Origin of the sequence: Amycolatopsis sp. SB7-3 (assembly GCF_041021335.1) — a bacterium.
In the GTDB taxonomy this organism is placed as follows: Bacteria; Actinomycetota; Actinomycetes; order Mycobacteriales; family Pseudonocardiaceae; genus Amycolatopsis; species Amycolatopsis japonica.
Genome location: NZ_JBFPJQ010000004.1, coordinates 510363 through 566698 on the forward strand (window position 1 = coordinate 510363; position 56336 = coordinate 566698).

General features: G+C 69.8%; 51 protein-coding genes (1 of these 51 only partly in view). 21 read left to right on the forward strand and 30 right to left on the reverse strand.

Going from position 1 to position 56336, the window contains the following annotated elements:
- Window positions 1-1040: the 5' portion of an FAD-binding protein gene (locus AB8M46_RS29990; protein WP_394362384.1), read on the reverse strand. The gene continues 559 nt to the left of window position 1, outside the view; only the first 1040 of its 1599 coding nucleotides appear in the window; its start codon is at window positions 1038-1040; its stop codon lies off the left edge, out of view.
- 99 nt (window positions 1041-1139) lie between these two features.
- Between AB8M46_RS29990 and kstD the strand changes: the two genes are divergently transcribed.
- From kstD to AB8M46_RS30025, 7 genes are all read left to right on the forward strand, one after another.
- Window positions 1140-2810 (forward strand): 3-oxosteroid 1-dehydrogenase, encoded by a 1671-nt coding sequence (kstD, locus tag AB8M46_RS29995; protein WP_394362385.1) that lies wholly within the window; start codon window positions 1140-1142, stop codon window positions 2808-2810.
- A complete protein-coding gene (locus AB8M46_RS30000; protein WP_394362386.1) occupies window positions 2807-3946 on the forward strand; it encodes a Rieske 2Fe-2S domain-containing protein in 1140 nt (379 codons plus the stop codon). The genes kstD and AB8M46_RS30000 overlap by 4 nt, the downstream gene beginning before the upstream one ends.
- Complete coding sequence (locus AB8M46_RS30005) at window positions 3943-4203, forward strand: hypothetical protein (protein WP_350594423.1); 261 nt, start codon at window positions 3943-3945, stop codon at window positions 4201-4203. Before AB8M46_RS30000 ends, AB8M46_RS30005 begins: the two co-directional genes overlap by 4 nt.
- On the forward strand, window positions 4200-5225 hold the full coding sequence (locus AB8M46_RS30010; protein ID WP_394362387.1) for a 2Fe-2S iron-sulfur cluster-binding protein: 1026 nt from the start codon (window positions 4200-4202) through the stop codon (window positions 5223-5225). The genes AB8M46_RS30005 and AB8M46_RS30010 overlap by 4 nt, the downstream gene beginning before the upstream one ends.
- A gap of 8 nt (window positions 5226-5233) precedes the next feature.
- Window positions 5234-6097, forward strand: coding sequence for a MaoC/PaaZ C-terminal domain-containing protein (locus tag AB8M46_RS30015; RefSeq protein ID WP_037343561.1), 864 nt, complete (start codon window positions 5234-5236; stop codon window positions 6095-6097).
- 52 nt (window positions 6098-6149) lie between these two features.
- The gene (locus tag AB8M46_RS30020) at window positions 6150-6899 is read left to right on the forward strand and encodes a class I SAM-dependent methyltransferase (RefSeq protein ID WP_037343557.1); all 750 of its coding nucleotides are present in this window, start codon (window positions 6150-6152) and stop codon (window positions 6897-6899) included.
- A gap of 100 nt (window positions 6900-6999) precedes the next feature.
- A complete protein-coding gene (locus AB8M46_RS30025; RefSeq protein ID WP_037343555.1) occupies window positions 7000-7461 on the forward strand; it encodes a riboflavin kinase in 462 nt (153 codons plus the stop codon).
- Here AB8M46_RS30025 and AB8M46_RS30030 read toward each other — a convergent pair.
- From AB8M46_RS30030 to AB8M46_RS30060, 7 genes are all read right to left on the reverse strand, one after another.
- Complete coding sequence (locus AB8M46_RS30030) at window positions 7458-8027, reverse strand: DUF5134 domain-containing protein (protein ID WP_037343551.1); 570 nt, start codon at window positions 8025-8027, stop codon at window positions 7458-7460. The two genes, AB8M46_RS30025 and AB8M46_RS30030, sit on opposite strands and share 4 nt — an antisense overlap.
- A gap of 167 nt (window positions 8028-8194) precedes the next feature.
- Window positions 8195-9364: a lipid-transfer protein gene (locus tag AB8M46_RS30035; RefSeq protein ID WP_037343549.1), complete on the reverse strand. Its 1170-nt coding sequence runs from the start codon at window positions 9362-9364 to the stop codon at window positions 8195-8197.
- The gene (locus AB8M46_RS30040) at window positions 9364-9759 is read right to left on the reverse strand and encodes a MaoC family dehydratase (protein WP_037343547.1); all 396 of its coding nucleotides are present in this window, start codon (window positions 9757-9759) and stop codon (window positions 9364-9366) included. Before AB8M46_RS30040 ends, AB8M46_RS30035 begins: the two co-directional genes overlap by 1 nt.
- A complete protein-coding gene (locus AB8M46_RS30045; protein ID WP_394362388.1) occupies window positions 9756-10670 on the reverse strand; it encodes a bifunctional MaoC family dehydratase N-terminal/OB-fold nucleic acid binding domain-containing protein in 915 nt (304 codons plus the stop codon). The genes AB8M46_RS30040 and AB8M46_RS30045 overlap by 4 nt, the downstream gene beginning before the upstream one ends.
- On the reverse strand, window positions 10667-11839 hold the full coding sequence (locus tag AB8M46_RS30050; RefSeq protein WP_394362389.1) for an acyl-CoA dehydrogenase family protein: 1173 nt from the start codon (window positions 11837-11839) through the stop codon (window positions 10667-10669). The genes AB8M46_RS30045 and AB8M46_RS30050 overlap by 4 nt, the downstream gene beginning before the upstream one ends.
- Window positions 11840-11843: 4 nt before the next feature.
- Window positions 11844-12908 carry an acyl-CoA dehydrogenase family protein gene (locus AB8M46_RS30055; RefSeq protein ID WP_394362390.1) on the reverse strand — a complete coding sequence of 355 codons (1065 nt, stop codon included), beginning with the start codon at window positions 12906-12908 and terminating at the stop codon, window positions 11844-11846.
- An 87-nt stretch (window positions 12909-12995) separates the two neighbouring features.
- Entirely contained in the window at window positions 12996-14387 is a 1392-nt protein-coding gene (locus AB8M46_RS30060; RefSeq protein ID WP_125736553.1) for a wax ester/triacylglycerol synthase family O-acyltransferase, read from the reverse strand.
- 66 nt (window positions 14388-14453) lie between these two features.
- Here AB8M46_RS30060 and AB8M46_RS30065 point away from each other — a divergent pair, with 66 nt between their 5' ends.
- Window positions 14454-15701, forward strand: a complete 1248-nt coding sequence (locus AB8M46_RS30065; RefSeq protein ID WP_394362391.1) for an alpha/beta hydrolase fold domain-containing protein — start codon at window positions 14454-14456, stop codon at window positions 15699-15701.
- Window positions 15702-15820: 119 nt separating this feature from the next.
- On the opposite strand, the gene AB8M46_RS30070 is transcribed toward AB8M46_RS30065, so the two are convergent.
- From AB8M46_RS30070 to AB8M46_RS30080, 3 genes are all read right to left on the reverse strand, one after another.
- Entirely contained in the window at window positions 15821-17011 is a 1191-nt protein-coding gene (locus tag AB8M46_RS30070) for an SWIM zinc finger family protein (protein WP_394362392.1), read from the reverse strand.
- Window positions 17011-19797 (reverse strand): DEAD/DEAH box helicase, encoded by a 2787-nt coding sequence (locus AB8M46_RS30075; protein ID WP_394362393.1) that lies wholly within the window; start codon window positions 19795-19797, stop codon window positions 17011-17013. Before AB8M46_RS30075 ends, AB8M46_RS30070 begins: the two co-directional genes overlap by 1 nt.
- A 94-nt stretch (window positions 19798-19891) precedes the next feature.
- Entirely contained in the window at window positions 19892-21967 is a 2076-nt protein-coding gene (locus tag AB8M46_RS30080) for an acyl-CoA dehydrogenase family protein (RefSeq protein ID WP_394362394.1), read from the reverse strand.
- Window positions 21968-22112: 145 nt separating this feature from the next.
- Between AB8M46_RS30080 and kstR the strand changes: the two genes are divergently transcribed.
- The gene (gene kstR / locus AB8M46_RS30085; RefSeq protein WP_038523880.1) at window positions 22113-22760 is read left to right on the forward strand and encodes a cholesterol catabolism transcriptional regulator KstR; all 648 of its coding nucleotides are present in this window, start codon (window positions 22113-22115) and stop codon (window positions 22758-22760) included.
- A gap of 60 nt (window positions 22761-22820) precedes the next feature.
- Here kstR and AB8M46_RS30090 read toward each other — a convergent pair whose 3' ends face one another.
- The 3 genes from AB8M46_RS30090 to icmF are packed head-to-tail and all read right to left on the reverse strand — an operon-like array spanning window position 22821 to window position 27932.
- On the reverse strand, window positions 22821-23810 hold the full coding sequence (locus AB8M46_RS30090) for a TIGR03557 family F420-dependent LLM class oxidoreductase (RefSeq protein ID WP_394362395.1): 990 nt from the start codon (window positions 23808-23810) through the stop codon (window positions 22821-22823).
- Entirely contained in the window at window positions 23807-24652 is an 846-nt protein-coding gene (locus tag AB8M46_RS30095; protein ID WP_394362396.1) for an LLM class F420-dependent oxidoreductase, read from the reverse strand. The genes AB8M46_RS30090 and AB8M46_RS30095 overlap by 4 nt, the downstream gene beginning before the upstream one ends.
- Window positions 24653-24695: 43 nt before the next feature.
- Entirely contained in the window at window positions 24696-27932 is a 3237-nt protein-coding gene (gene icmF / locus AB8M46_RS30100; RefSeq protein ID WP_394362397.1) for a fused isobutyryl-CoA mutase/GTPase IcmF, read from the reverse strand.
- A gap of 135 nt (window positions 27933-28067) precedes the next feature.
- Here icmF and AB8M46_RS30105 point away from each other — a divergent pair, with 135 nt between their 5' ends.
- The 3 genes from AB8M46_RS30105 to AB8M46_RS30115 all read left to right on the forward strand — a co-directional run bounded on the left by AB8M46_RS30105 (window position 28068) and on the right by AB8M46_RS30115 (window position 29754).
- Entirely contained in the window at window positions 28068-28406 is a 339-nt protein-coding gene (locus tag AB8M46_RS30105; protein ID WP_394362398.1) for an ArsR/SmtB family transcription factor, read from the forward strand.
- On the forward strand, window positions 28399-29052 hold the full coding sequence (locus AB8M46_RS30110) for a DUF899 domain-containing protein (RefSeq protein ID WP_037343426.1): 654 nt from the start codon (window positions 28399-28401) through the stop codon (window positions 29050-29052). The genes AB8M46_RS30105 and AB8M46_RS30110 overlap by 8 nt, the downstream gene beginning before the upstream one ends.
- A 144-nt stretch (window positions 29053-29196) precedes the next feature.
- Window positions 29197-29754: a dihydrofolate reductase family protein gene (locus AB8M46_RS30115; protein ID WP_394362399.1), complete on the forward strand. Its 558-nt coding sequence runs from the start codon at window positions 29197-29199 to the stop codon at window positions 29752-29754.
- 37 nt (window positions 29755-29791) lie between these two features.
- On the opposite strand, the gene AB8M46_RS30120 is transcribed toward AB8M46_RS30115, so the two are convergent.
- The 4 genes from AB8M46_RS30120 to AB8M46_RS30135 are packed head-to-tail and all read right to left on the reverse strand — an operon-like array spanning window position 29792 to window position 35009.
- The gene (locus tag AB8M46_RS30120) at window positions 29792-30355 is read right to left on the reverse strand and encodes an ATP/GTP-binding protein (RefSeq protein ID WP_007033694.1); all 564 of its coding nucleotides are present in this window, start codon (window positions 30353-30355) and stop codon (window positions 29792-29794) included.
- A gap of 28 nt (window positions 30356-30383) precedes the next feature.
- The gene (locus AB8M46_RS30125; protein WP_172843509.1) at window positions 30384-31130 is read right to left on the reverse strand and encodes a DUF742 domain-containing protein; all 747 of its coding nucleotides are present in this window, start codon (window positions 31128-31130) and stop codon (window positions 30384-30386) included.
- Between the two features lie 7 nt (window positions 31131-31137).
- Window positions 31138-31590: a roadblock/LC7 domain-containing protein gene (locus AB8M46_RS30130; protein WP_005166055.1), complete on the reverse strand. Its 453-nt coding sequence runs from the start codon at window positions 31588-31590 to the stop codon at window positions 31138-31140.
- Window positions 31587-35009 carry a nitrate- and nitrite sensing domain-containing protein gene (locus tag AB8M46_RS30135; protein WP_394362435.1) on the reverse strand — a complete coding sequence of 1141 codons (3423 nt, stop codon included), beginning with the start codon at window positions 35007-35009 and terminating at the stop codon, window positions 31587-31589. The genes AB8M46_RS30130 and AB8M46_RS30135 overlap by 4 nt, the downstream gene beginning before the upstream one ends.
- 978 nt (window positions 35010-35987) lie before the next feature.
- Here AB8M46_RS30135 and AB8M46_RS30140 point away from each other — a divergent pair.
- Together AB8M46_RS30140 and AB8M46_RS30145 are read left to right on the forward strand one after the other, a co-directional pair.
- Complete coding sequence (locus tag AB8M46_RS30140) at window positions 35988-36416, forward strand: DUF485 domain-containing protein (protein ID WP_037343422.1); 429 nt, start codon at window positions 35988-35990, stop codon at window positions 36414-36416.
- Complete coding sequence (locus tag AB8M46_RS30145) at window positions 36413-37987, forward strand: cation acetate symporter (RefSeq protein WP_037343421.1); 1575 nt, start codon at window positions 36413-36415, stop codon at window positions 37985-37987. Before AB8M46_RS30140 ends, AB8M46_RS30145 begins: the two co-directional genes overlap by 4 nt.
- A 60-nt stretch (window positions 37988-38047) precedes the next feature.
- Here the strand turns inward: AB8M46_RS30145 and AB8M46_RS30150 are convergent, their stop codons facing one another.
- A complete protein-coding gene (locus AB8M46_RS30150) occupies window positions 38048-38617 on the reverse strand; it encodes a TetR/AcrR family transcriptional regulator (RefSeq protein WP_037343420.1) in 570 nt (189 codons plus the stop codon).
- A 137-nt stretch (window positions 38618-38754) separates the two neighbouring features.
- Between AB8M46_RS30150 and AB8M46_RS30155 the strand changes: the two genes are divergently transcribed.
- Window positions 38755-40176, forward strand: a complete 1422-nt coding sequence (locus tag AB8M46_RS30155; RefSeq protein ID WP_394362400.1) for an MFS transporter — start codon at window positions 38755-38757, stop codon at window positions 40174-40176.
- Here AB8M46_RS30155 and AB8M46_RS30160 read toward each other — a convergent pair.
- From AB8M46_RS30160 to AB8M46_RS30180, 5 genes are all read right to left on the reverse strand, one after another.
- Window positions 40173-40526, reverse strand: coding sequence for a DUF3817 domain-containing protein (locus tag AB8M46_RS30160; RefSeq protein WP_394362401.1), 354 nt, complete (start codon window positions 40524-40526; stop codon window positions 40173-40175). The genes AB8M46_RS30155 and AB8M46_RS30160 overlap by 4 nt on opposite strands.
- Before the next feature lie 23 nt (window positions 40527-40549).
- Window positions 40550-40921 carry a hypothetical protein gene (locus AB8M46_RS30165; RefSeq protein ID WP_037343419.1) on the reverse strand — a complete coding sequence of 124 codons (372 nt, stop codon included), beginning with the start codon at window positions 40919-40921 and terminating at the stop codon, window positions 40550-40552.
- Between the two features lie 93 nt (window positions 40922-41014).
- Complete coding sequence (locus AB8M46_RS30170) at window positions 41015-41899, reverse strand: lytic transglycosylase domain-containing protein (RefSeq protein WP_394362402.1); 885 nt, start codon at window positions 41897-41899, stop codon at window positions 41015-41017.
- Between the two features lie 131 nt (window positions 41900-42030).
- A complete protein-coding gene (locus tag AB8M46_RS30175) occupies window positions 42031-42513 on the reverse strand; it encodes a hypothetical protein (protein WP_037343415.1) in 483 nt (160 codons plus the stop codon).
- Between the two features lie 353 nt (window positions 42514-42866).
- A complete protein-coding gene (locus AB8M46_RS30180) occupies window positions 42867-43022 on the reverse strand; it encodes a hypothetical protein (protein WP_162182762.1) in 156 nt (51 codons plus the stop codon).
- A gap of 133 nt (window positions 43023-43155) precedes the next feature.
- On the opposite strand from AB8M46_RS30180, the gene AB8M46_RS30185 reads away from it, so the two are divergent.
- On the forward strand, window positions 43156-43941 hold the full coding sequence (locus AB8M46_RS30185; protein ID WP_394362403.1) for a crotonase/enoyl-CoA hydratase family protein: 786 nt from the start codon (window positions 43156-43158) through the stop codon (window positions 43939-43941).
- A 10-nt stretch (window positions 43942-43951) separates the two neighbouring features.
- Entirely contained in the window at window positions 43952-44476 is a 525-nt protein-coding gene (locus tag AB8M46_RS30190; protein ID WP_394362404.1) for a GNAT family N-acetyltransferase, read from the forward strand.
- Between the two features lie 239 nt (window positions 44477-44715).
- On the opposite strand, the gene AB8M46_RS30195 is transcribed toward AB8M46_RS30190, so the two are convergent.
- Window positions 44716-45864 carry a CaiB/BaiF CoA-transferase family protein gene (locus AB8M46_RS30195; protein ID WP_037343411.1) on the reverse strand — a complete coding sequence of 383 codons (1149 nt, stop codon included), beginning with the start codon at window positions 45862-45864 and terminating at the stop codon, window positions 44716-44718.
- Window positions 45865-45893: 29 nt separating this feature from the next.
- Window positions 45894-47045 carry an acyl-CoA dehydrogenase family protein gene (locus tag AB8M46_RS30200; protein ID WP_394362436.1) on the reverse strand — a complete coding sequence of 384 codons (1152 nt, stop codon included), beginning with the start codon at window positions 47043-47045 and terminating at the stop codon, window positions 45894-45896.
- Between the two features lie 104 nt (window positions 47046-47149).
- Here AB8M46_RS30200 and AB8M46_RS30205 point away from each other — a divergent pair, with 104 nt between their 5' ends.
- The 4 genes from AB8M46_RS30205 (at window position 47150) to AB8M46_RS30220 (ending at window position 51341) form a co-directional block, all read left to right on the forward strand.
- Entirely contained in the window at window positions 47150-47764 is a 615-nt protein-coding gene (locus AB8M46_RS30205; RefSeq protein ID WP_037343410.1) for a TetR/AcrR family transcriptional regulator, read from the forward strand.
- Window positions 47765-47773: 9 nt separating this feature from the next.
- Window positions 47774-48691, forward strand: a complete 918-nt coding sequence (locus AB8M46_RS30210; RefSeq protein ID WP_394362405.1) for a hypothetical protein — start codon at window positions 47774-47776, stop codon at window positions 48689-48691.
- Between the two features lie 104 nt (window positions 48692-48795).
- Window positions 48796-49602: a hypothetical protein gene (locus AB8M46_RS30215; protein WP_394362406.1), complete on the forward strand. Its 807-nt coding sequence runs from the start codon at window positions 48796-48798 to the stop codon at window positions 49600-49602.
- A gap of 125 nt (window positions 49603-49727) precedes the next feature.
- Complete coding sequence (locus AB8M46_RS30220; RefSeq protein ID WP_394362407.1) at window positions 49728-51341, forward strand: succinic semialdehyde dehydrogenase; 1614 nt, start codon at window positions 49728-49730, stop codon at window positions 51339-51341.
- A 74-nt stretch (window positions 51342-51415) separates the two neighbouring features.
- Here AB8M46_RS30220 and AB8M46_RS30225 read toward each other — a convergent pair whose 3' ends face one another.
- The 4 genes from AB8M46_RS30225 to AB8M46_RS30240 all read right to left on the reverse strand — a co-directional run bounded on the left by AB8M46_RS30225 (window position 51416) and on the right by AB8M46_RS30240 (window position 55989).
- Window positions 51416-54442 (reverse strand): helix-turn-helix transcriptional regulator, encoded by a 3027-nt coding sequence (locus AB8M46_RS30225; protein WP_394362408.1) that lies wholly within the window; start codon window positions 54440-54442, stop codon window positions 51416-51418.
- A 63-nt stretch (window positions 54443-54505) separates the two neighbouring features.
- Window positions 54506-54718, reverse strand: coding sequence for a hypothetical protein (locus AB8M46_RS30230; RefSeq protein ID WP_394362409.1), 213 nt, complete (start codon window positions 54716-54718; stop codon window positions 54506-54508).
- 162 nt (window positions 54719-54880) lie between these two features.
- Window positions 54881-55090, reverse strand: coding sequence for a DUF397 domain-containing protein (locus AB8M46_RS30235; RefSeq protein ID WP_037343401.1), 210 nt, complete (start codon window positions 55088-55090; stop codon window positions 54881-54883).
- On the reverse strand, window positions 55087-55989 hold the full coding sequence (locus AB8M46_RS30240) for a helix-turn-helix transcriptional regulator (RefSeq protein WP_037343399.1): 903 nt from the start codon (window positions 55987-55989) through the stop codon (window positions 55087-55089). The genes AB8M46_RS30235 and AB8M46_RS30240 overlap by 4 nt, the downstream gene beginning before the upstream one ends.
- Window positions 55990-56336: the final 347 nt, after the last annotated feature.

Genomic DNA, 56336 nt, shown 5'->3' on the forward strand with positions numbered 1-56336 from the left:
CGTTCGCCGACGGCGGCGCCGTAGCGGGATTCGTCGATGATCCGGCCGCCCGTCTCGTCCACGAGCAGGCCGCCGAGGAACGCCGACGGCGGGGTGATGAACCGCCAGGCGGAGATCCGCCCGAGTTCGGCGGTGGCCCCGCCCGCCTCGACACCCATCCGGATACCGGATCCGTCGTCGGCCGAGGTCCCGAGCGCCAGCCCGCCCCGGTACGCGGGCGCGTGCTCGCGCACCATCTCACGGTTCGCGATGAACCCTCCGGCCGCGAGAACGACCCCGCGCGTGGCGGAAATCCGCAGCTCACGGCCGTATCGGCGTTCGATCCGCTCCGCCCGCCGGTGCAACGACTTCCGCAGCGAGGGCACGTAGATCCCGGGTTTCGCGGCATACGCGGACAGCTTCCGATGCGCGGCCCGCACGCGAGCGGGAGCGTTCCGCAGGGTGGACACCACTACGCCGGTGACGGTGCCGTCGTCGTCCACGATCAGGTTCCGCGCCGCCGTCTGCGGCAGCACCTGGATCCCGCGGCTCCGGACCGCCTCGGCCAGGCGTTTCATCAGCAGTTTCCCGGAAGTGCCGGGACCCTTGACGCGATGTCCGCGTGGCGCGGGCTTGGCCGCCTCGCGGAAACCGCCTGCCGCCTCGCTGCCCGAGTAGTACAGATAGTGCTTGTCGCTCGGATAAGACGTCTTGTACGGGCACAGACTGCCCTCGAAGGGGACGCCGTTGCCTTCCAGCCACGAGATCATCTCCGTACTACCCGCGCAGAACCGCCGCAGGGTCTCTTCCGAGACGACGTCGCCGACCTCGAGCCGCAGGTAGTCGTACATCGCGTCGACACTGTCGTCGACGCCCGCGTCCCGCTGCTGCGCCGTCCCGCCACCGGCGTAGACGACACCGCCGCTGACCGCGCTCGCGCCACCACCGGAGAACCGGTCCAGTACGAGCACCCGGGCACCGGCGTCGGCCGCTTCGATCGCCGCGCAGGCGCCCGCCGCACCGAAACCCACGATCACCACATCCGCGACGAGGGAGTCCATGGCCCCACCCTAGAACTAGAACACGTTCTCGTCTATGGTGACTGGAGCAGCGCGAATGCTGCTCGTTGCTTCCTACAACGTGTTTCAGGTGAGGGGCGTATGGAGTTCGACGTGATCGTGGCGGGCACCGGTGCCGCCGGGATGACCGCCGCACTGTCCGCAGCCCACCGGGGACTCGAGGTCCTGGTCGTGGAGAAGGCCGCCCACTTCGGCGGCTCCACCGCGCGCTCCGGCGGCGGCGTCTGGATCCCCGGCAACCACGCGCTGCGGGCGGCCGGGATCTCCGAACCCCCGGAGCGGGCGCGCGAATACCTCGAAGCGATCGTCGGAGACGTGGTCCCCGCCGAACTCCGGTCGGCCTTCCTCGACCGCGGCCCCGAGGTGCTGTCCTTCGTCTGCGACCACACGCCGTTGCGCTTCCGCTGGGTCCGCGGTTACTCGGACTACCACCCGGAGGCTCCCGGTGGGCGCGCCGGCGGACGCTCGGTCGAACCGGTCGCGCTCGACGGCAACCTGCTCGGCCCGGAACTGGCGAATCTGGAGCCGCCGTACAGCGCTCCCCCGCTGGGCGCGCCGATCACCCAGGCGGACTACCGGTGGCTGAGCCTGCTCGCCCGGCACCCGCGCGGCGTCCTCCGCGTGCTGAGCCTCGGCGGACGCTGGCTCGCGGGCCGGATCCGCCGTCAGCGGCTGCTGTCCATGGGGCAAGCGCTTGCGGCCGGGCTGCGTGAAGGGCTCCGGCGGGCGGAGGTTCCCGTCTGGCTGAACACTCCGCTGGTGGATCTGGAGATCGAAGGCGACCGGGTGACCGGCGTCGTCGTCCGCCACGAGGGTGAGGACAAGACGATCCGCGCGCGGCTCGGTGTCGTCCTCGGCGCGGGCGGGTTCGAGCGCAACGAGGAGATGCGGGGCAAGTACCAGCGGGCGCCCATCGGTACGGAGTGGACCGTCGGCGCCGAAGCCAACACCGGCGACGCCATCGACGCCGGACTCAAACTCGGCGCGGCCGTCGACCTGATGGACGACGCCTGGTGGGGTCCGTCCATCCCGCTCACCGGCGGCCCGTGGTTCGCGCTCGCCGAACGGTCGCGGCCGGGCTGCCTGATGGTCAACGGGCGGGGCGAGCGTTTCGTCAACGAGTCGGCGCCCTACGTCGAGGCCGTGCACGCGATGTACGGCGACGGGGACGGCCCCGGCGAGAACTTCCCGACCTGGCTGGTGTTCGACCAGCGCAACCGCAACCGGTACATGTTCACCGGCCTCGGGCCCCGCCAGCCGCTGCCCGGCCGCTGGTTCAAAGCGGGCATCGCGGTCAAAGCGAGCACCATCGCGAAACTCGCCGAGCGGATCGAGGTCCCGGCCGACGCGCTGGAGAACACCGTGCGCCGGTTCAACGGTTTCGCGAAAAGCGGCGTGGACGAGGACTTCCACCGCGGGCGCAGCGCGTACGACCACTACTACGGCGACCCGCGGAACAAACCCAACCCGAGCCTGGGCCCGCTGGACGTCGCGCCGTACTACGCGGTGAAGATCGTGCCCGGCGACCTGGGCACCAAGGGCGGATTGAGGATCGACCCGCACGCGCGCGTCCTGCGCGAGGACGGGTCGGTCATCGAAGGGCTTTACGCGGCGGGCAACACGAGCGCGGCGGTGATGGGCCGCACCTACGCCGGCCCCGGCGCGACGATCGGCCCGGCGATGGTGTTCGGCTACCTTGCGGCCGAGCACCTCGCGCAGCAAGATCACGGTCAACCGGGAGGCAGCCGATGACGACGGAATCCGTACGACAGATCGACGCGGGCGCACCCCCCGCACGGTTCGCGCGCGGGTGGCACTGCCTCGGCCTCGCCGAGACGTTCCGCGACGGGAAACCGCACGCCATCACCGCGTTCGGGACGAAACTGGTGGTCTTCGCCGATTCGTCCGGCAAGCTGAACGTGCTCGACGGGTACTGCCGCCACATGGGCGGCGACCTCACCCAGGGCGAGGTCAAGGGCGACGAGATCGCCTGCCCGTTCCACGACTGGCGCTGGAACGGCAACGGTAAATGCGTGTCGATCCCCTACGCCAAACGGGTTCCGTTGCGGGCGCGCACGAAGTCGTGGCAGGTGCTGGAGGAGAACAAGCAGCTGTTCGTCTGGCACGACCCGGAGGGGAACCCGCCGCCGGACGACGTCGTCATCCCGCGCATCGAGGGCATCTTCAGCGGCGAGTGGAGCAACTGGACCTGGGACTCGGTGCTCATCGAGGGCTCCAACTGCCGCGAGATCATCGACAACATGGTCGACATGGCGCATTTCTTCTACATCCACTACGCCTTCCCGACCTACTTCAAGAACGTGTTCGAGGGCCATATCGCCACGCAGTACCTGAACACGAAGGGCCGCCCGGACAAGGGCATGGCGTCGAACTACGGCGGCGAGGAGAACCTGCTGCGGTCGGAGGCGTCGTACTTCGGCCCGTCGTACATGATCAACAAGTTGCTCAACACGTACCAGGGTTTCGAGATCGAGAACGTGCTGATCAACTGCCACTACCCGGTCACCGAGAACTCGTTCGTCCTGCAGTGGGGCGTGAGCGTGAAGAAGTTCGAGGGTGTCTCGGACGAGCACGCGGACAAGATCGCCGGGAAGTTCGCCAAGGGGATCGGCGTCGGCTTCCTGCAGGACGTCGAGATCTGGCGCAACAAGACCCGTATCGACAATCCGTTGCTGTGCGAGGAAGACGGGCCGGTGTATCAGCTGCGCCGCTGGTACGACCAGTTCTATGTGGACGCGGCCGACGTCACCGAGGACATGACACAGCGATTCGAGTTCGAAGTGGACACCAGCCGCGCCAACGAGGTCTGGGCGGCGGAGGTGGCCGAGAACCTGGCACGGCAGCAGGCGGAAGAGGCCGGGGTGTGAAGCCCGAGACCGTCGAATTCCTCACCGCCGGGCTGCGGCCGCTGACCTGCCGCTCGTGCGGGACGTGCGTGCTGGTCAAGAAGAACAGCATGCAGCACACCAGCATCCAGTGGACGAGTGACGCGTCCCGGAGCTGCCCGGTGTTCGCCGAGCAGAAGGCTTCCGGCGCGCAGACCGCGTTGCTCGACACCTGCGGCAATCTCAGCGAGAGCATCGAGATCGCCTTGAAAGACGGCCTGCTGGAGGTGCCCGAATGAGCGGTCCCGTCACCGTGACCGTGGCCGAGGTGATCACCGAGACGGCCGACGCGCGGTCGATCGTGTTCGACATCCCGGCCGAGCACGTCTCCTCTTTCGCTTACGCCCCAGGACAGTTCCTCACGTTGCGCGTGCCGAGCGACCGGACCGGTTCGGTGGCCCGCTGTTACTCGCTCTCCAGCGCGCCGCACGAGGGCCGGGTGCAGGTCACCGTCAAACGCACCGCCGACGGCTACGGGTCCAACTGGCTGTGCGACAACCTCCAAGCAGGGCAAGAGGTCCAGGTGCTCCCGCCGGCCGGGGTGTTCAGCCCCGCGTCGCTCGACGAGGACTTCCTGCTGCTCGCGGGCGGCAGCGGCATCACGCCGGTGATGTCGATCCTCAAATCCGCGCTGGAACACGGCACCGGCAAGGTGGTGCTCCTGTACGCGAACCGCGACGAGAGCTCGGTGATCTTCGCGCGGGAGCTGGCGGACCTCGCCGCCCGGTACCCGGACCGGCTGGCCGTCGTGCACTGGCTGGAGAGCCTGCAGGGGCTGCCGACGGAAGCGCACCTGCGCGCGCTGGTGGCGCCGTACACCGCGCACGAGGCGTTCATCTGCGGGCCCGGGCCGTTCATGGACGCGGCGCGCACGGTGCTCAAGGACCTCGGGCTGCCACGCAAGCGGATCCACCTGGAGCGGTTCCTGTCGCTGGGCGGGAACCCGTTCGAAGTGGCCGAGCCCGTCTCCGCCGAAGAGGCCGAGACCCCGGCGTCGGTCGAGGTCACCCTCGACGGCGAGACCAGGAACCTCGCCTGGCCGCGCCGGACGAAACTGCTGGACCTGTTGCTGGAAAAGGGTTTCGACGCGCCGTACTCGTGCCGCGAGGGGCAGTGCAGCGCGTGCGCCTGCCGGATCGTCTCCGGCGAGGTGAAGATGCTGAACAACGAGGTCCTCGACGGCGACGACATCGCCGAAGGCATCGTGCTGGCGTGCCAGTCCCTGCCGCTGACCGACGAGGTCACCGTCACCTACGAGTAGGAGTCCCCGTGCCCATCGATCCTTCGGTCGCGATCGGCGCCGACCTCGGCGAGGTGAGTTTCGCCTGGACCGCCTCCGACGTGCAGCTCTACCACCTGGCGCTGGGCGCCGGCGCGGACCCGATGAGCCCGCGCGAACTGCGCTACACCTACGAAGACGGCCTCCAGGTGCTGCCGACGTTCGCCACCGTGGCGGCGAACCTGCGCGTGTTCGAGCCGCCCGCGGTCTCGTTCCCCGGCGTCGAGGTCGACCTCGGGAAAGTGCTGCACGGCAAGCAGGAGGTGATCGCGCACCGGCCCATCCCGGTCTCGGGGAAGGCCGTGGCGCGGACGCGGATCGTCGACGTCTTCGACAAGGGCAAGGCGGCCGTGATCGTGAACGAGACGATCGCCACCGACTCGGACGGCGCTCCACTGTGGACACTGCGGTCGAGTATCTTCGCCCGTGGTGAAGGAGGTTTCGGCGGCGAACGCGGCCCGTCCGACCGGGCCGAACCCCCGTCGCGGGAGCCGGACGCCGTCATCGACACCCCGACGCTGCCGCAACAGGCGCTGCTCTACCGGCTCTGCGGGGACCGCAACCCCCTGCACGCCGACCCCGCGTTCGCCGCGGCGGCCGGGTTCGACAGGCCGATCCTGCACGGCCTGTGCACCTACGGCGTCGTCGCGAAGGCGGTCACCGACGCCTTCCTCGACGGCGACACCGCCCGCGTCGCGTCGTTCTCGGCCAAGTTCGCCGGCGTCGTCTTCCCCGGCGAGCCGCTACGGACCCGGGTCTGGCGCGAGCCCGCCGGGCTGCTGATCGCGACCACGGCACCGGACCGGGACGACGCGCCCGTCCTTTCCGACACTTTCTTGACCACGACAGACTGAATCATCGTTCCCGCAGGTAGCGCACCTGGCTAGACTCGGCCGGGTGCGCCCCTTGATCTCGGACCCGTATGCCGAACTCGGCCGGGACTACGCGCGATCGAGACGGCCGGATCCCCGCGTCGCCGCCGCCATCACCGCGGCCCTCGGCGACGCGCGCTCGGTGGTCAACGTCGGGGCCGGAGCCGGTTCCTACGAGCCGGAAGACCGCGACGTGGTGGCCGTCGAGCCGTCACGGCGGATGATCGCGCAGCGTCCCGCCACGGCGGCGCCCGCCGTCCAGGCGTGCGCGGAAGGCCTGCCCTTCGCCGACGGCGCCTTCGACGTCGCCCTGGCCGTCCTCACCGTGCACCACTGGACGGACGTGACCGCCGGGCTGGCCGAGTTGCGGCGCGTCTCCCGCCGCCAGGTGATCGTGACCTGGGACCAAGCTGTGTTCGCGCGGTTCTGGCTGGTGCGGGACTACCTGCCGGAGATCGCCGAACACGAGAGCAGGCTGGCCTGTCTCGACCGGATCGTCGCAGAACTGACCGAGGCGGGCCAGGCACCCGCGGTGGCTCCGCTGCCCGTGCCGTCGGACTGCGTCGACGGGTTCCTCGGCGCGTATTGGCGCAGGCCGGAGGCGTACCTGTCCGAGCGCGTGCGCGCGGGCATGTCCGGGGTGGCCCTGCTGGACCAGAACGTCGTCGCGACGGCCGTCGAGCGGCTGCGCGCCGATCTCGCGGACGGGCACTGGCACCGGCACCACGTCGGGCTGCTCGGCCGGACGGAACTCGACCTCGGGTATCGCGTCGTCACGACGTGACCGAGTACACAGTGGACACTTCTCGCGGCGTGAACGGCGGTCGACCCCGGCCGCGAGGCATGGTATTCATGGCTCTCGTGACGGCAGGGACGGGAGCGGCATGACGACGGAGTACTTCGTGGTCCGTGGCCAGGTGGAGAAGGGCGATCAGCGGGGCAGGGAACTGGGTTTCCCGACCGCCAACATCGCGCTGCGCGACCAGGACGGCCAGGTCGGCGACGGAGTGTGGGCGGGCTGGGCCGAACGCGCCGACGGCACCCGGATCGCGGCCGCGGTCTCGGTCGGCAGGCGGCCGACCTACTACGGCGCGGACGGTTACCGGCTCGTCGAGGCGCATCTGCTGGACTTCAGCGGCGACCTCTACGGCGAGGTGCTGACCGTATGGCTGGGCCACCACCTGCGCGAGCAGGAGGCGTACCCGTCGTCGGAGGCGCTGATCGTCGCGCTCAACAAGGACATCGCGGACGCCCGCAAATGGGCCGCGGAGAACCCGGCCGGCGGTTTGCCGGACGCGGGTGCCGCGGAGGCCGGTGTCGTGCGGCGCGTGCCGCTCGGTTCCTAGACCGCCGCACCCAGCAGCATGTAGCCCATGCCGAGCCCCATGATCACCCGGCACACCCGCCGCGACGTCTGACCGGAGGCCGTGGCGCCCCGCGACGCCAGCACCCCGGCGCGCACGGCGTCCGCCGCGAAATACGCGGCCACGGCGCCGAACAGCAGCGAAAGCCACAGCGCGGAAGTGCCGCCGGGGCCGGACATCACCAGCCACGGCCCGTGGGACACCTCGCTGTGCGGCATGAACGTCACCATGAACAGCATCGCGACGGCGGACACGGCGTGATGCCCGCACGACGTGTGCCCGGAGCGGCGGCCCTTCCACCACGAGACCGCGAACCATCCCGCGGTCAGCGCCAGCACCGCCTGCCAGCCCGCCGCCGGGATCGGGCCGCCCACCGGCGACAGCATCGCGACCATGGCGACGACGAGCAGCAGTTCGGCCAGGTCGCCGTTGCGGACCGCCGCGCCCTGCCTGCCGTAGTCCAGCCGGACGAGTCTCAGCACGCAGGGAAGGACGAGCGCCGCGAACACCGCGGTCAGGGTCCACGCGACGACGATTGGTCCAGACATGGCACCTCCCGGCCGGTAACCCCTTCACCGTGACAGGTGGCGCTCTAGTACACCATCGGGCATTGAGGTGATCTCAGAGCCTGTTGGCGGAGCTGAGACTTGATCCGGAAGGCGACCGCACGCGTGAACCCGCTGTGCCGAATCACTGGCGGGTCACCAACAGGCACTCAGCCCGCGGTCAGGACCAGTCCGCTCGTGGGCACGCCGGTGCCGGCGGTCACCAACACCCGCGCGGCCCCGTCGACCTGGTTCACGGCGTCGCCCCGGAGCTGCCGGACCCCTTCGGCGATCCCGTTCATCCCGTGGATGTAGGCCTCCCCCAGCTGCCCGCCGTGCGGGTTGAGCGGGAGCTTCCCGTCGAGTTCCAGGGTGCCGCCGCCGATGAAGTCCTTGGCCTCGCCCTTCCCGCAGAAGCCGAGTTCTTCCAGCTGCATCAGGACATAAGGGGTGAAGTGGTCGTACAGCACGGCGAGGTCCATGTCGCCGGGGCCCAGCCCGGACTGCTCCCACAACTGCCGCCCCACGACCCCCATCTCGGGCAGCGCCGGGAGATCGTCGCGGTAGTAGCTGGTCATCACGTACTGGTCCGGCCCGCTCCCCTGCGCCGCCGCCGCGATCACGGCGGGCCGGTGCGGCAGGTCGCGCGCCCGCTCGGCGCTGACGATCACCAGGGCGACCCCGCCGTCGCTCTCCTGGCAGCAGTCCAGCAGATGCAACGGTTCGGCGACCCAGCGGGAGGCCTGATGCTCTTCGAGCGTGATCGGCTTGCCGTAGAACCACGCCCGGGGGTTGGTCGCCGCGCGGGCGCGGTCGACGACGGCCACCCGGCCGAAATCCTCGCTGGTCGCGCCGTACTCGTGCATGTAGCGCCGGGCGAGCATGGCGACGGTCGCGGCCGGTGTCGCGATACCCATCGGGTAGTGGAACGCGTTGTCGACGCCGGACGAGTTCACCTGCCCCGCCGCGGCCGAGGACACCTGCCCGAACCGCATCCCGGACCGTTCGTTGAACGCCCGGTACGCGACGACGACGTCCGCGACCCCGGTCGCGACGGCCATCGCGGCCTGCTGCACCGTCGCGGCCGCGGCCCCGCCGCCGTAATGGATCCGGCTGAAGAACTTGAGCTCCGGGATGCCGAGTTCCCGCGCGACGGCGATCTCGCTGTTGCCGTCCATGGTGAACGACACCAGTCCGTCCACATCGGACGGAGTGAGCCCGGCGTCCTTCAGCGCGCTCGAAACCGCTTCCGCCGCCAGCCGCAGCTCACTGCGCCCGGAATCCTTCGAGAACTCCGTCGCGCCGATCCCGGCGATGGCCGCCCGTCCGGAGAGGGTCATCACTCGCCTCCCAACGTGATCGCCACGGTGCCCACCACATGTTCGCCGAGACTGTCCACACCGGACACCGCGATCACGACGTCGTCGCCGTCCCGTTCCGTGACCCGGCCGGTGAAGGTCAGCGTGTCGTAGGCGTAGCAAGGTACGCCGAGCCGGATCTTGATCGACCGCACGAACGCCTCAGGGCCCGCCCAGTCGGTCACGAACCGTTGCACGAGGCCGGTGTCGGTGAGGATGTTGAGGAAGATGTCCTTCGAGCCGCGCTGGACGGCGGCGTCGCGATCGTGGTGGACGTCCTGGAAGTCCCGCGTCGCCAGCGCGGTGCTCACCACGAAGGTCGGGGTGGCCTCGATCGTCAGCGGCGGCAGCTCGGTGCCGACCGAACAGTCCTTCATCGCGCGACCCTCCAAGCGGGCAACGTCAGTTCCTCGTCGATCTTCACGAAGGCCGCTTCCATCGGGAGTCCGATGTGGACGGTTTCGGGGTCGGCGTCGAGCAGCTCGCCCATCACCCGGACGCCCTCCTCCAGTTCGACGAGCGCGACCACGAAGGGCAGCTCCTTGCCGGGGACCTTCGGATGGTGGTGCACCACGTAGCTGTAGACCGTTCCGCGTCCGCACGCGACGACGTAGTCCGGCTTGGCGTCGAAGTCCCCGTCCGGCGGCATGGGTCCGGGCGGATGCCGCAAGGTCTCGCCCCAGCGCTGGATCCGCAGCTCCCCTTCCCGCAGACCGGCCCAGAAGAACTCGGTGTCCTTGCTGATCACCGGCCGCAGCACGGGCGCGGCGGTCTTGGCGGGCTCGGCGCCCGGCGGACGGAACTTCAGCACCCGGAACACCATGTCCGCGACGGCCTCGTCGCCGACATACCAGGTGGTCTTCGTCGTCACGAACCAGCCTTCGCCCAGCGCGGTGCGTTTGGGCCCGACGACGCTTTCGAGTTTCGCGGTCGCGGCGACCCGTTCGCCGTGCCGCAGATACCGGAAGTAGTTCTGCTCGGAGTTCGTCGCGACGACCGAGGTGAACCCGGCCTCGTCGAGCACCTCCATCATCGCGCCGAGCGGATCGTCCGACGCCCTGGTCCAGTGCAGCCCGCCCATCGTCCACACCTGCGCCATCGCGGGCGGCGCGACGAGTCCCTTGTGGACACTCGCGGCGGCGAACTCCTCGTCGACGTACACCGGATTGCGGTCGCCGATGGCTTCGACCCAGTTGTTCACCATCGCCTGGTTGACCGCGTCGCGCGCGGCCCTCGGCGCGGATTCCCCGCGCGCGGCGATGCGTTCGGCCGCTTCCTGGATGCTCATCGCGGCACCCTCGGCAGGCCGAGCCCGGCGGTGGCGATCAGCTCGCGCTGGATCTCGCTGACGCCACCGCCGAAGGTCAGCACCAGATTGCGTTTGGCCACCACGTCCAGCCACTGCGCCAGGTCCGCGGTTTCGGTGTCGGCCTGATCGCCGTGTCGCGCCACGATCTCCTCCAGTTTCCTGGCCAGCCCCTGGATGCGCTCGGAGCCGACGATCTTCGTGGCCGACGCGTCGGCCACCGCCACGGGCCCGGTCGCGGACGACGCGGCGACCTGCCAGTTCAGCAGTTCGTTGATCCGGGCGGTCGCCAGGGTTTCCGCGAGGACGGCCCGGACGTCGGGCAGCTGGAGCAGCGGCGTCCCGTCCGGGGTCTTCCTCGACGCCGCCCACTCGCGGACCCGGTCGTGGAGACCGCCGATCCGCCCGGCGGGGCCGAGCATGACGCGTTCGTGGTTCAGCTGCGTGGTGATCAGCCGCCAGCCCTCGTTCTCCTTGCCCACCAGCATGTTCGCGGGCACCCGGACGTCCGAGTAGTAGGTGGCGTTCACGTGGTGGGCGCCGTCGCAGGTGATGATCGGCGTCCACGAATAGCCAGGATCGCGGGTGTCCATGATGAGGATCGAGATCCCCTTGTGCCTGGGCGCTTCGGGATCGGTCCGCACAGCCAGCCAGATGTAGTCGGCGTCGTGCCCGCCGGTGGTGAAGATCTTCTGGCCGTTGACGACGTACTCGTCCCCTTCGCGCACCGCTGTCGTGCGCAATGCCGCCAGGTCCGTTCCCGCCTCGGGTTCGGTGTACCCGATGGCGAAATGCACCTCGCCCGCGAGGATCTTGGGCAGGAACAGGGATTTCTGCTCCTCGGTGCCGAACGCCTGCAACGTGGGGCCGACGGTCTGCAGGGTCACCGACGGCAGCTGGACGTCGGCACGGGCGGCCTCGTCGACGAAGATGTGCTGCTCGATCTCGCCGAAACCCCGGCCGCCGTACTGTTCCGGCCAGCCGACGCCGAGCCAACCGTCGCGGCCCATCCGGCGCACGATCTCCCGGTACACCGGCCCGTGCCGCTCCCGCAGCATCGCGCGCCGCTCGTCCGGGCTCACCAGCCCGGCGAAGTACTTTCGCAGTTCGGAGCGCAACTCGTGTTGCGCCGCGGTCAGTTCGATCAGCATCGGTTCACCCCGCCACCAGTTCGCCCAGACCGGCCAGCCGATGCGAGGCGCCGCCGAGCGTTCGTCCCAGATCCTTGACCGCCGACGAGAACCGGTGCAGCGGATACGTTTCGTCCACGCCGATCCCGCCGTGCAGGTGATGGCAGACGGCCAGCGCCGCGGGCGCCTCCTCCGCCAGCCAATAGGCCGCGATGTCGAGTTCCGTGTCGGCGTCGAGCCCCGCCGCGAGCCGCCAGACCGCCGACCGCGCGGCCAGCTGGACCGTCCTCGAAGCGACGTAGACGTCCGCGATCTGTTGCGCCACCGCCTGGAACGCCGCCAGCGGGCGCCCGAACTGCTCCCGTTCGCCGACATGTTTCGTGGTCAGCGCGAGCGCGCCGGCGAGGAGTCCGTCGCCGAACGCCACCGCACCCGCGAGCGCGAACCGGTGCAGTGTCGCGATCGACTCGCCGGGGCCGTGCCCGTTGAGGAGATCGGCGTCGGTGACGGTCACCGAATCCAGCGTCATCGTGTAGTCCGGTGTGCCGGAAGAGGTTCTCGTCGGCGTCAGGGTCACGCCGTCCGCGCGCGGATCGACGAGGAAGACGCCGGTGCCGCCGGGCAGCGAGGCGGGCGTCAGGATCCGGGTCGCCTCCGCCGCGAACGGCACGCCGACCTTGACCCCGCTCAGCCGCCAGTCCCCCGCCGATTCCGCGACGGTCGCGGGCCGGGTGGTGAACGGCGCGGAAGGTTCGTTCAGCGCGGCGGTGAGCAGGGAGTCGCCCGCGGCGACCGGCGGGAGCAGCGCCGAGCGCTGATCCGGTCCGCCGAGCGCGGTGACCGGCAGGACACCGAAGGCCAGCGACGCCAGCGCGGGCGACGGCGAGGCGACCCGGCCGAGTTCGGTCAGCACCAAGGCGACTTCGGCGACACCGAGGCCGTCGCCGCCGAGTTCGGCGGGCAGCGCCAGGGCGAGCAAACCGGCGTCGGCCAGCGCGCGCCACGTGTCCGCGGGCTCACGCTCCTTGCCGAGCACACGCGCGGCCAGCGCGGTGACCTCGGTCTGCGTCTCGTCGAACTGGAAGTCCACACTGGCTCCTCACCGGGGCGAACGGGCACAATATTGAAACCTGTTCTAGTCTTATCCGGAAGGAGCCGCGACGGCAAGGGGGAGGATCTAGGAGGTGGCCTCGATCAGTTCCGCGAGCGCGTCGGCGAAATGGTCGGCGAGCGGCCACAGGTCACCGGTGAGTTCACGGGCGCCGAGCAGACCGACGTCGACCCTGCCCGCGTTGGACAGCACGGTGATGTTGAGCCCGGCGCCGTGGAACACCGGGCCGAGCGGGTGGAGCCCGGTGATCCGGCAGCCCAGCAGGTACAGCGGCATCGGCGGACCGGGCACGTTGGAGACCACCAGGTTGTGCACCACCGGATGCCGTTCGGCCAGGCGCAGCGCGGAATACGCGCGGACCGCGAGCCCGAACATGGTCGCCGCCGAGAACTGCGCCCAGTCCTGGAGCATGTCCGCGTCGATGTCGTGGTGATGGTCCTTGGACAGCCGGTTCGACTCCGCCAGCATGAACACGCGCGCGGCGGGATCCTCCAGATGGGTGGGCAGCGACGCGAAGAACGCCGAGACCTTGTTGATCCCGTGCTCGCGCTCGGTGCGTCCGTGCACCGAGACCGGAACGGTCGCCACCAGCGGATCCTCCGGCAGTTCGCCCCGATCCCGCAGGAACTGCCGCAGGGCACCGGCGACCACGGCGAGGACGACGTCGTTGACGGTCACCCCGAAGGCGTTCTTGACCCGTTTGACGTCGTCGAGGTCGAGAGAGGCGTAGGCGACGCTGCGGTGCGCGGTGATCGTCCCGTTGAACGACGTCCGCGGCGCTGTGAACGGGACCGGCATTCCCTTGCCCTGCAACGCTTTGCCCAGCCATCTCGGCACGAGTTCGAGCAGGCCGGGCAGCAGTTTCGCCACCTCGACCGGACGTTTCGCGAACGACGTCAGCCCCGCGCCGAACAGTGCTCGCCTGCCGGGAACGCCCGCGTTGCGGCGTTCGTCCTGGGTGGTCTCCGGCGGCGGAGCGTCCGGTTCGAGCCCGGCGAGGGAGGCGATCAAGCTGGCGCCGCCGACCCCGTCGACGCTGGCGTGGTGCATCTTCAGCAGGACCGCGATCCCGCCGTCGGCCAGGCCTTCGATGACGTACAGCTGCCACAGCGGCTGCGCGCGGTCCAGGCGTTGTCCCGCGATGTGGGCGCAGAGTCCGGCCAGTTCCCGCCGGTCGCCGGGCGCCGGTACGCCGATGCGGTGAACGTGGGCTTCGAGATCGAAGTCCTCGTCCTCCACCCAGACCGGATGGGCCAGATTCCAGAGTGGATTGTGCAGCTTGCGCCGGAACGCCGGGATCAGCTCGACCCGTTCGGCCAGTTTCTCCTTGAAGCGCTCGAAATCGTAGCCGCCGGGCATGGTCGAACCGTCCAAGGTGAGCAGCCCGCACACGTGCAGTACCTGGGCAGGCGTCTCCAGGTACAGAAAACTCGCGTCCAGACCACTCAATCTCTGCATGAGAATCACCTTAAGTGAACTTTGCAACCCGTTCTAGGCGGTCACCCGGCGGTAGGATCGGTGGCCATGCAGCCGAGTTTCGTCGTCCGCCAGGCACTCCAGCTCGCGCTCACCGCGAACGCGCTGAAGCCGCCGAGAGGCGCGCGGACGGCGGTTCCGGCGTTCTTCGCGGGCTGGCTCACCGGGGAGCTCGCCCCGCATCTGCTCGCGCTCACCGCGGCCGACGCGGCGGCGCACGTCGCCCGGCACCGCGGCGCGTCGAGCAAAACGGGGCTCGCCCTCGCGGCGGCGTCGGCGGCCGGGCTCGGCACGCTGATCGCGCAGTCCCAGCGGGCGCGCGACGAGATCGAGACCGCGCTGACCGAAGGCATCGGCGAGGCGTACGCCGACGAACTCGAACACCCGCCGAGCCCGACCGACCTCGCGACGCCGTGGGGCCAGCTGGCCATGCCGTTCCGCATGCGCGACCCCGAGGTCCGGCGGATACGCAACGTCGCCTACGCGCCCGGCGGGAAACGGTTCCTGCTCGACATCTACGCCCCGCGCCGCCCGGTCACCGGCGCGCCGATCCTGCTGCAGGTGCACGGCGGTGCCTGGGTGATCGGGAACAAGGACCAGCAGGGCCTGCCGCTGATGCTGCACATGGCCAAACGCGGCTGGATCTGCGTCGCGATCAACTACCCGCTCTCCCCCGCCGCCCGCTGGCCCGCGCATATCGTCGCCGCGAAACGCGCGCTGGCCTGGATCCGGGACAACGCGGAGACCTACGGCGGCGACCCGTCCTTCGTCGCCGTCACCGGCGGATCCGCGGGCGGGCATCTCGCCGCGCTGCTGGCGCTGACCGCCAACGACCCCGCGCTGCAGCCCGGCTTCACCGAAGCCGACACGAGCATCCAGGCGTGCGCCCCGCACTACGGCGTGTACGACTTCGCCGCGACCAGCGGACGGCGCTCCAGCCAGACCCGGCTGAAGACGCTCATCGCCCGGCACGTCTTCGAGGCGGACCGGGATCCGGTGAACTTCCTCGACGACTACATCGCGGCGTCCCCGCTCGATCGCATCACCGAGGACGCGCCGCCGTTCTTCGTCATCCACGGCGTCCACGACTCGCTGGTGCCGGTGGGCGAGGCGCGCGAATTCGTTCGGCGTCTGCGGGACAAGTCCCAGCGTGAGGTCGCGTACGCGGAGATCTCCGGCGCGCAGCACGCCTTCGACGTCTTCCCCTCGATCCGCAGCGCCCATGTGGTGCGCGGGGTGGAACGGTTCCTTGAGTGGAGCTACCGCACCTGGCGGCGCCGCTCCGGCGGGGCGTGAGTAAAGGCGTGACTCGCGTGATCAGGGACGTAACTCGCGTGACTGGAGGCCGCACTCGCGTGTTCCGCCGCTGATCACGCGAGTTACGGCTTCGATCACGCGAGTGCGGTCTCCGTTGGCTATTCGCTGGGCGGGTAGATCACATCGGTCGGCCGGGCGGCGGACGGGCCGTCGACCCGCCAGCCCTCGCCGTCGCGCACGAAGCGGTACCACCGTTCGTCGCGGCCGTAGCGCAGTTGCAGGTCGCCCTGGGTGATCCGGTTCCGCCAGATCTTGGGCTCTCCCGGCAATCCCGACTCGGCGAGGTCCGCCTTGGCCTGGGCGAGCGGCGCCTGCCCTGGCGGCCACGTCTCCCGGACCACCGCCATCCCGCCCCGGCCCGCCTCACGCCAGGCTTGCGCCCACAGGGCCAGATCCCGCGCCGCCACCCCGGCCGTTTCGGCGAGTTCGGCGATCAGGTGCGGCTCGCTCGCCGCCGCGCGGCGCGCGAGGTCTTCCTCGAACGACAGCTCCGCTTCACGCCCGGGCCCCATGACCAGCAGCTCCCAGGCCCTCGCGGCGGCATCGGCGGCCAGTTCGACGAACATCTCCCCGCTCCAGCCCGTCCGGTGTGGCGGGTCGACGTCGAGGACCGCGGGCGGGCCGACCGTGCCCGGGACGGCCTGTCGCGGCGGCAGCGCGGCGATCCGCCGGGTGTAGGCCCGCTTCGGATCCACCCCGGGCGCGGTCCCGCCGCGCACCCGCTTGCCCGGCGCGCCCGCGGGCGCGCGGCGGGACCGCAGTTCCGCGAGCACCGCCTCCCTCGGCCTGCCGCGCAACAGGAACAGCACGAACGGATCGGCGTCGACCTCGTCCGCGACCAGGTAGTACACCGCGGCCACGTGTTTGCACGGGTTCGCGCTGTCCGGGCAGGAGCACTTCGGCCGCAGATCGCCGGGGCCGGGCAGCAGATCCGCGCCGGCGGTCCGCGCGTCCTCGGCCAGCTCGGCGGGCAGTTCGCCGTCGAGGAGGGCGGCGACGTGCCCGAGCCGCGAGCCGACCATGCCGAGCAGGCTCTCCCACTGCGGCTCGGTGAACGCCCGCATGTGGATGGTCACCCGGTACGGCACCGCCCGGCTGCCCTGCACCCAGGCCGTCACCTCCCCCGCGCCGACCGCGAGCTTGCTGACGGTGCCTTTGCGCGCGTATGTCCGGCCTCGCGGCAGGCGGTTCGGGTCGAGTTTGGCGCGTTCCTCCAGCGCCTCGACCCACGCCTTGCCCCACCACGTGTTGCCGAAGGTGCGCCGTTTCCGCCCTGTCGCGCCGGGCATCACGGCTCCCCGAGCCGGACCAGATCGGCCAGTTCGTCGTCGGACAGCTCGGTGATCCAGTCCTCGCCGGCGCCGATGACCGCGTCGGCCAGCCCGCGTTTGGTCTCCAGGACCTTGGCGATGCGCTCCTCGAGCGTGCCTTCGGCGATCAGCCGGTGCACCTGGACCGGCCGGTCCTGCCCGATCCGGTACGCGCGGTCGGTGGCCTGGTCCTCGACGGCCGGGTTCCACCAGCGGTCGTAGTGGATCACGTGGGTGGCCTTGGTCAGGTTGAGCCCGACCCCGCCCGCCTTGAGCGAGAGCAGGAACACCGGGACCTCCCCCGCCTGGAACCGGGCGACCATGTCTTCCCGGACCTTGGGCGTGCTCGATCCGGACAGCAGCATCGTCGGCAGACCGCGTTCGGCCAGGCGTTTCTCCAGCAGACGGCACAGCTGGACGTACTGGCTGAACACGAGCACGCTGTCGCCCTCGTCGAGGATGACATCGAGCAGCTCTTCGAACGCGGCGAGCTTGCCGGACCGGCCGTGCAGCACGCCGGGTTCCTTGAGGTACTGCGCCGGGTGGTTGCAGATCTGTTTGAGCTCGGTGAGCAGTTTGAGCACCTGCCCACGCCGGGCCACCCCGTCCAGCTCGCGGATCATCGCGAGATTCTCCCGGACCACGGCCTCGTACAGCGTCGTCTGCTCGGCGGTGAGCGGGACGAACCGGTCGGTCTCGGTCTTGCGCGGGAGCTCGGGCGCGATGTCCGGGTCGGTCTTCTTGCGGCGCAAGAGGAAAGGCCGGACGGTCGCGGCGAGCCGTTCGGTCGCCGCGGTATCCCGGTCCCGCTCGATCGGGCGGGCGACCTTGCGGCGGAACCCGTCGAGCGAACCGAGCAGCCCCGGCGTCGTCCAGTCGATGATGGACCACAATTCGGTGAGCCGGTTCTCCATCGGCGTCCCGGTCAGCGCGACCTTCGCGGCGGCCGGGATCTTCCGCAATTCCTTGGCGGTGACCGAAAGCGGGTTCTTCACGTGCTGCGCCTCGTCGGCGGCGATCATCCCCCAGTCCACTTCGGACAGTGCTTCGCGATCGCGGCGGAGCACACCGTACGTGGCGAGCACGACCTCGTCCGGTGCGACCTCGTCGAGATGCCGCCCGCCACCGTGGAACCGGCGCACCGGGATGTCCGGCGCGAACCGGGCGAATTCGCGTTCCCAGTTGCCCAGCAACGACGTCGGGCACAGGACGAGCGTCGGCCCCTCGCCGCGCGGGCGGCGGTGCAGGTGCAGGGAGATGAGCTGGATCGTCTTGCCGAGCCCCATGTCGTCGGCGAGGCAGGCGCCGAGACCGAGCCCGGTCATCGTCGCCAGCCAGGCGAGCCCGGCCTTCTGGTACGGCCGCAGGGTGGCCTTCAGTTCGGCGGGCTGCTCGATCGGTTCCGCCGCGCTGTCGCGGATCCGCTGGAGTAGCCCCGTCAACGCCGACGGGGCGGTGAACTCGACCTTTTCGCCGTCCAGCTCCAGTTCGCCGGTGAGCGCCGCGGCCAGCGCCTCGGCCCCGGACAGCTTCTTCGCCCGGTGGGCGCGCACCTTGGCGATCAGACGCGCGTCGACCTTGACCCATTTGCCCCGCAGCCGCACCAGCGGCCGCTTCGCCTCCGCGAGCGCGGTGACCTCGGCGTCGGTGAGGTCTTCGTCGCCGAGGCTCATCCGCCAGCGGAACCGCAGCAGGCTCTTGAGCGTGAACTCGGGCCCGGTGACGCTGCCCGGGGCCTGCGTCGCGCTCGCCTTCGCCTTGAGCTCGCCCGCGAAGAGGTCTTTCGGCCACTGCACCTCGATGCCGGCACCGCCCAGCGCCGCGTCGCCGTGGGTCAGCAGGTCGACGACCTCGTCGTAGTCCAGCGCCAGCCCGGTCGGCGCGGCGGACTGGAGCATGCGGCCGAGCGGCGCCCACGCCCTGGCACCCCGGCGCAGACCGAGCAGCAGCTGCGTCTCGACCTGCTCGCCCATGCGTTCCAGCACCGCCTCCGGCGCGTCCCACAGTGTCGCCGCCTCGACGATCAGGCTCGGGTCGGCGGCGCTCCGCACGGCGAGGACGGCCTCGAACGTGGGCTCGTCTTCGGGGTTTTCGGGTTCGTGCACCTCCATGCGCAGGACGAGATGCGCGCCCTGGGCCTGCCGGGCGCTCAGTTCCGCCAACCACGCGGCGCCGTCCGGCCCGACCAATGTCGGCTCCGCGGCCGCGAACGCCGGACCGCCCGCCGCCACGCTCGCGGCGGGCGTGCGGACCAGCACGTCCGCCGTCGCGTCCCAGAGCGCGCGGATCAACGACTCCGGCGAATGCAGCCGGATTCGTTTCAGCCCGGACAACGGCAACGCGTGCGCCTCGGGAGGCAACGCGGCGGCGAGCCCGCGCAGCATCTCCTCGTCGGCGACGTCGAGCGGGCCGACCCGCCACGAATCCACCCCGCCGGGTGAGGCCGCGGGCAGCAACCTGCCGCGGGCGATCAGGTTCACCCCGGCCTCGGCGACGGCCGACCACGCGGCGATGGCCGGGCTCAGCTCACCCTCCGCGGTGAGCAGCCGCGGAATCGCGCGTGACAACGGGACGAGTGCCGCGTCGACCTTCGTGCGCCGGAAGACCTTCCCCACCGGCAGCACGAGTTCGATCGCGGTGTCACCCGCTACGCCGTCTCCCCAGAGCGCCAGCACTCCGTCCCGCGGGGGATCCGAGGGGACGAAGGTGGCCTGGGTTCCTGTGCCGAACTCCACGCCCCGCACGCTAGAGCACCGGACCGACATCCCTCGGGCGGCGGTGTCATGAAAGGGCCGTTCAAGACATAAAACGTCCTGAACGGCCCTTTCATGACACTCGGCACCGGCGTGACAGGGACTTTCAGGACCGCGGCAGCCCCAGCAACCGCTCCGCCGTCAGCGACAGCAGCACCTGGGTCGTCCCGCCCGCGATGCTGAGGCACCGGGTCAGCAGGAACTCGTGCTGCGCAGGGTCGCCGTCCACGAGGGCGCGCTCACCGAGCGACTCCAGCGCGAACTCCGCCACCGCCTGCCGATGCCGTACGCCCAGCAGTTTGCGCACACTCGATTCGGCGCCCGGGTCTTGCCCGTCGAGCCGCCGCAACGTCGCCCGCAGGTCCAGCACCGAACACGCGCTCCCGTCGGCGATCAGCGCGCCGAGTTCCTCCAGGTCGGCGCCGTCGCCCAGGGTGGCGAGCAGGTTTTCGACGCCCTCCCCCACCGCCGAACCGCTCCCGAGGGCGACCCGTTCGTTCGCCAGCGTCGTCCGCGCGAGCCGCCAGCCGCCGTCGATCTCGCCGACCACCATCTCGTCGGGGACGAACACGTCGTCGAGGAACACCTCGTTGAAGACGGCGTCGCCGGTGATCTCGCGCAGCGGCCGCGTGCTGATCCCGTCGGCGGTCATGTCGACCAGGAAGTAGGTGATCCCCTGGTGTTTCGGCGCGTCCGGGTCGGTGCGCGCGAGACAGATCGCCCAGTCGGCTTCACGCGCGAGCGAAGTCCACACCTTCTGGCCGTTGAGCAGCCATCCCCCGTCGGCACGGCGGGCCGTCGTGCGCAGCGACGCGAGATCCGAACCCGCCCCCGGCTCGCTGAACAGCTGGCACCAGGTGATCTCGCCGCGCAAAGTCGGTGCGGCGAACCGTTCGCGCTGCGCCGGGGAGCCGTGTTCCAGCAACGTCGGCACGGCCCAGCCACCGATGACCAGATCCGGACGGCGGACCCCCGCGTCGTCGAGCGCGGCGTCGATCCGCAGTTGCTCGGCGGCCGTGGCGCCCCTGCCGTACGGCGCGGGCCAATGCGGGGCCAGCAGTCCCGAATCGGCCAGCGCGACCCGCCGTTCCGGCTCGGGAAGGGCGGCGATTTCGCTTACCACGTCACGGAGTTCGGCGTCCTCGCCGACGTCGACGCTCAAGGTCCGGCGGTCACCGCGCAGCGCGAGTTCGGCCGCGCGACGGCGCCAGCGGGCGGAACCGCCGAGCCATTGCCGCAGGGCGACGGCGCGGCGCAGGTAAAAGTGCGCGTCATGCTCCCAGGTGAATCCGATGCCGCCGAGGACCTGGATGCAGTCCTTCGCGTTGGCCACGGCCGCGTCGAGCGCGTAGGCCGCAGCTGTCGCGGCCGCGACGGAGTGCTGCGCGGGATCTTCGGCCGCCCTCGCCGCGTCCCACGCGAGCGCGTCGGTGGCTTCGGCCCGGCACAGCATTTCCGCGCACAGATGTTTGATCGCCTGGAACGACCCGATGGGACGGCCGAACTGCTCCCGCACCTTCGCGTACTCGACGGCCGTCCGGAGACACCATCGGGCGATTCCCGCGGCTTCGGCGGCACCGAGCGTGGCGGCGTAGGTATCCACCGGCAGTGCCTCGAAAACCGCTTCGGGCCGCACCTTTTCGCATCGGACGCGGCCGACCGGCCGCGAGAGGTCGAACGGCTCGCCCTGCCGGGTGTCCATTCCGGACGCTCCGGGCGGGATGAGCGCGGACACCGTGCCGTCGGAGACCAGCGTCCACGCCGACGGGTGAACATCGAGAGCCGGTCCCGATTCGCCGTCGACCACCTCGTCCGCGACACGGAAACCGCCGCCCAGCACCACCGCCAGCCGTTCGGTCCCGTCGGCGAGACCGGGCAGGATCTCCTTGGCGGTCTGGGGAACCGTCGCGAGCAATGCCCCACCCAACGCCGTCCCGAGGACAGGGCCGGGTACGAGTGCTTCGGCTGCTTCGGCGAGCCCGGCGGCCAGATCGGCGAGCGTGCCGCCGGCGCCGCCGACGTCTTCGGGAATCGCCACGCCGAACAGCCCGAGCTCCGCCAGCCCTGGCGGTGGCTCGGCGATCCGGCCACTTCGGACGGCGTCGACGGGACGAGCGGACGTCGCCCAGGCGCGGATCGACGCGGCCAGGGCCGCCTGTTCTTCGGTGAGCGCGATCGACACGGGTGAGACCTCCTCGCCGGACCTACCCGCGAGTGTAGAACGTGTTACAGTTTCTTGCCCAGTGGGTCACGTCTTGAACAGTTCGTCCGCTTAGGTACGCTACGTGAGGAAAGTGGAACAAGTTCCGACGAAGGGGGACGTGGCGATGCCAGGGAAGGCCAAGGCACCCACGAGCGCGAAGGCGCGAAGCGGCAACGGTCTCTCCGCGCTGGGCGGCGAGGAACTCGGCTCCGCGGCCCAACGCGACCGGCGGCGCCGCATCATCGACGCGACCCTGACGCTCGCCGCGAAGGGCGGGTACGACGCGGTCCAGATGCGGGCGGTCGCCGAGAAGGCGGACGTCGCGCTCGGCACGCTGTACCGCTACTTCCCCTCCAAGATCCATCTGCTGGTTTCCGGGCTGGCCAGGGAATTCGAGCGCGCGCAGGAGAAACTCGACCGCGCCGCCATCCCCGGCGACACCCCGAGCGAGCGGCTGATGTTCGTCCTCGGCCGCAACACCCGGCTGATGCAGCGGGATCCGCATCTGACCGAGGCGATGGTCCGCGCGTTCATGTTCGCCGACACGACCGCGGCCGCCGAGGTCGAGCAGGTCGGGCGGCTGATGGAGAACATGTTCGCCAAGGCCATGGGCATCGAGGACCCGACCGAGGCCGATCGCGACATCTTCCACGTCATCGCCGACGTCTGGATGGCGAACCTGGTCGCCTGGGTGACCCGGCGCGCGTCGGCGGCCGACGTCGCGAACCGGCTGGAGCTGTCGGTGCACCTGCTGCTGGACAAGAACGTCTGAACGCTATGAACGGGACGTTCCTTGCGAAATTTGCAAGGAACGTCCCGTTCATAGCGCGCGTCAGGCGGTCAGCTTGGGCAGCACGTCCCGCCCGAAGGTCTCGATGAACTGATCCTGGTTCCGCCCCACGTTGTGGATGTAGATCCGGTTGAAGCCGGCGTCGACGTACTTCTGCAGCGCCGCGCGGTGCACGTCCGGATCGGACGACACGACCATGCGCCCCTCGAAGTCCTCACGCCGCACCAGTTTCGCCATCTGCGCGAAGTCGAACGGCGAGCGGATGTCGGCCTTCGGGAACTTCATGCCGCCGTTGGGCCACTGGTCGAGCGCGTTGGCCCACGCCGTCTCGTCGTCCTCGGCCCACGACAGGTGCACCTGCAGCAGCTTCGGCATCGAGTCCGGGTCCTTGCCCGCCTTGCGCGCCCCGGTGCCGAAGTTGTCGAGGATCCCCGCCAGCTTCTCGATCGACGCGCCCGGCGTGATCAGCCCGTCCGCGAGCTCACCGGTCTTGCGCGAGGTGTACGGCCCGGCCGACGCGATGTAGATCGGCGGCGGCTCGTCCGGCAGCGTCCACAGCCGGGTGGTGTGCAGCTTGAAGAACTCGCCGCTGTGCTTGACGTCCTTGCCGGTGAACAGCTTCCGGATGATCTCCAGCGCCTCGAACATCCGCCGGACCCGCTCGGGCGCTTCGGGCCAGTAGCCGCCGATGATGTGTTCGTTGAGCGCTTCGCCAGACCCGATACCGAGCCACGTCCGGCCCGGATAGGTCGCCTCCAGCGTCGCCGCGGCCTGCGCGACCATCGACGGGTGCAGCCGGAACGACGGGCACGTCACGCCCGGCCCGAGGTCGCCCGTGGTGTTCTCCGCCAACGACGCGAGCACGCTCCACACGAACGACGCTTCACCCTGTTGAGGGACCCACGGCTGGAAGTGGTCGGCCGCCATCTGGCCGGAGAACCCGTGCTCTTCGGCCAGCGCGGCCAGCCGGATCGACTCGCGCGGGGAGAACTGCTCCAACGCCGCGGCCAAGCCGATTTGAACCTCAGTCACGCCTGCTGCCCCTTTCGAAAGCTCTCGGCGACCTTCGCGAACTGGTCGAGTCGGTCCAGTGTCGCCGCTTCGGGCTCGGTCGGCAGGAAGAGCGTCGCCTCGTCGACGCCGCCCTCGACGAGCCTGCCCAGCGCGTCCTCTTCCGGCGTGGCACCGAAGGCCGAGAACCTGATGTCCTCGCGTCCCTGGTCGGCCAGCCACTGCCGTGCCCGGCGGAGCTCCTCCGGCGGGGTGTGCGCGTGCGGCAGCCAGCCGTCGCCGAACTTGGCGATCCGCTCCATCGCCTTCTGCCCCGCGCCGCCGATGTAGATGGGCGGATGCGGTTTCTGCACCGGCTTCGGCCACGCGAAGATCGGGTCGAAGTCGACGTGCTCGCCGTGGAATTCGGCCTCGTCCTTCGTCCAGATCTCCTTCAGCGCGGCGAGTTGCTCGTCGACGAGCGCGCCGCGGGTGCGCGGATCCGTGCCGTGATTGCGCATTTCCTCCCGGTTCCAGCCGACGCCGACGCCGAAGACGAACCGGCCCCGCGAGACGAGGTCCAGCGAAGCGACCTCCTTCGCCGTGTGGATGACGTCGCGCTGCTGCAGCAACGCGACGCCCGTCCCCAGCTTCAGGGTCGACGTGGCCCCGGCCGCCGCCGTCAGCGCGACGAACGGGTCCAGGGTCCGGTAGTACACGCGCGGCAGTTCGCCGCCGCCCGGGTACGGCGTTTCCCGGCTGACCGGGATATGCGAATGCTCCGCGATGTGGAGCGAGCTGAAGCCGCGCTCTTCGGCTGCCGCGGCGAGGACGTCCGGCCTGATGCCTTCATCGGTGATGAAGGTGGCGATTCCGATCTCCATGTCCAGCAACTACCCGGACACGCGCCGCGATATTCCCGTGCCGCTAGACGTTGCGCCGGTACTGCCCGCCCACTTCGAAGAACGCCTCGGTGATCTGGCCCAGCGAGCACACCCGCGCCGCGTCCATCAGGACACCGAACAGGTTGCCGCCGCGGGTCGCGGCCTCGCGCAGCGTCTTGAGCGCGACCTGCGCCTCGGCGTGATGGCGGCGCTGGAAGTCCTCGAGCCGCTCCAGCTGCGAACGCTTCTCGTCCTCGGTCGCCCGCGCGAGTTCCACCTCGACGTCGTTCTCGCCGCCGTTCGGGTTGCGGAAGGTGTTGACGCCGATGATCGGCAGCGTGCCGTCGTGCTTCTGGCGTTCATACAGGATCGACTCGTCCTGGATCTTGCCGCGCTGGTAGCCGGTCTCCATCGCGCCCAGCACCCCGCCGCGCTCGGAGATCCGGTCGAATTCCAGCAGAACGGCCTCTTCGACCAGGTCGGTCAGCTCGTCGATGATGAACGAGCCCTGCAGCGGGTTCTCGTTCTTCGACAGGCCCCATTCCTTGTTGATGATCATCTGGATGGCCATCGCGCGCCGCACCGAGCTCTCCGACGGCGTGGTGATCGCCTCGTCGAAAGCGTTGGTGTGCAACGAGTTCGCGTTGTCGTAGAGCGCGCACAGCGCCTGCAGCGTGGTGCGGATGTCGTTGAAGCTCATCTCCTGCGCGTGCAGCGACCGGCCGGAGGTCTGCACGTGGTACTTGAGCTTCTGCGAGCGCTCGTTGGCGCCGTAGCGCTCCCGCATCGCGACCGCCCAGATCCGGCGCGCGACCCGGCCCAGCACCGAGTACTCGGCGTCCATGCCGTTGGAGAAGAAGAACGACAGGTTCGGCGCGAAGTCGTCGATGTCCATCCCGCGCGCGAGGTAGCTCTCGACGTAGGTGAAACCGTTCGACAGGGTGAACGCCAGCTGCGAGATCGGGTTCGCCCCGGCCTCGGCGATGTGATACCCGGAGATCGACACCGAGTAGAAGTTCCGGACGCCGTGCTCGATGAACCATTCCTGGATGTCGGCCATCATGCGCAGGCTGAACTCGGTGGAGAAGATGCAGGTGTTCTGCCCCTGGTCCTCCTTGAGGATGTCCGCCTGCACGGTGCCGCGGACGTTGCGCAGCGCCCACTCGCGCAGTTCGGCGGCCTCGGTTTCGGACGGCTCGCGGCCGTGCTCGGCCTTGAACGCCGCCATCCGCTGGTCGATCGCGGTGTTGAGGAAGAACGCGAGGATCGTCGGCGCCGGTCCGTTGATCGTCATCGACACCGAGGTGCTCGGCGAGGTCAGGTCGAAGCCGTCGTAGAGCACCTCCATGTCCTCCAGCGTCGCGATGGAGACGCCCGAGGTGCCGACCTTGCCGTAGATGTCGGGGCGGGTGTGCGGGTCGTGCCCGTACAGCGTCACCGAGTCGAAGGCGGTCGAAAGGCGCTTCGCGTCGGAATCGGCCGAGAGGAGCTTGAACCGCTTATTGGTCCGGAACGGGTCACCCTCGCCCGCGAACATGCGCGCCGGGTCCTCACCCTCGCGCTTGAACGGGAAGACGCCCGCGGTGTAAGGGAAGTATCCGGGCAGGTGCTCGCGGCGCAGGAACGACAGCAGCTCACCGGATTCGGTGTAGCGCGGCAGCGCCACGCGCGGGATCCGGTTGCCGGACAGCGTGTCGCGCCAGAGCTGGGTGTGCAGCTCCTTGTCGCGGATCTTCACGACCAGCTCGTCGGCACGGTAGGACTCGGCCAGCTCCTGGAAGCGCGCCAGGAGATTCGTCGATTCACCGTCCACATCGGACTCAGCGGCGGCGAGCAGGCCGTCGAGCGCGTCGGTGCTCGCGTCGACGGCGGCCAGCGCCTCCTTGGCGGCGGCGAGGTGCTCGCGTTTGCGCAGCGCGGCGACCTGCTGCTCGGTCTTGGCGTGGTAACCGCGGACGGTCTCGGAGATCTCCGCGAGATAGCGCGTCCGGTTCGCCGGGATGATCGTGCTGGCGTCGGTGGAGACCTTGCCTTCGACGTGCGGGAGCACACCGGCCGACACGGTCAGCCCGCGTTCGGCGAGGGTGTCGCGCAAGTGCTGGTAGAGCGCGGTGACGCCGTCGTCGTTGAACTTCGCGGCGCTGGTGCCGTAGACCGGCATGTCCTCGGGCGAGGAGCTGAACGCCTCGCGGTTGCGCACGAGCTGGCGCGCGACGTCGCGACGGGCGTCTTCGGCGCCGCGGCGCTCGAACTTGTTGATCGCCACCGCGTCGGCGAAGTCGAGCATGTCGATCTTCTCCAGCTGCGACGCCGCGCCGAACTCCGGCGTCATGACGTAAAGCGACTGGTCCACGTAGTCGACGATGCCGGCGTCGCCCTGGCCGATGCCGGGCGTCTCGACGATCACCAGATCGAAGCCCGCCGCCTTGCAGGCGAGGATGGACTCGGAAAGCCCGGTGGGGATCTCGCCGCTGGTGGTCCGCGTGGCGAGGGACCGGAAGTAGACCGGGCTGCCGTCGAGGCAGTTCATCCGGATGCGGTCGCCGAGCAGCGCTCCCCCGCCCTTGCGGCGCGACGGGTCGACGGCCAGCACGGCGATGCGGAGCTTGTCCTCCTGGTCCAGCCGGAACCGGCGGATCAGCTCGTCGGTGAGCGACGACTTGCCGGAACCACCCGTCCCGGTGATGCCGAGGACCGGCACGGTCCGCGACTTGGCGGCCTCCGTGATCTTGTCGAGCACGTCCTGCGGCAGCGCCTCGCGTTGAAGCTGCGTGATGACCCGCGACAGCGCCGGGATGTCACCCGAGAGCAGTTTGTCCAGCGAGCCGGGCGACTGCGCCGCGAGATCGGTGTCGCAGGCCTTGATCATCAGGTTGATCATGCCCGGGAGGCCCATCTCGTAGCCGTCTTCCGGCGAGAAGATCCGCGCGACACCCCGCGAGTGCAGCAGGTCGATCTCCTCGCGGACGATGACGCCGCCACCGCCGCCGAACACCTTGATATGCCCCGCGCCGCGCTCGTTGAGCAGCTCGACCAGGTAGCTGAAGTATTCGACGTGCCCGCCCTGGTAGGCGCTGATGGCCACCCCCTGGACGTCCTCGGCGATGGCCGCGGTGGCGACCTCGTCGACCGACCGGTTGTGTCCGAGGTGCACGACCTCCGCGCCCTGCGACTGCAGGATCCGCCGCATGATGTTGATGGACGCGTCGTGCCCGTCGAAGAGGCTCGACGCCGTCACGAAGCGAACGGGGTTCACGGGCCGGTGCAGATCGCTGCTCATCCCTTCAAAATACTAGGACTTCCTACTGTTTTAAACCCATCCACTCGCGTGACGGCGCTCTCACTCGTCCTTGACAGATCAACGCGCACCAGTATATTCAACTCAAGGGTTAAACAACCGATTGATTGAGCAGCGATGACCACTGATCAGCTCAGCGCCACGTTCGCCGCCTTGGCGGACCCCACCCGGCGGGCGATCCTCGCCCGGCTCGCCACCGGCGAGGCCAGCGTCAACGAGCTGGCCGAACCCTTTCCGGTCAGCCTCCAGGCCATCTCGAAACACCTCAAGGTCCTCGAGCGCGCGGGCTTGATCAGCCGGAGCCGGACGGCGCAATGGCGGCCCTGCCGGCTGGAGGCCGCCCCGCTCGCCGACGTCTCCGCTTGGGTCGAGCGGTACCGGCGCTTCTGGGAAGGCGGTTTCGACCGCATGGAAGAACACCTGGCCGAACTTCAGAAAGGCGAACACGATGCCTGAGACCGCCACCCTGCCGCCGATCGTCTCGGCCGGCGAATGGCAGATCGCCCGAGACGCGTTGCTGGCGAAGGAAAAAGAACTCACCCGGGCCGCCGACGCGGTCGCCGCCGAACGGCGACGCCTGCCGATGGTCCGCTTCGACAGCGGATACGAATTCGAAGGCCCCCAGGGCAAGATGACCCTGCTGGACCTCTTCGAGGGCCGACGTCAGCTGATCGTCTACCACTTCATGCTCGCGCCCGGGCAGAAGGCGGGCTGCCCCGGCTGCTCGATGCTCGTGGACAACATCGGCCACCTCGCCCACCTGCACGCCCGCGACACCACGCTGTACGTGGTCGCGCCGGCGTCGCTGCCCGAGATCGAGCGGTACAAGGAGCGCATGGGCTGGACCATGCCCTGGGTCTCGACCCTCGGTTCCTTCAACCCGGACTCCGGTGTCGACGGGGGCTTCGGCGTCAGCGTCTTCCTGCGCGACGGCGACGACGTGTTCCGCACCTACTTCACCACGAACCGTGGCGGGGACCAGCTGATCGGGACACTGCGCTACCTGGACCTGACGCCGCTCGGGCGGCAGGAGGCCTGGGAGGAGGCCGGTCGCGGGACCGACGGCCCCGGGCACTGGTGGAAGCGCCACGACGAGTACTGAGTCGCCCGCATTTAGTCCTCTGAATGCGCCTTCCCGCATTCAGAGGACTAAACGCGGGAAGGTGTGTCGAGAACGCCGCGGCCGCTCCGACCCCTGGGTGTCCGGCGCCCGGAAGACGGGACGCCACACCGAAGGGATCAAGCCATGCGCAAGCTCGTCTACGCGGTCCACACCTCGCTCGACGGCCACATCGAAGGCCCGAAGGGCGAGTTCGACTGGGCCGAGATGGGCTCCGACCTGTCCGGCCACTCCAAGGAACTCACCGGCCGCGCCGACACCCTCGTCTACGGACGGCGCGTCTGGGAGATGATGTCGTCGTACTGGCCGGAGGCCGAGACGATCTCGGACCACCCGCACGACCTGGAGTACGCCCCGATCTGGCGCGAGACGCCGAAGATCGTGTTCTCCCGGACGCTGGACAAGGCCGGCTGGAACACCGAAGTGATCGGCGGCGACCTCACCGAACGGGTCACCGAACTCAAAAGCAGGCCCGGTAAGGATCTCCTGCTGATGGGCGGGGCCGAGCTCGCCACCGCGCTCTCGGACCGCGGCCTGATCGACGAGGCCCACGTCGTCGTGCACCCGGTGGTGCTCGGCGGCGGCAAGCAGGTGTTCGGCGGCGGCGCACGCACGAACCTGCGGCTGACCGGCACCCGGACGATGGACGGGCGCGCGGTCCTGCTGACCTACGAAAAGGCGTGAAACCTGGGCGGCAGCCCCTACGCTGCCGCCGTCAGGATCACCTCGCGTTGCTCGCCCGCAACGCGATCCACTGCCGCATCGCGTACTCGACCAGCGTGATCAGCGTCTGCTTCGTCGACTCCCGCTCCCGCGCGTCACACCGGACGATCGGGATGTTGGGGTCGATCGACAGCGCTTCACGCACGTCGTTGATGTCGTGCTCGAGGATGCCGTCGAAGGTGTTCACCCCGACGATATAGGGCAGGCCCCGGTCCTCGAAGAAGTCGATCGGCGCGAACGAGTCGGCCAGCCGTCGCGTGTCGGCCAGCACCACGGCGCCGATCGCGCCGCGGACGAGGTCGTCCCACATGAACCAGAACCGCTGCTGCCCGGGCGTGCCGAACAGGTAGAGGATCAGGTCCGCGTCCAGGGAGACCCGGCCGAAGTCCATCGCGACCGTGGTGGTCGATTTGTTGGGCGTCTGGTCGAGGTTGTCGATCCCCCGACTGGCGTCCGTCATCATCGCCTCGGTGGTGAGCGGGACGATCTCCGACACCGAACCGACGAAGGTCGTCTTGCCCGCACCGAAGCCACCCGCCACGACGATCTTCGCGGATGTCATGGTCGGGGGCGCGGTTTCCCGCGGTGCCTTAAAGCCGACGGAGTCCACTCAAAACCCTTTCCATCAACACCAGATGTGCCTCGGCGCCGTCATTGCCCGAAATCGTCTTGTGCACGCTGACCAGCCCCGCGTCCGCCGCGTCGCTGATCAGCACGCGTGCCACACCCAGTGGTACGCGCAGGGTAGCCGCGATCTCGGCGACCGAACGCGGGGTGCGGCACTCCTCGATGATCGAGACGCACTCGATCTGGTCCGCGGCCACCGCGGGGAGGCTACCCGCCGCGACATGGTCCTTGGTGGAGATGAGGGTCTCCAGCTCGAGAGCGTAGTTCGCCTTGGTCCGGCCCCCGGTGAGGGCATAGGGACGGACGATCGCCGTCTCTTCGAGCGGCGACGGCGCCTGCTCGAAGACGGCGGGCATGATGAACTCGCCGCTGGGCGGGCCCGGGTCGAAAAGACCACCTGGTCTCGGCCCGACGGCACCTGCGCCGCTGTCGGGTGGAGAGGCAAGTGAGGTCACGCGGTCTCCTTGATCGGTCGGCTGCGGGACTGCCGGTTCCCCGGTGGCGTGTGCCCCGCCCACCTGGGAATCCTCTGACTGCTTGCTCTTCTTGCGCTTCCGACGACCACGACCCGAATCCAAGGTGAAGCCGTTGAGGACGTCGGCGAACGTGCCGTCGTCCCGTGAACCGGCAGCATGGGCAGCCCCCGCGTGCGGAGGCTGGTGTTCACCCGTCCCCGGCGGTTCGCCGAAGGATCCGGATCCGGTGCTCATCGGGACATCATCCCACCGGTTCGCCGATCAGCGACCCACCGGCGCCCTGCAATTGTGCGCGGAGTTCCGGCGTGAGGATCTGGCCGACGCGATCGACGAGCATCGTCATCTCGTAGGCGACCTGTCCGATGTCGCAGTTGGGGGCGGCGAGGATGGCCAGGCAGGAGCCGTCACTGATGGACATCAGCACCATGATGCCGAGTTCCATCTCGACGACGGTCTCGTTGACCGCGCCCGCCTCGAAGCAGCGCGCGGCGCCCTGGGTCAGGCTCACCAGGCCGGACGCGACGGCGGCCAGCTGATCGGCGCGGTCCAGCGGGAGCCTGCTGGACGCGGTGAGCAGGAGGCCGTCCGCCGACACGACCACGGCGTGCGCCACTCCGGGTACCCGCTCGGCGAAGTCGTTCACCAGCCACCCGAACTGGTTCTGCTGGGGCTGGGCCGGGTTCGGCGAGGTCATTCACCCTCCAGGGTTTCGTGGTTGGCTTCGGTCGCCTGGGCTGTGTGGTGCCGTCCGCGCTGGATGCCCTGCTGGAAACTGCTCAGGCGACCGCGCACGTCGTGCGCGTCTCGCTGTGGTCGGGGGGTGACCGCCCCGGCGGGCGGTCCCGCGCTGCCCGGGAGCAACTGCTCCCCGCGACGGCGCCTGGGTAATCCTGCCGAAGTCATCCGAGAGGGCACGGACTGGGACACCGCTTGGGCGGCTTTCCAGCCCTCGTCGGAGCCGAAGTTCCAGGCGTCCGTCCGCTCGGTGGCGGCGACCGGCTCCGGTTCCGGGGTCGCTGCCTGCGGTTTCCTGCTCGGCAACGCGGCGGGCGGGGCCGCCGGGCGCTCGGCCGTCTCCGGTGCCTTCGCGGCCTCGGGTGCCTTCGACGTTTCAGCTGCCTTCGACGGCTCGGGGGCCTTCGCGGGCTCGGGCTTCGTGTCCGGCTGGGCGGTCGCCGTCTCGGCGGCGGCCGGCGCGGCCTTGTCCGCCGCTTCCTTGCGGCCTCGTTTGACACCCTGCTGGAAGCTGCTCAGCCTGCCGCGCACGTTCGCCGGGTCGCGGACCGGCAGCTCCGCTTTGGCGGCGGGTTCGGCGGCCGGGACCGACGACGCCGCGCTGCCGGGCAGAAGCTGTTCGCCCTTGCGGCGACGCGGCAACCCGGCCTGGGTGAACGTCGACGGGGCGTTCTGGGAGACCTCCTGCACCGTGCGGAAGGCCTTGTCGCTGGCGAAATCCCAGTTGCGGGCTTCCTGCTCGGCGGTGGAAGCGGCCTCGGCCGCTTTCTCCGCTTCGGGCTCCTTCGCCCCCGGCTTCTCCTTCTTGGCCGCGGGTTCCGCCGCGGGCTTTTCCGGAGCGGGCGCGGGCGAACGGAACCACGCCGAGAGCATCTCGTCGAAGATCGGCGTCGTCTCCGATTTGGGCGCCGCGGTCGGCGCCGCCGGTGCGGCGGGCGCCGGGGTGGCCGCCTGGTTCCACCACTCGCTCAGCGTCGTGTTGTTCTTGGCCTCGAACAGTTCCTTGCCGCTGGGCAGATCGCCGTCGGCCGTGGCGGGCTTGTCCGCCTCCTTGGCGACCGGTTCGGGCTCGGGCTCGGCGGCGGGTTCCGGTTCGGGACGGCGGGGCTCCGGCGCGGGCGGGGTCGTCTCGTCCCTGGGGATCGGGCTGAACAGCGCCGTCCCCGAGATCTCCAGATCGGACGGCGGCCGCGCCTCCTGGGGGTGGCTGTGCCCGTTCACCCCGGATTTGGTGTGTCCGGCCAGATCGCCCGTCGACGGCCACCGCTCGCCGCCCTGCGACGGGACGCTCGGCATCGCCGGGCGCGAACCGTTCGCGGGCCGCTGGCGGCGGGGCAGGCCGCCCGGCTGCTGCGGCGGCAACGGCGCGAGCCGCTGGGTGATCGGGCCGGTGGCGGGGCCGGGGTCTCCCCCGGGCGGGACCATCACCAGGTCGGCCGGGACCGAGACGGTGGCGCGCACGCCGACGATGTCCTTGCCGCCGTGCAGCGAGACCCCGATGCGGTGCCTGCTGGCCAGCCGTCCGACGACGAACAGGCCCATCCGGCGCGAAGTGGTGAGGTCGACGTTGGGGGCTTCGGTGAGCCGGGCGTTGGCCTCGGCGACCTCGGCCTCGTTCATGCCGATGCCCTTGTCGAGGATGTCGATGCCGAACGAGCCGTCTTCGACGAGCCTGGTCGCGACGGTCACCTGGGTCTCCGGCGCGGAGAACGCCGTGGCGTTGTCCAGGAGTTCGGCGATCAGGCGCATCAGGTCGTTGGCCGCGTACCCGACCAGCCGCACCGGCGGCGGGTTCTGCACGGTGACCCGTTGGTACTGCTCGATCTCGGACACCGCCGCGCGTACGACGTCGGTCGCGGAGACGGGCTGACCGGACCGCCTGCCCGGCTCGGCGCCGGAGAGGACCATCAGGTTCTCGTTGTTGCGGCGCATCCGGGTGGCGAGGTGGTCCAGCTGGAACAGCGTGGCCAGCTGGTCGGCGTCCTCTTCGTCGCGCTCCAGCCGCTCGATCAGCTGCAGCTGCCGCTGCACGAGGCTCTGGCTCCGGCGGGAGAGGTTGACGAACACGTTGCTGTAGCCGGTGCGCATCGAGGCCTGCTCGGTGGCCAGGCGCAGCGCCTGGTGGTGCACCTTGTCGAAGGCCCTGGCGACCTCGCCGATCTCGTCGTCGCTGCCGACCGGGACCGGCCGCACGTCGGTGCCCTGCGAACGGCCCTCCTGGATGTTGCGGACCGCGTCGGGCAGCTGCTTCTCCGCGACGTCGAGTGCGCTGGCGCGCAACACCTTCAGCGAACGCAGCAGCTGGCGGGTGATGAGGAAGACGACGGCGACGGCGAGCACCATCGCGCCGAACAGCAGGACCGCGAGCAGGCCCGCGCCGCTGCTGGCGTCGTCGACCAGTTCGGCCGACACCGCGCTCGTCTCGGCGCCGAATTTGTTCGCGACCTCGCCGACCTTGCCGATCACCGCGGTCGACGCGTCGGTCCAGCCCTGCGCGGACAACGTGCGGAACGCTTGCGCCGACGGGGTTCCCTGCTCGCCGAGCGCCGTTTTCGCCAGCCTGTCCCGGTTTTCCATCGCCTGGTCGGTGACGGCGGCGCCGAATTCCTGGCGTTGCCGTTCCGACGCGGCGGCGCGGAAGTCGGTGAGCCGGTCGGTCAGCCGGAGTTCGGCGGTGCGCAGCTGGTCGAGCTCGCTCGGCGCGAGGCCCGACCGCGCGATGCCGAAGGAGACCAGCGCCTGACTCAGTGACAGCTGTTCCTTCATCACGGCGAGGTCGTGCAGTGCCGTCGGGGTGCCGCCGAGGTCGTCCTGGCTGGCGCCGGCCGCCAGCGCGGTGTCGAGGGCGAGCAGCGCGGTGGTCACCTCGGTGTACTCGCCGATCGCCTGGACGGGGTCGAGCTGTCCGGAGGACGCCCGCTGCCGGATGTCGGGCAGCCGGTCGAGCTGGGCGGCCGCGGCTTCGCGCGCCTGACGGAGCGACGGCTCGTTCTCCACCGCGCGGGACGCGGCTGCACCGTAGAGCGGGATGGCGGTGTCGACGTCGGCGCGGGCCGAGCCGAGCTCCAGGGTCCCGCCGACGGTGCCGGCGGTCAGCCCGGCGGCGGACTGGGTGCGTTCGCGGCCGAGGCCGTCGGTGAGGGTGCGGATGTGCCCGCTCAGCGCGACGAGGCGGTCGAGCCGCTGGTAGCCGTCGGAACGGCCGACCTGGCCGGCGATGGTGGCGATGCCCAGTGCCAGCGCGATGAGGATCGGCACCAGCGTCACGGCCGACAGCTTCACCGGCAGGCTCCAGTCCCGCCAGCGCACGAGCGTGCGCCAGCCGGTGGCCCACCGAGATGGCCGGGGAGTGCGTCCCAGCAGCTCCCCGACCGGCACTTGGCCTTCTCCTGCAACGGTCACGTAGGTGACTCCCTGTCCGGCGTCCTGGCACGGTCTGAGGCGTCCGTTCCCGCGAGGTACCTGCCTGCGGGGAACTCGACCCCGGCCTGACCACGTGATCGATCGCGGCGTGAAGGACCTCGTCCGTCGTTCCCCGCGCTCCCAGTGTCCCCAGGAACACCGGTCCGCGCCGGGAGGTCTTGCACCTGCACGTGCAGGTCGCAACCTGCGAAGTGCATGGTCGTCGAGATCAACTTTTCTTTGCCAATCGATCACTGCGGGTCGGCCGGGCCAAAGAATCGTACACCAATCCGGGTGCCGTCAATTCCGTTCAGTACACGGGTGCTGACCAGCGAAAAGTGTGCTTCCGAACGATCCAAGCGGCCCGAAAACCGCCCGTGCGTCACAAACGAGGGAATTCCGGTTACGGGTTGCGCGGATGCACAGGGTGTCCTAATCACCCGATCAGCCTACGTACGGTAGCCACGTAGCCCGGTCGAACTACTTTCCGTGCCCCCAACGGGTGGGTCAAGCTCAAATATGTGCCCGATGTTGTGGCCTTGCCGCCCAAGCCGGTTCGATGTCGCCCGACATGGTGATTTCTTTCGAGACACCCGGTGAAGCGGGGGATCTTCCCCGGTCCGGGATGGCGGGCACGGTATCGAAACCCGGCGGCCCCGGGTAGCGAAACTACGATCTGTCACCAAATTGAGGGACAGAGCGTGGTCGTCGTCCGTCGTTTGCCGCAGTGGGCCGTTCGGGCGACGACCGCGCGTGACAACTCCGCTCACTATGACGAGTGATAAAGCCGGTTCATTCCGGCCGAAACGATTTTCCGAAACACTAATACGAGGTAAAACCGAATACCGGCTCACGCCTTCGCGGAACCGGGGTCGCCTATTCAGAGCGGGTGAAGCCGTAGTTAGTATGTGCGCTCCCCGTACCGCGCCACGGATGCAAGCCCCGGAGGAACCCATGCCCGACGTCGCGCGTCCCTACGCGGCGAGCAACGCCCTGGAGGACACCGGGCAGATGCCCGCGCTGTTCGTCCGCGAGCGCCAGCGCCAGTCCGCTCCCCCGCCGCCGCGCCCGGCGGGCCCGGACTTCGACCGGATCCAGCACGGCAAGGAGTTCGTCGCGCTGCGCAAGACCTTCCGGCGGTTCGTGTTCCCGATGAGCGTGCTGTTCTTCACCTGGTACATGACGTTCGTGCTGCTGGCGGCCTACGCCCACGACTTCATGAGCCGGAAGGTGTGGGGCGAGGTGAACGTCGGCATCCTGCTCGGGCTCGGCCAGTTCGCCAGCACGATCCTGATCACGATCGCCTACCTGAAGTTCGCGAACAAGCGGCTCGACCCCAAGGTCGAGGCGCTGCGGGCCTCCGTCGGAGCGGGTGAGCGATGAGCATCCCCGACAACAACCCGGTGCTGAACATCGCGGTCTTCGCGCTGTTCGTCGCGATCACCCTGTACGTGGTGTACCGCGTCAGCACGCGCAACTCCTCCACTTCGGACTACTACGCGGCGGGCAGCGCCTTCACCGGACGCCAGAACGGCATCGCCCTGTCGGGTGACTTCCTTTCGGCGGCGTCGTTCCTCGGAATCGCCGGGGCGATCGCGATCCACGGCTACGACGGCTTCCTGTACTCGATCGGGTTCCTCGTCGCGTGGATGGTCGACCTGCTGCTGATCGCGGAACTGCTGCGCAACACCGGCCGCTTCACCATGGGCGACGTGCTGAGCTTCCGGATGAAGCAGCGCCCGGTCCGCGCCGCGGCCGCGACGTCGACCCTGGTGATCTCCTTCTTCTACATGCTCGCGCAGATGGCGGGTGCCGGTGGCCTGGTGGCGCTGCTGCTGGACATCCACGGCGGTATCGGCCAGGCGCTCGTGATCGGCGTCGTCGGCGTGATCATGGTGCTGTACGTGCTGGTCGGCGGGATGAAGGGCACCACGTGGGTGCAGATCATCAAGGCGACCATCCTGCTGCTGACCGGCGCGCTGATCACCGTGTTCCTGTTCGGCAAGTTCGGGTTCAGCTTCTCGAACCTGCTCGCGGCCGCCGCCGACAACAGCCCGCTCGGCGACGAACTGCTGGAGCCGGGCGGTTCCTACGGCAAGAGCGAGGTCACGAAGCTCGACTTCGTCTCGCTGGCACTGGCGCTGGTCCTGGGCGCCGCCGCGCTCCCGCACGTGCTGATGCGCTTCTACACGGTGCCGAACTCGCGCGAGGCGCGGCGCTCGGTGGTGTGGGCGACCGCGTGCATGACGATCTTCTACCTCTGCACACTGGTCATCGGCTTCGGCGCGGCCGCGCTGGTCGGGCCGGAGGCGATCAAGAGCGCACCCGGCGGGGAGAACTCGGCGGCGCCGCTGCTCGCGCTGAACATCGGCGGCACCCTCCTGCTCGGCATCGTCTCGGCGGTGGCCTTCGCGACCATCCTCGCCGTCGTCGCCGGCCTGACGATCACCGCTTCGGCGTCCTTCGCGCACGACGTGTACGCCAACATCTTCAAGCGCGGCAAGGCGGAACCGGCCGCGGAGGTCCGCGTCGCGCGGCTGACCGCGGTCGCCGTCGGGGCGCTCGCGATCATCGGCGGCATCCTGGCGAACGGGCAGAACATCGCGTTCCTGGTGGCGCTGGCGTTCGCCGTCGCGGCGTCGGCGAACCTGTCGACGCTGCTGTACTCGCTGTTCTGGAAACGCTTCAACACCACCGGAACCCTGTGGGGCATCTACGGCGGGCTGATCGCCAGCCTGGTGCTCGTGTTCTTCTCGCCGGTGATGTCCGGGGCCGCGGACTCGATCATCTCCAGCGTCGACTTCCACTGGTTCCCGTTGAAGAACCCGGGTCTGGTGTCGATCCCGTTCTCGTTCCTGTGCGGGTTCGTGGGCACCTTCGTCGGCCGGTCGAAGGCCGATCCGGTCAAGCACGCGGAGATGGAGGTGCGGTCCCTCACCGGGATCGGCTCCTGACGCGCGGCTCAAGTGTCATGAAAGGGCCGTTCAGGACATCTTTCGTCCTGAACGGCCCTTTCATGACACCCGGAGGCCGTCCAGCACGATCGTGAGAAGCCGCTTCGTGTCCTCCTCCGAAGCCTTGCTCGCCGCCGAGCCCAGTCCGTGCCCGAGCCGCAGGATGTCGACACCGGCGACGTCCGCCCGCAGCACTCCCTCGTCCTGCGCCGCCTTCACGATCGTGTCGGCCGCGGCCCGCAACCGCGCCTGACACCAGCCGAAGACCTCGGAGCCGGCGTCGACCGACGCCTTGAGCGTCATCGCGAGGCCGTGCTTTTCGACCACGTAGATGACGTGCGTGGCCAGCCACGTCTCGAGCGCCTTCCCCGGTGGCAATTCGTCGAGCAGGTCGTACGCCTGCTGCGCCAGCCCGTCGATCTCGTCGCGGTAGACGGCCTCGATCAGCTTGTCGCGCGTCGGGAAGTGCCGGTACAGCGTGCCCGCGCCGACCCCGGCGCGTTTGGCGATGTCGTCGGCGGGGACGTCCACGCCGTCGGCGGTGAACGCCTCCTTCGCCACGGCCACGATGCGCTCGTAGTTGCGCCGCGCGTCCGCACGCATGGGGCGGGCCGGATCGGCCGTGACCATCTGCACCTCCTCGGGCGACGAAAACGGAGACGTTCTCCGAATTCACTTGCGTAAGCGGAGAGCCTCTCCATATCATCGCTCACGACCTCAAGTGGAGAGTCTCTCCGCTTCATCTCGTTACGTCTTTGGAGTATTCCTTGACCGAACGAACCCTGCGTGCCGAGCCTAGGCCGGAGACGGCCGGGTCCCCACCGACTCCACACCGGCTGGTCCTCCCGATCATCCTGACCTGCCAGCTCATGCTCATCCTCGACGCGACGGTGATGAACGTCGCGCTCCCCCGCATCCAGTCCGAACTGGGCTTCACCGACACCGGCCTGTCCTGGGTGATGACGGCGTACAGCCTGGTCTTCGGCGGCCTGCTGCTGCTCGGCGGCCGGGCGGGCGACCTGTTCGGCCGTCGCCGGACCTTCGTCGCCGGCGCGGCCGTGTTCACCGCCGCCTCCCTGCTCGGCGGCCTCGCCGGCTCGGCGGAACTGCTGATCGCCGCCCGGGTCGCGCAGGGTGTCGGCGCCGCGCTCGCCGGGCCGAGCACGCTGGCGCTGATCACCAGCACGTTCACCGAAGCCAAGGCACGGGTACGCGCGCTGGCGTTGTTCTCGGCGATGTCCAGCAGCGGTTTCGCGATCGGCCTGCTGCTCGGCGGGCTGCTGACCGAATGGATCTCGTGGCGGGCGGCGCTGTACATCAACGTCCCGTTCGGGCTCGCGATCGTCCTGCTCACCTCGCGGTACGTGGCCGATCCGCCCCGGCGGCGCGCCCGGCTGGACCTTCCCGGCGCGTTCACCGGCACCCTCGGTGTCGGCTCGCTCGTCTTCGCCTTCACCCACGCCGCTTCGCACGGCTGGGGCGACACGATCACCCTCGGCAGCCTCGCCGCCGGGCTGGCCTTGCTGGCCGCCTTCGTCACCATCGAAACCAGGGTGAGCGAGCCGTTGATCCCGTTGCGGCTGTTCGCCGAACGCGACCGTGCCGCGGCCTACGTCAACTTCTTCCTCGGGCCGATGGCGATGATGTCGATGTTCTTCTTCCTGACCCAGTTCCTGCAGGACATCGCGGGTTTCGCCGCGTTGGAGACCGGCTTCGCCTTCCTGCCGATGGCGGTCTGCATGTTCCTGATGAGCAGGCTGATCCCGAAGCTGCTCCCGCGGTTCGGGCCGAAACCGCTCGCGCTCGCCGGGACCGCGCTGATGACCGGCGGGGTCGTCTGGCTGACCACGCTCGCCACGGACAGCGGCTACTTCTCACATCTGCTGGGGCCGATGCTGCTGATGGGCGTCGGCGCAGGGCTGGCGTTCTCCCCGCTCAGCGTGATCATCATGGCGACCGTGCCCACCGACGACGCGGGTGCCGCCGGCGGCGCATTGCAGACGTTGCAGCAGGTCGGGGCGACCTTGGGACTGGCGATCCTGATCACCGTGTTCGGCGCGGTGACCCGCACCCCGTCCGGAAGCCCGGCCGAGACCACCGTCGACGGGATGACCTCGGCCTTCACCGGCGCCGCCGTGGTGACGGCGTTGTCCTTCCTGGTGGCGCTGACCTTCCGGCGCCGGGCTTAGAGCTTCGCGCCCGCCTGGACCTTGTGCGTGACCTTGCGCTCCATCACGAACGAGAAGAACGGGACGCAGCCGGCGATCAGCACGAGCAGGGTGCCCTTCATCGACCAGCGGGCCTTGATCGCGAGGTCGACCGCGAGCAGCAGGTAGATCAGGTAGAGCCCGCCGTGGACCATGGGGATCATCTTCACGAACTGGGGAAGTTCCACGCGGAAGACGTACTGCAGCAGCATCTCGACGACCAGCCCGAGAAGGGCCACACCGGTGGCGTACGCCGCGACGCGGAACCGGATCAGCGGTCCGCCCAGCGAGACCGGGCGGGCCGGGGCGGCGTCGTCAGTTCGGGTGGTCATAGGGTCTCGAACCTCTCTGGGGACTACTTGTCGCGGGCGTTGAGTTCGCGCAGGTACCTGTTGTACGCGGCGAGCTCGTCGTCCTCGGGGGGCGGCGGCACCGGGGCACGCCGCTGCCGGGGCGCGGGCACCTCGGGCACGGCGGTCTCGGCCACCGTCTCCTGGGCGTCGGCCTCGGCGGCACGGCGGCGGAGCTTGCGGATCCGCCAGAACATGAACGCGGGGAACAGCCCGAACAGCGGCCACTGCAGGACGTAGCCGAGGTTCTGGAACGTCCCGCTGGCCGAGGAGAACCGCTCCCACTGCCACCAGGCGAGCCCGCAGCACAGCGCCAGGCTCACCAGGCAGACGACGGCGATGCCGAGGCGGCGCAGGAGGACGGGCGAAGCGGACACACATCGACGCTAGCACTGGCTGCGCGGCGAATCGTCGCCGACCTGGGCGTTCGGGACCTTGGTCCCGGCTGCTCTTAGGCGTCCCGCGGCGGGTTACGAGGCGGCGGCCACGGACTTCGCGTAGCCGTCCGCCAGCCCGAAGACCTTCTGCGCGTACTCGGTCGAGTTGTTGTACGACAGGATCCCCTGCCACCAGCCCGAGGCGGCCGACATGTCGCGGTTGTTCACGCACAGGTAGCGCGCCGCCGCCAGCGTCGCGTCGTCGATCTGCTGCGGGTCGCCGACGCCGTCGCGGTTGCCGTCGGCGGCGTACCGGCGCCAGGTGCTGGGGATGAACTGCATGGGGCCGACCGCGCGGTCGACGGCCGCGTCGCCGTCGAACTGGCCGCCGTCGGTGTCGCCGATCGCCTTCACCCCGGGCGACCCGTCGAGCGGGACGCCGATGATGGGCTTCGACGGCCGCCCGTCCTGGCCGAGGACGGCGCCACCGTACTGGCCGTGGTTCGACTCGATCCGGCCGATACCCGCCAGGGTCGCCCACGAGATCTTGCAATTGGGCTGCATCTGGCGCATCGCCAGTTCGGCGTTGCCGTAGGCGAGCAGCGCCCTGGCCGGGATACCGGTGGCCTGCGCGGCCCGCTCGGTCCAGGCGGCCAGCGGGTCCTTGCCCGGTTTCGGCTGCGCCTGCTGCGGCGAGGTCTGCTGGGCGGCACCACCCGCGAGGGTGGCGTTGACCGGGGCGACCGAACCGGGTTTGACGTCCGCCGCCTTGACCTGCAACGCGGGGATCTCCATCGTCGTGGGGCTCGCGACCGGGGCGGACGCCTTGGTCACCAGCCAGATCCCGCCCCCGGCGAGGCCGAGCACGGCCAGCACGATCACCAGCCTGCCGAACACGGCGGCGCCCACCCCGCGGCGTGGCGGAGCGGGCGTGGCCGGGTCGTCGACGAGCTCGTCGTTTTCCGGGGTGGTGCGCACGAAGCGAGTCCTCCAGCGTGGGCGGCGATCACGACCGATGCTCGAACAACGAGCCCGCGCAGGTTAGCGTTACGCGGTAGCCGAGATCGCCCTTGCCACGCCGGTTCACCCGCGCGTGCGAGAAGTTCTCATCAGGCGGACTTCTGCTGCCTCGCCAGCCGCGCGACGCACCAGGCCGGGGCGCTGCCGCGGCGAAGGTGCTGCAAAACGGTCATCGGGCCGAGACGGCGGCTCAGGTCGGACGGGGCGAGCCCGGCCGCGCGGTAGTCGAGCGCACGCTGGTCGAGCGGGCTGATCCCGGCGTCCCACCAGGCTTCGGCCTCGGCGACGCCGCCCACCATCTGCCACCAGCCGGCGGCCGCGACGAGCAGGTCCTGCGGGACCTCCGGGAGACGGCGGCTCATGGCGTCGAGGTAGCCGGGGTCGGCGGCCTCGACCGGTGCCCAGCGCGCCTGGCCGGACTGCTGACGCTGGCCGGGGATTCCGGGAGCCTGCCTGGGCACGTCGGCCAGCCACGCCGACGCGATGCGGTCGGCCTCCTGCTCCTCGGGGGTCTGCTCACGCTCGGCCGCCCACTGCCGGATCAACGCATCGACTCCGGGATCTCCGGTCATCCCTGCCTCCTCATGATTCCCCGACTGACAAGTCCTGACTTACTTGCCCGGCTGGAAGTTCCCGCTGCCCTGGGGCTTGCACCTGCGGAAACTCCTCGCCCAGGAGGCCGGCTCCGGCGCCTGGAGGACCAACCGATCACGCAATGTGAGCACCGTAGGGGCGCGGAGGTCTTTTCCGCCAGAGCTTCCAGGGCACGAATTCGTCGACCAGCGGGTTTTCGGGGCCAATCCACCCGGATGGTCGAGTCGTCCGACCGAAATCCGAGACGGGTGACCCTGAGTGATAACCGCAGGTGGCTGCGCACGGTGATCACCGGCGTCGCCGAGGACACCGGTGATCACGGGGACGAGGGTCAGGAGAAGAGGCTCCGGACGAAGGTCACGATGGCTTCGGCACCGGACCGGAGCCAGCCGAGCGCGGTGTGGACGGCATCGGCGGATTGCGTCGGCCTGCTGATCAGAAAGAAGAGCACGAGCGCGACGACGGCGATCACAACGAATTTCTTCAAGCCGGGCGACATGGCTCCATCCCATCACACCGTAGTGTCCAGACGATGACTCCGCGCGCACTGCGGACTTTGTCACCACTTTAAGGAGAATCGGGCCCCGTTGCCCACCCGTATCCGCCTGAGGGAGCGATCGATGAGCGAAAACGTTCTCGTCCACCGGGAAGGTCCGGTGACGACGATCACGCTGAACCGCCCCGCGTCCCGCAACGCGGTGGACGGGCCGACCGCGGCCGCGCTCGCGGACGCGTTCCGCGCGTTCGACACGGACGAGGAAGCCGCGGTCGCCGTCCTCACCGGTTCGGGTGACGCCTTCTGCGCGGGAGCCGATCTGAAGGCCGTCGGCACCGACCGCACCAACTCCCTCAGCCCGGCGGGTGACGGGCCGATGGGCCCGACGCGGATGTCCCTGTCGAAACCGGTGATCGCCGCGGTCCGCGGGCACGCCGTCGCGGGCGGGCTGGAGCTGGCGCTGTGGTGCGACCTGCGGGTCGCCGACACCACGGCCGTCTTCGGCGTCTTCTGCCGCCGCTGGGGCGTGCCGCTCATCGATGGAGGCACGGTGCGCCTCCCCCGCCTGATCGGCCACTCGCGGGCGATGGACCTGATCCTCACCGGCAGGCCGGTCGACGCCGACGAGGCGCTCGCCATCGGACTTGCGAACCGGGTCGTGCCGGACGGCGAGGCCTTGGCCGCCGCGCAAGCGCTCGCACGCGAACTGGCCGCGTTCCCCCAGGCGTGTCTGCGCGCGGATCGCAAGTCCGCGTACGGCCAGTACGGACTCACCGAAGACGAGGCGATGCGAGCCGAGTTCTCAAACGCGCTGATCGGCGGAGGGCTCGCCGAAGAGGCTGTCGCGGGCGCCAGCCGGTTCAGTGACGGCGCGGGGCGTCACGGCAGTTTCGAGAGCGATCCGTCCTAGGGTCTGTCGGATGACAGAAACCGGAGTCGCGCTCAGACCGGTATCCGAAGAAGACCTGCCGATGCTCGAAGCGCTCACGAACGACCCACGGGCCGCGGGCCCGTTCGAGTGGCACGGCTGGCACGACCCGCATTTCCTGCGCCGCCGCTGGTCCGAGACCGGCATGCTCGCGGCGGACAACGGGATGCTGATGATCGACCTCGACGGGCAGCGGCTCGGGTTCGTCTCGTGGCACAAGACCAGGACCGGCTCGACGTCGTACTGCTGGAACGCCGGGCTCGTGCTCATCCCCGAGGCACGCGGCCACGGCTACGGCACCGAGGCCCAGCGGCAGCTGGTCCGCTACCTCTTCGCGCACACGCAGATGAACCGGGTCGAAGCGTCCACGGAGGTCGACAACGTCGCCGAGCAGCGCTCCCTGGTGAAGGCGGGCTTCACCAGGGAGGGCGTGCTGCGCGGCTACGGGTTCCGGGACGGGGCCTGGCGCGACCACGTCCTCTATTCGGTGCTGCGCTCGGATCTCGACGCGGGCTGAAAGCGTCCTTCACCGCATGAGACCCGCGGGTGCCCGGCTGGCGATTTCGCGTGATTGACCGGACGACACGCGTGATTGGACGGACGACACACGTGCTCAGGTGGACGGCACACGGCGAGACCTCGGCCGTTCGCGTGTCGTCCGTCTGGTCACGCGTGTCGTCCGGTCAGTCACGCGTGTCGTCCGCTGGGCCGAAGGCTCCCTGCACCGCATCAGTCGCGGTGAAGGGAGCCTTCAGCTCACGCGATGGTGCCCGCGGCCCGGAGCCGTTCGATCCCGTCGGCGTCCACGCCGAGTTCGGCGAGGACCTCGGCGGTGTCGCCGCCCTTGGGCCGCGGCGGTTCCGGCGTCTCGGCCGGGGTGCGGTCGAACCTCGGCGCGGGCGCCGGCTGCAGCATGCCGCCGACGTCGACGAACGTCTTCCGCGCGACGTTGTGCGGATGCGACGGCGCCTCCTTCGGGGAGAGCACCGCCGTCAGGCACGCGTCGGTGCCCTCGGCCTTCGCCACGAGCTCGTCGCGAGTGTGCTTCGCGACGGCCTCGGCGACGATCTTGCGCAGTTTCGGCCACTCGTTCTTGTCGACGTGGACCGGCGTCTCCTCGGGGTCGAGCCCGAGCACCTTCACCAGATCGCCCCAGAACCGCATCTCGATCGCGCCGATGGCGACGTACTTGCCGTCGGCGGTCTCGTAGGTGTCGTAGAACGGCGCGCCGCCGTCGAGCATGTTCTCGCCGCGCCCGCCGGACCACAGCCCGGAATCCAGCAGGCCGTGCAGGCTGGTGGTCAGCAGCGCCGCACCGTCCACCATGGACGCGTCGACCACCTGTCCCTTGCCCGACGTCTGGCGTTCGAACAGCGCCGCCAGCACGCCCATCGCGAGCAGGAGGCCACCACCGCCGAAGTCACCGACGAGGTTGAGCGGCACCACCGGCCGCTGCCCGGCGTGCCCGATGGGTTCGAGCGCGCCGGAGATGCCGATGTAGTTGATGTCGTGCCCGGCGACGGTCGCCAGCGGGCCGTCCTGGCCGTAGCCGGTCATCCGGCCGTAGACCAGCCGCGGATTGCGGGCGTGGACCTGCTCCGGTCCGATGCCCATCCGCTCGGCGACGCCGGGGCGGAAACCCTCGATGAGCACGTCGGCGTCGTCGGCGAGTTTCAGCACCAGTTCGACGCCCTCGGGGGTCTTGGTGTTGATCCCGATCGACCGCCTGCCGCGGGCGAGCGGATCGTTCGGGAACCCGATGACGTCGTTGCCCGGTGTCGCCCGGTCGATCCGGACGACCTCCGCGCCGAGATCGGCGAGGATCGTGCAGGCGAACGGCGCCGGGGCGAGCCCGGCCAGTTCGACGACCTTGAGCCCGCTCAGCGGGCCGGCCTTCTTCGCCACGTCTTTCCTTCCTACGCCAACGGTTCCGCTCAGAGCGTGCGGGAGATGATTTCCTTCATGATCTCGCTGGTGCCGCCGAAGATCCGGGAGATCCGGATGTCGGCCCACGCGCGCGCGATCGGGTACTCGGTCATGTAGCCGTAGCCGCCGAAGAGCTGCAGGCAGTCGTCGACGACCTTGTTGACCCGTTCGGTGGTCCACAGCTTCGCCATCGCCGCGCCCTGCACGTCGAGTTCCTTGCGCAGATGCCGTTCGATGCACTGGTCGAGGAAGGCGCGGGACACCGCGGCCTCGGTCGCGGCCTCGGCGAGTTTGAACTTGGTGTTCTGGAAGTTGTAGACCGGGCGGCCGAAGGCCTGGCGGTCCTTGGTGTAGGTGATGGTCTGGTCGATCGCGGCCTCCATCCCGGCGACCGCGGTGACGGCGATGATCAGCCGTTCCTGCGGCAGCTGCTGCATGAGCTGGATGAAGCCGAGACCTTCCTGCGCGCCGAGGAGGTTGGCGGCGGGGACGCGGACGTCGTCGAAGTTCAGCTCCGCGGTGTCCTGGCCCTTGAGTCCGATCTTGTCGAGGACGCGGCCGCGGCTGAAGCCCGGCGTGTCGGTCTCGACGGCGATCAGCGAGACGCCCTGCGCGCCCGCGTCCGGGTCGGTCTTCACCGCGACGACGACGAGATCGGCGTGGAAACCGTTGGTGATGAACGTCTTCGCGCCGTTGATCACGTAGTGGTCGCCGTCGCGCACCGCGCGGGTCTTGATGCCCTGCAGGTCCGAACCCGTGCCGGGTTCGGTCATCGCGACCGCGCCGACCATCTCGCCGGAGGCGAATTTCGGCAGCCACGCCTTCTTCTGCTCTTCGTTCGCGTACTCCAGGATGTAGTGCGCGACGATTCCATTGTGGACGGTGACGCCCCAGGCGCTGTCACCGGACCGCGCCTGCTCCTCGTAGAGCACGGCCTCGTGGGCGAACGTGCCGCCGCCACCGCCGTACTCCTCCGGGATGGACAGTGCCAGCAGGCCGACCTCGCCCGCCTTCGTCCACAGCTCGCGGTCGACCTTCTTCTCGGCCGCCCAGCGCTCCTGGTTCGGCGCGAGTTCCTTCTGACAGAAGGTCCGGGCGAGGTCCCGGAGGTCTTCGAGCTCCGTCGTGCTCCACGAACTCTTCTGGATCTGCAAGGGCACGGCCAACGCCTCCTGATCGGACCTGGAAAACATGACGCTTAGGATGTAAGTTCCATTCGGAATGTACATCCGTACCGAGCTGCACGTAAAGGGGGTCGGATCCGGTGAGTGTGCTCGGCAGGACCCACCGCACCCAGGCCGAGCGTCGGGAGCAGACCCGCACCGCACTGCTCGACGCGACCATCGACTGCCTCGTCGACCTCGGCTACGCGCGCACCTCGGTACAGGAGATCTGTGCCCGCGCGGGTGTCTCGAAGGGCGCCGTCCAGCACCACTTCTCCGCGAAGGCCGAACTCATGGCCGCGGCCGTCGAGCATCTGACGGAGAAGTTGCGCGGACGCCTCGCGACGTCGATTTCGGCGCTCCCCGGCGGCGCCTCGGGCGTCGCGGCGGCGATCGACCTGCTGTGGGAGGGCTACTCGGGCACGCTGTCCACGGCCGCCACGGAACTGTGGGTCGCGGCGCGCACCGATCCCGAACTCCGCGAGGCGATCCGGCCGGTCGACCGGGCGCTGGGCCGCTCGACTTTGGAGCACGTCACCGCGGTCGCCGGTGATCTTCCGAAGGAGCGCGCGGAGATCCTCTTCTGGCTGACCGTGAACCTCACCCGAGGGCTGGCGCTGGACGCCGAACTCGGCGGCGATCCCCAGCGGCGCCGTCAATTGCTCGACGAGTGGAAGCGCGTCGCGGTCATGTTGTACGAGGACACTTCACCGTAGGCTTCGCCCATGGGGAGACCGAGGGTGTTCGCCGTGCTGTCCGCCGCCGTCCTGATGTTCACCGGGTGCGCGGCCGCACCGGAACCTTTGCCTTCAGGCCCTTTGACACTTCACGAAGCGCTCGGCGATCCCACGACCGTGGACTTCTGCGGACTGCTGGACTTCGCCGACATCGAGAAGACCCAGCGGCCGGCGTCGGTCCCGATGCCCAGCATGGGCGCCTGCTCGTTCCAGTCCGGGAGAACCCTGGTCAGTTTCGGTTTCCCGGACGACCGGGCGAACGAACGTCTCACCGGCGCCACCCCGGTCGGCGAGCCCTCGCTTCCCCGCGGCCTGCGCGTGGTCCGCACGGACCTCCAAGGGCAGCCCGTCCTCCACTTGCTCTTCGCCGACGACACCTCCTTGCGCATCGGCACGTTCTTCGAATCCCGTGAAGGCGCCGGACCCGACGCACTCGCCGTGGCGACGAAAACCGCCGAAACCGCCGCCAGGGCCCTCGCCGCGGGCAAACGGGCGAAACATTTCGAGTACCGCGGCGATTCCCTGGCACGGCTGACCGCCTGCACCGCCTTGTGGTCCGATGCCGAGGTCTCCGCCCGGCTGGGCGCCGCCGTCACCGGGAACGGCGACCTGTCCCGGCACTCCTGCCGCTGGGGCGAGGAGGACGCGGAACGGCTCGTGCGACTGGAGTTCGGCCTCGGCCCGCGCCCGAAGGCCGCGGCGGGCGTCCGCGAGGAAACGGTGGGCGGGCACAGGTCTTTGGTGCAGGAGGCGGGCGACGGCTGCACGATTCTGACCGGCCACATCGGCGGCCCGGACGCGAGCCGGGATCAGGTCGAGCACGCCGTTCTCGCCGTGCGGGCGCCGGACGCGTGCGGCGTCGCCAGGGCGCTGGCGGCCACGGCTTGGCCGAAACTCCCCTCGTAGCAGGCGCGAAAGCGGTTGACCAGAGCACTGGTGACACTTATCTCCTCGGCCGATTCGTGGTGGAATTCCTTGCTGGCCACCAAAAACCGGCGGAGGAGCCGACCATGAGCGCGCCGCAGCAGCAGCCGTACCAACCGACTGGCCCGTTCGGCGCAATCCCTCCCGCCGTCACGCCGCGCCCGCCGTCCGACGCCCGGCTCCCCCGCCTTTTCGCCGCGATGATGGGGGTTTTCGCCGGCCTGCTGGTCCTTCTCGCGACTTTTCTCCCGCAGTCGACGTACGAACAGCTTTCCGAGGGCAAGCCGGTGACGAAGCTCGCCGAAACCGGCTGGACGCGGACCTTCGACATCGAACCTTCGACCGAGGAGAAGGAGTTCTACGACAAGACGCATGTCGCCCGCTACGGCATCCCGCTGTCGGCCGCCGCGCTGACCCTGTTCGCGGGGGCCGCGGTGGGTTTCGCCGCGTACCGGCGGAGTTCGACTTCCATCGCCGCGACGACATCGAGGACGCTGCTGGTCGCCGGCGGAGCGGGGACCGCGATCGGCGTCTGGATGCTCGGCATGGACATCTCGGCGAGCCTCAGCTTCGGACAGGACACCGGCCGCTTCGTCTCGCGTTATGGGACCGGCAGCGGTTTTTGGATCCTGCTCGCGGGCGGGCTCGTGGCGTTGCTCACCATCGGGCTGGCGATCGTGGCCAACCGGCGTGAACCGGCATCGCCCCGGCAGGCCCCTTACCCGGTGGCGTATCCGCCTTACGCGCCCGGCGTCCCCCAGCAGCAGTATCCGCAGCAACAGCAGCCTCAGCCGTACGAGCCGCCGTCTCCCCCGACCCCACCCGCGGGCTCCGCGCTGCAGCAGCAGGACATCCTTCGCCCATCCCCGGACAATCCGCCACGACCCGGATAATATGTGAAACTTATTCATATCAGCGGTGGACAGTCTCCATACCGGCAGTATGCTGTACTCGTCGGTAACACCTGGGCTCTGCGTGGCGCCTCCCCCGGCTCCGCGCGGCATGGAACGGAGACGGCATGACGAGCACGACACCGGCGAGCGCGGGCCACCACACCGAAGGACCGGCCACCATCGGCGACGTCCCCGGCGCCCCGGCCGCGGCCAGGGCGGAACGGCTCGTGCGCCGGGTCGTGGGCGGTGCGGATTCCGCGCCGGTCCAGATGCGCGCGCCCTTCACCGGGCAGCCGATCGCGACGCTGCCCCAGGCCACCGACGCCGACGTCCGCGCCGTGTTCGACCAGGCGCGGGAGGCTCAGCGCGCGTGGGCCGAGCGGCCGGTCGAAGACCGCCAGCGCATCCTGATCCGCCTGCACGACCTGGTCCTGAAGCGCCAGGAAGAGGCGCTCGACCTCGTGCAGATCGAGGCGGGCAAAGCCCGGATGGACGCCTTCGACGAGGTCAGCGCCACCGCGCTCGTGGCCGCCTACTACGGCAAGCACAGCGCGAAGTTCCTTTCGCCGCGCCGCGCCGCCGGGTTGATCCCGGTGCTGACGAAGGTCGGCGAGATCCGGCATCCCAAGGGTGTCGTCGGGATCATCTCGCCGTGGAACTACCCGCTCGCGCTGACCGCGATGGACGTCCTGCCCGCGCTCGCGGCGGGCAACGCCGTCGTGCAGAAGCCGGACAACCAGACCGCGCTTTCGGCGCTGTGGCTGCAGGAGGTCGCCGAGGAGGCCGGGCTGCCCGCCGGGGTCTGGCAGATCGTGCTCGGCCGGGGTTCGCAGATCGGCGACGCCCTGGTCGAGGAATCCGACTACCTGTGCTTCACCGGATCCACGCCCACGGGCAAGGGACTCGCCGCGAAGGTGGCGGAGAGGCTGACGAGCTACTCGCTGGAGCTCGGCGGCAAGAACCCGATGATCGTGCTGCCCGACGCGGACATCGCCAAGACCGCCACGGGCGCGGTGACCGCGTGCTTCTCCTCCGCGGGGCAGCTGTGCGTCTCGGTCGAGCGCATCTACGTCCACGAGTCGATCCGCGAGGAGTTCACCCGCGCCTTCGTCGCCAAGACCGCCGCGCTGCGGCTGGGTGGCGCCCTGGATTACCAGGCGCAGATGGGATCCCTGACCTCCGAGGCCCAGCTGGAGACGGTGTCGGCGCACGTCGAGGACGCCCGGTCCAAGGGCGCGAAGGTGCTCACCGGCGGCAAGGCCCGGCCCGACCTGGGCCCGCTGTTCTACGAGCCGACCGTGCTCACCGACGTCACCGAGGACGTCAAGCTGTTCGCCGAGGAGACCTTCGGGCCGGTCGTGTCGATCTACGGCTACACCGACGTCACCGACGCGATCGAACGTGCCAACGACACGAAGTTCGGGCTGAACGCGAGCGTCTGGTCGCGCAACGGCCGGGCGGGCTGGGAGGTCGCGGCGCGGCTGAAGGCCGGGACCGTCAACGTCAACGAAGGCTTCGCGGCGACTTTCGGGACCGTGGGCCTGCCGATGGGCGGGATGAAGGAGTCCGGTGTCGGACGGCGCAACGGCGCCGAAGGGCTGCTCAAGTACACCGAGGCCCAGGCCATCGCGGTGCAGCGCGGGATGCCGCTGCGCCCCGGCAAGGGAATCCCGCCGAAGCTGTGGGTGCGAGCCCTCAGCACGAGCCTGAAGGCCCTCCGCCGCCTCCCCCGGCGCTGACCCCCTCCCGCGTTTCGTCCTCTGAATGCGGTACTTGCCACACGCAAGGATCGCGTTCAGAGGACGAAACGCGGCTAGGAGGAAGACGTGGGGGCCGCCAGAAGGCCTCGGTCGTAGGCGATCGCGACGGCCTCGGCCCGGCGGCTCGCGCCGAGTTTCGCCATCACGCGCGAGAGGTGGACGCTCACCGTCTTCTCGCTGATGTACAGCTCTTCGCCGACCTGCCGGTTGGTCCGGCCGAGCGCGACGCGCTCCAGCACGTCCCGTTCCCGATCGGTCAGCGGGTCCACGACGTCACGACGCGGCGCCACGGCCTCTCCGGGAAGCTCGACACGCGCCCGGTGGCTGAGCTCCCGGACGGCTTCACGCAGCGGGCAGGCGCCCAGCCGGTCGGCCACCGCGTGCGCGGCCAGCAGCTCCGACGCGGCGAGCGCGGTGTCGCCGTCCGAGGCCAGCAGGGATTTCGCGTGCTGCAGACGGCACATCGCCTGCTCGTACACCGCGCCGTACCCGAACGCCTCGACCGCCTTCGCCCACAACGCCGGATCCCCCGCGCCGCGCAGGCAGGCGCCGAGCGCCTCCAGCCGGGCGAGCCACGCCAGCGCCTCCGGGCCGAGCGACACCGAACGCGGGATGCCGTGTTCGGCGCAGTGGCGCCCGTGGGCGAGCAGCCTCTCGCCGGCTTCCACCGCGGCCTCGGCCGTCGCCAGATCGCCGCGCACTCGCGCTTCGGCGGCCTGGGCGACGGCCGCCGCGAGACCGTGCACGCTGATCCGGATCCCGCCGAGCACCGCGGGTTCGACCTCTTCGAGCCAGTCGATCAGTTCCCGCGCCTGCCGCACCGCGCCCGCGTAGTCCTTCCGCCACGACGCGAGCTGGATGGCGGCGTCGGCCGACGCGAGCGCGATCGAGTAGTCCGCGCTCCAATGCTGACGGAGGCTCGGCAGGATCTTGTCCGCGTCCGCGAACCGGCCCCGTCCGACCACGAACTGCGCCCAGATCCCCAGGAACCGTCCGGCGACGACACTCGACACCCCGCGGCCCGCGCGGCCGGCGTCGTCGTCTTCCGGCCAATCCCCGCTGACGTACCGCAGCGTGAGGTGTTTGGTCCGCAGCTCGATGCCGAACGAGCTCCAGGTCAGCCCGGTCTCCTTGGCCCGCTGGATGCCCTTGGCGTAGTACTTCAGCGCGGACCGGATCTCGGCGCGGTCGTCGTAGCTCAGCCCGAGGAAGTGCAGCGCCCGCAGCTCGCCGTTGAGCGCGCCGGAATCCCTGGCCTTCCGCTCGGCCTCGCGCAGCCGCTCCCGCGCGAGCTCGACGTCGCCCGCCGAATCGGCCAGCGTCCCGAGCGAGACCAGCGCCGCCGCCTCCGCCCCGCCCGCGCCGACGGCCCTGGCGTCGGCGACCGCGGCCAGCGCGCACCGCAGCGCCTCGTCGTGCCTGTCGATCAGCCGCAGGATCCCGGCGCGGGTGGCGAGCACCCAGGCCCGCGCGGCGCTCGCCTCGGTGTGTTCGACCAGCTCCCAGGCCTTGTCGATCGCCACGACGACCTCGTCGAGCGTGCCGTCGACCGAAAGCAGCGCCTCCGCGTGCCGTCGCCAGACCTTGGCGGCCCGTTCGTTGCCGGTGTCCGGGCCGAGGGCCTCGGTCGCGGACCGCGAATAGGCGACCGCGCGCTCCGGCTCCCCCGACGTGCTCGCGAAATACGACGCCTCGTGCAGGAGGCGGAGCTCGTCGACGTCCGACGGGCGGTCCGCCGCGGGCACGGCGTCCCAAATGGACAGTGCCTGCTCGACGTGCCGCAACGCGGAACCGGGTGCGCCCAGCTTCTCCGCCTCGTCCATCGCGCGCAGCAACGCGGCCAGCGCGGAGACGAAGTCCTTGCTCTCCAGGCTGTGGTGCGCGAGCCGCGCGTGCTGGCCCCGGCCCTGGGTCCGGTTCCGGATACGGGCCGCGTACGCCGCGTGCATCCGCACCCGTTCGCCCGGCAGCAGGTCGCCGTAGACCGCTTCCTGCAGAAGCGCGTGGCGGAAGGTGTAGAAACCGTTTTCGATCACCAAAACGTGATGCTGCACGGCCTCGCGCAGCGCCTCGTCGAGTTCGAGCTCGTCCAGCCCGGAGATCTCGGCGAGCGCGGCGTGCGCCACCGAATCCTTGGCGACCGAGACCACGCGCAGCACCCGGCGCGTGATCTGGGAAAGCTGTTCCACCCTGGCGAGGAGCACTTCGGCCAGCCCGGCGGGGAGTTCGCGGCAGTCCTTCGCGGACGCGAGCAGCTCCTCGACGAAGAACGGATTGCCCTCGGAGCGGGAGACGATGTCGGCGATCATGTCCTGGCCGATCGGCTCGTCGGCCAAGGCCTCGACGAAGGCGCGCGCATCCTCGGCGCCGAACGGCTTGACCTCGACGCGTTCGACCGCGCCCAGCCGGACCACCTCGGACAGCAGCGCGCGGAGCGGATGCCGCCGGTGGACGTCCTCCTCGCGATAGCTCGCCACCACCAGCAGCCGCTGGGTGCGCAGCCTCGTCAAGAGGAAGGACAGCAGGTTCCGGGTGGAGCCGTCGGCCCAGTGCAGATCCTCCAGGAGGATCACCACGGGCCGGCGCTGAGCGATGACGGTCAGCACCCCCAGTACCGCGTCGAACAGCTGGAGCTGGCCGAGGTCCTGCTCGGGACCGAGCCGTTGCGTCGACACCCGTTCGCTCGCGGTGAGCTGACCGTCTTCGATGGCGGGGTAGTCCTCCGCCTGCTGCATCTGCGGGAGCAGCCTGCCCAGCGCCGGCCGGGCCCGGACCGCGGCGGTGACCGCGGGATCGGAAGTCGTCGCCAGCGGCGCCAGCGCCTCGGCGAACGGAAGATAAGGAAGACCGCCCTCATGGACGTCGATACAGCGCCCGGTGAGCACCAGGGCGCCCGCGCCCGCGGCGTACTCGCCGAGCGCGGTCAGCAGGCGGGTCTTGCCGACGCCGGCGTCACCGGAGAGCAGCACCGCGCCGGCCTCGGCCCGTTCTGCACGGGCGAAGGCGGCGCGGAGCTGCCGCATCTCCTGTGTGCGGGCGACGATCGGGATTCCGGAGCCAAGACGGGGCACGAGGTGCATTCTTGCCTACCGGACCGACAACTTCGCCTGTGTTTTCGCCGAGAGCTTCATCGCACTCGACCTCTACCGGGTGATGTCGCCGCTGCGGGCGGGCACCTGCCGGACCTCGCGGCGCTCCTGGGCCGGCACCTGGACTTCGGCGCGGTGCGCGCGGATCCGCTTGCTCGCCCGGCGGGCCCGCTCGACCCACATGCTGCGGCCCGCTCGCTGCAGCGCCTCCCTCCGGTATTCGACCTCGGCCAGTACGCCGGTGAGGAGGGCGTCGTTCGTGTTCATCTTTTCCCCTTAGGAACTCACTGCCTTGTTGGTAGTGACGAGATTCGTCCTGAGGGGTGCCCTGAGGCATCGGGTGATCACCTACACCCGGACGTGATTCGACCCCTTACGCCGGCCCATCCCCTGCTCGGGGGGGGCGTAAGGGGTCGAGTTCGAGGGTGTTTAGCCGTGATCCGGGCCACTCGTGCGCACCGCGCCGAGCAGCCCGCGCCAAGCCTGCGGCGAGAGGCGGAAGGCACCTCCCTCGGGGTCCTTGGAGTCCCTCAGCGCGGCACCGTCACCGGTGAAGGCGACCTCGACACAGTCGTTGCCGCCACCGCTGTGGCTGCTCTTGAACCACCGGGCCTGGGAAAGGTCATCGTTGGGCGTCATGCTCCCCACTCCTTACTTGTTTCCAGGGACTTCTCCGGAAGGGCCGCCTGTTCGGCGAACCTCCCGGCGGCCTCGGCGATCACCTCGACCGAGTCGTCCGGCTTCAACGCGGCGGCGCGGAGATGGTCGAACATCAACGCGTATCGCCGGACGTCCGGGGGTTCCTCCAGGTAGAGCCCGCTGGAGGTGCTGTCGACGTAGACCACGTCGGTGTCGGCCAGTTCGGGGAAGCCCATGATGAGGAACGGACCCTCCATCCCGGGATGGGCACCCGCGCCGAACGGCACGATCTGGACGGTGACGTTCGGCTGGGCAGCCATCGCGACCATCCGGTACAGCTGTTCCGCCATCACCTCGGGCCCGTCGACCACACGGTGCAGGACCGCTTCGTCGATGACGGCCCAGTACTCCGGGGGCGAGGGATCGGTCAGCAGCTCCTGCCGCGCCATCCTCGCCGCGACCCGGCGCCTGATCTCGGCGTCCTCGGCGTCGGGCCGCATCGCCCTGATCACGGCCTTGGCGTAGCGCTCGGTCTGCAGCAGGCCCGGCACCAGCAGCGCCTGGAACGCGCGCAGCGAACTCGCGTCCGCCTCCAGGCCGACGAAGGTGCCGGTGAACACCTCGTTGTACGCGTGCCACCAGCCGCGTTTGCGGGCCTCCCTGGCCAGCTGGACGAGCGCCTCCTGCTCGTCACCGGCGATGCCGTACAGCTCGAGCATGTCGCGCGCGTCGCGCGGGGTGACGCCGACATGCCCCGTCTCGATCCGGCTGACCTTCGACGCCGAGCATTCGAGCTTCTCGCTCACCTCGTCGATGGTGAGGTCGGCCGCCTCGCGCAACCGCCTCAGTTCGCTCGCCAGTCTCCGGCGGCGCACGGTGGGTCCCTGACCCCTCGTCATCACGGCACCTCCACAAGCTGTCCGAGCAACACCGATCGCGACACGGCGAGGAGAACAGTGTTCGACAACCCCGCACGAAGCACATCTAACCAGCCCGAGACACATTCGGTGAGATGGTCACAGACCATTTTCACCCACGCGTCGATTTTCATCCTGCAAATTGCAGATTGCCGTTGTAGGTTGAGCATTGTGCAACGCGGTACGCCCGCCCTCACCGGCGGCAGCGGATCCGCTCGCGGCACGGGCGCGGGGCCGCGAGCTGCACCGATGGGCTTTCGGAAGGATACCCGTCGAAGCCGGATTCACCCCCGGTGCAGGGCCGGAGCCGTCCCCCGATCGGTTCCGGC

Excerpts from the sequence above, each read along its gene's own strand:
- AB8M46_RS30110 (WP_037343426.1), top strand. The coding sequence starts at position 28,399 with ATGCCTGAGACCGCCACCCTGCCGCCGATCGTCTCGGCCGGCGAATGG.
- AB8M46_RS30105 (WP_394362398.1), top strand. The coding sequence starts at position 28,068 with ATGACCACTGATCAGCTCAGCGCCACGTTCGCCGCCTTGGCGGACCCC.
- AB8M46_RS30070 (WP_394362392.1), bottom strand. The coding sequence starts at position 17,011 with ATGCCCGGCGCGACAGGGCGGAAACGGCGCACCTTCGGCAACACGTGG.
- AB8M46_RS30075 (WP_394362393.1), bottom strand. The coding sequence starts at position 19,797 with ATGTCGGTCCGGTGCTCTAGCGTGCGGGGCGTGGAGTTCGGCACAGGA.
- AB8M46_RS30115 (WP_394362399.1), top strand. The coding sequence starts at position 29,197 with ATGCGCAAGCTCGTCTACGCGGTCCACACCTCGCTCGACGGCCACATC.
- AB8M46_RS30130 (WP_005166055.1), bottom strand. The coding sequence starts at position 31,590 with ATGACCTCGCCGAACCCGGCCCAGCCCCAGCAGAACCAGTTCGGGTGG.
- AB8M46_RS30060 (WP_125736553.1), bottom strand. The coding sequence starts at position 14,387 with ATGCAGAGATTGAGTGGTCTGGACGCGAGTTTTCTGTACCTGGAGACG.
- icmF (WP_394362397.1), bottom strand. The coding sequence starts at position 27,932 with ATGAGCAGCGATCTGCACCGGCCCGTGAACCCCGTTCGCTTCGTGACG.
- AB8M46_RS30215 (WP_394362406.1), top strand. The coding sequence starts at position 48,796 with ATGAGCGCGCCGCAGCAGCAGCCGTACCAACCGACTGGCCCGTTCGGC.
- AB8M46_RS30185 (WP_394362403.1), top strand. The coding sequence starts at position 43,156 with ATGAGCGAAAACGTTCTCGTCCACCGGGAAGGTCCGGTGACGACGATC.
- AB8M46_RS30045 (WP_394362388.1), bottom strand. The coding sequence starts at position 10,670 with ATGAGCATCCAGGAAGCGGCCGAACGCATCGCCGCGCGCGGGGAATCC.
- kstD (WP_394362385.1), top strand. The coding sequence starts at position 1,140 with ATGGAGTTCGACGTGATCGTGGCGGGCACCGGTGCCGCCGGGATGACC.
- AB8M46_RS30140 (WP_037343422.1), top strand. The coding sequence starts at position 35,988 with ATGCCCGACGTCGCGCGTCCCTACGCGGCGAGCAACGCCCTGGAGGAC.
- AB8M46_RS30125 (WP_172843509.1), bottom strand. The coding sequence starts at position 31,130 with ATGAGCACCGGATCCGGATCCTTCGGCGAACCGCCGGGGACGGGTGAA.
- AB8M46_RS30150 (WP_037343420.1), bottom strand. The coding sequence starts at position 38,617 with ATGGTCACGGCCGATCCGGCCCGCCCCATGCGTGCGGACGCGCGGCGC.
- AB8M46_RS30240 (WP_037343399.1), bottom strand. The coding sequence starts at position 55,989 with ATGACGAGGGGTCAGGGACCCACCGTGCGCCGCCGGAGACTGGCGAGC.
- AB8M46_RS30160 (WP_394362401.1), bottom strand. The coding sequence starts at position 40,526 with ATGACCACCCGAACTGACGACGCCGCCCCGGCCCGCCCGGTCTCGCTG.
- AB8M46_RS30025 (WP_037343555.1), top strand. The coding sequence starts at position 7,000 with ATGACGACGGAGTACTTCGTGGTCCGTGGCCAGGTGGAGAAGGGCGAT.
- AB8M46_RS30050 (WP_394362389.1), bottom strand. The coding sequence starts at position 11,839 with ATGCTGATCGAACTGACCGCGGCGCAACACGAGTTGCGCTCCGAACTG.
- AB8M46_RS30175 (WP_037343415.1), bottom strand. The coding sequence starts at position 42,513 with ATGACCGGAGATCCCGGAGTCGATGCGTTGATCCGGCAGTGGGCGGCC.
- kstR (WP_038523880.1), top strand. The coding sequence starts at position 22,113 with ATGCCAGGGAAGGCCAAGGCACCCACGAGCGCGAAGGCGCGAAGCGGC.
- AB8M46_RS30225 (WP_394362408.1), bottom strand. The coding sequence starts at position 54,442 with ATGCACCTCGTGCCCCGTCTTGGCTCCGGAATCCCGATCGTCGCCCGC.
- AB8M46_RS30210 (WP_394362405.1), top strand. The coding sequence starts at position 47,774 with ATGGGGAGACCGAGGGTGTTCGCCGTGCTGTCCGCCGCCGTCCTGATG.
- AB8M46_RS30120 (WP_007033694.1), bottom strand. The coding sequence starts at position 30,355 with ATGACATCCGCGAAGATCGTCGTGGCGGGTGGCTTCGGTGCGGGCAAG.
- AB8M46_RS30230 (WP_394362409.1), bottom strand. The coding sequence starts at position 54,718 with ATGAACACGAACGACGCCCTCCTCACCGGCGTACTGGCCGAGGTCGAA.
- AB8M46_RS30065 (WP_394362391.1), top strand. The coding sequence starts at position 14,454 with ATGCAGCCGAGTTTCGTCGTCCGCCAGGCACTCCAGCTCGCGCTCACC.
- AB8M46_RS30095 (WP_394362396.1), bottom strand. The coding sequence starts at position 24,652 with ATGGAGATCGGAATCGCCACCTTCATCACCGATGAAGGCATCAGGCCG.
- AB8M46_RS30220 (WP_394362407.1), top strand. The coding sequence starts at position 49,728 with ATGACGAGCACGACACCGGCGAGCGCGGGCCACCACACCGAAGGACCG.
- AB8M46_RS30035 (WP_037343549.1), bottom strand. The coding sequence starts at position 9,364 with ATGACCCTCTCCGGACGGGCGGCCATCGCCGGGATCGGCGCGACGGAG.
- AB8M46_RS30010 (WP_394362387.1), top strand. The coding sequence starts at position 4,200 with ATGAGCGGTCCCGTCACCGTGACCGTGGCCGAGGTGATCACCGAGACG.
- AB8M46_RS30190 (WP_394362404.1), top strand. The coding sequence starts at position 43,952 with ATGACAGAAACCGGAGTCGCGCTCAGACCGGTATCCGAAGAAGACCTG.
- AB8M46_RS30000 (WP_394362386.1), top strand. The coding sequence starts at position 2,807 with ATGACGACGGAATCCGTACGACAGATCGACGCGGGCGCACCCCCCGCA.
- AB8M46_RS30040 (WP_037343547.1), bottom strand. The coding sequence starts at position 9,759 with ATGAAGGACTGTTCGGTCGGCACCGAGCTGCCGCCGCTGACGATCGAG.
- AB8M46_RS30235 (WP_037343401.1), bottom strand. The coding sequence starts at position 55,090 with ATGACGCCCAACGATGACCTTTCCCAGGCCCGGTGGTTCAAGAGCAGC.
- AB8M46_RS30145 (WP_037343421.1), top strand. The coding sequence starts at position 36,413 with ATGAGCATCCCCGACAACAACCCGGTGCTGAACATCGCGGTCTTCGCG.
- AB8M46_RS30030 (WP_037343551.1), bottom strand. The coding sequence starts at position 8,027 with ATGTCTGGACCAATCGTCGTCGCGTGGACCCTGACCGCGGTGTTCGCG.